Source organism: Halochromatium salexigens (genome assembly GCF_016653295.1).
Taxonomy (GTDB): Bacteria; Pseudomonadota; Gammaproteobacteria; order Chromatiales; family Chromatiaceae; genus Lamprobacter; species Lamprobacter salexigens.
In genome coordinates, this window is record NZ_NHSF01000019.1 from 1 (window position 1) to 51,523 (window position 51,523).

Annotated in this window: 45 protein-coding genes, 1 pseudogene and 1 riboswitch; of the genes and pseudogenes, 21 read left to right on the plus strand and 25 right to left on the minus strand. The window is 63.9% G+C overall.

The genetic code is table 11. The features are described from left to right. The 6 genes and pseudogenes from CCR82_RS03330 to CCR82_RS03355 form a co-directional block, all read right to left on the minus strand. Nucleotides 1–218, minus strand: a pseudogene (locus tag CCR82_RS03330) (ProQ/FINO family protein); the annotation flags it as partial. After that, nucleotides 193–807 (minus strand): ProQ/FINO family protein, encoded by a 615-nt coding sequence (locus CCR82_RS03335; protein WP_201243941.1) that lies wholly within the window; start codon nucleotides 805–807, stop codon nucleotides 193–195. The pseudogene CCR82_RS03330 and the gene CCR82_RS03335, both read right to left, overlap by 26 nt. Before the next feature lie 18 nt (nucleotides 808–825). Then, nucleotides 826–1,290, minus strand: coding sequence for a lysozyme inhibitor LprI family protein (locus CCR82_RS03340; protein ID WP_201243942.1), 465 nt, complete (start codon nucleotides 1,288–1,290; stop codon nucleotides 826–828). Between the two features lie 954 nt (nucleotides 1,291–2,244). Beyond that, nucleotides 2,245–3,426, minus strand: coding sequence for an IS110 family RNA-guided transposase (locus CCR82_RS03345; protein WP_242513225.1), 1,182 nt, complete (start codon nucleotides 3,424–3,426; stop codon nucleotides 2,245–2,247). Between the two features lie 95 nt (nucleotides 3,427–3,521). Beyond that, nucleotides 3,522–4,445: a nucleotidyl transferase AbiEii/AbiGii toxin family protein gene (locus CCR82_RS03350; RefSeq protein WP_201243943.1), complete on the minus strand. Its 924-nt coding sequence runs from the start codon at nucleotides 4,443–4,445 to the stop codon at nucleotides 3,522–3,524. Beyond that, nucleotides 4,435–5,262, minus strand: a complete 828-nt coding sequence (locus CCR82_RS03355; RefSeq protein WP_242513226.1) for a type IV toxin-antitoxin system AbiEi family antitoxin domain-containing protein — start codon at nucleotides 5,260–5,262, stop codon at nucleotides 4,435–4,437. Before CCR82_RS03355 ends, CCR82_RS03350 begins: the two co-directional genes overlap by 11 nt. A gap of 432 nt (nucleotides 5,263–5,694) precedes the next feature. Here CCR82_RS03355 and CCR82_RS03360 point away from each other — a divergent pair, with 432 nt between their 5' ends. The 10 genes from CCR82_RS03360 (at nucleotide 5,695) to nhaD (ending at nucleotide 17,322) form a co-directional block, all read left to right on the plus strand. Continuing rightward, nucleotides 5,695–7,170 (plus strand): transposase, encoded by a 1,476-nt coding sequence (locus CCR82_RS03360; protein ID WP_242513227.1) that lies wholly within the window; start codon nucleotides 5,695–5,697, stop codon nucleotides 7,168–7,170. A 313-nt stretch (nucleotides 7,171–7,483) separates the two neighbouring features. Beyond that, a complete protein-coding gene (locus tag CCR82_RS03365) occupies nucleotides 7,484–7,801 on the plus strand; it encodes an ATPase (RefSeq protein ID WP_201243945.1) in 318 nt (105 codons plus the stop codon). Nucleotides 7,802–7,815: 14 nt separating this feature from the next. Beyond that, nucleotides 7,816–8,874: a V0D/AC39 family V-type ATPase subunit gene (locus tag CCR82_RS03370; RefSeq protein ID WP_201243946.1), complete on the plus strand. Its 1,059-nt coding sequence runs from the start codon at nucleotides 7,816–7,818 to the stop codon at nucleotides 8,872–8,874. Nucleotides 8,875–9,146: 272 nt separating this feature from the next. Further along, nucleotides 9,147–11,024, plus strand: coding sequence for a V-type ATP synthase subunit I (locus tag CCR82_RS03375; protein WP_201244002.1), 1,878 nt, complete (start codon nucleotides 9,147–9,149; stop codon nucleotides 11,022–11,024). Nucleotides 11,025–11,085: 61 nt separating this feature from the next. Then, nucleotides 11,086–11,541, plus strand: coding sequence for an ATP synthase subunit C (locus CCR82_RS03380; RefSeq protein WP_201243947.1), 456 nt, complete (start codon nucleotides 11,086–11,088; stop codon nucleotides 11,539–11,541). 51 nt (nucleotides 11,542–11,592) lie between these two features. Then, nucleotides 11,593–12,000: a V-type ATP synthase subunit F gene (locus CCR82_RS03385; RefSeq protein WP_201243948.1), complete on the plus strand. Its 408-nt coding sequence runs from the start codon at nucleotides 11,593–11,595 to the stop codon at nucleotides 11,998–12,000. Further along, nucleotides 11,997–12,638 carry a V-type ATP synthase subunit E family protein gene (locus tag CCR82_RS03390; protein WP_201243949.1) on the plus strand — a complete coding sequence of 214 codons (642 nt, stop codon included), beginning with the start codon at nucleotides 11,997–11,999 and terminating at the stop codon, nucleotides 12,636–12,638. Before CCR82_RS03385 ends, CCR82_RS03390 begins: the two co-directional genes overlap by 4 nt. 5 nt (nucleotides 12,639–12,643) lie before the next feature. Then, nucleotides 12,644–14,440: a V-type ATP synthase subunit A gene (locus tag CCR82_RS03395; RefSeq protein WP_201243950.1), complete on the plus strand. Its 1,797-nt coding sequence runs from the start codon at nucleotides 12,644–12,646 to the stop codon at nucleotides 14,438–14,440. 51 nt (nucleotides 14,441–14,491) lie between these two features. Beyond that, a complete protein-coding gene (locus tag CCR82_RS03400) occupies nucleotides 14,492–15,871 on the plus strand; it encodes a V-type ATP synthase subunit B (RefSeq protein ID WP_201243951.1) in 1,380 nt (459 codons plus the stop codon). Nucleotides 15,872–15,900: 29 nt separating this feature from the next. Next, a complete protein-coding gene (nhaD, locus tag CCR82_RS03405) occupies nucleotides 15,901–17,322 on the plus strand; it encodes a sodium:proton antiporter NhaD (RefSeq protein ID WP_201243952.1) in 1,422 nt (473 codons plus the stop codon). A 36-nt stretch (nucleotides 17,323–17,358) separates the two neighbouring features. Here nhaD and truD read toward each other — a convergent pair whose 3' ends face one another. The 7 genes from truD to pyrG all read right to left on the minus strand — a co-directional run bounded on the left by truD (nucleotide 17,359) and on the right by pyrG (nucleotide 23,965). Continuing rightward, nucleotides 17,359–18,465: a tRNA pseudouridine(13) synthase TruD gene (gene truD / locus CCR82_RS03410; protein WP_201243953.1), complete on the minus strand. Its 1,107-nt coding sequence runs from the start codon at nucleotides 18,463–18,465 to the stop codon at nucleotides 17,359–17,361. Next, nucleotides 18,462–18,953 carry a 2-C-methyl-D-erythritol 2,4-cyclodiphosphate synthase gene (ispF, locus tag CCR82_RS03415; RefSeq protein WP_201243954.1) on the minus strand — a complete coding sequence of 164 codons (492 nt, stop codon included), beginning with the start codon at nucleotides 18,951–18,953 and terminating at the stop codon, nucleotides 18,462–18,464. The genes truD and ispF overlap by 4 nt, the downstream gene beginning before the upstream one ends. Before the next feature lie 64 nt (nucleotides 18,954–19,017). After that, nucleotides 19,018–19,740, minus strand: coding sequence for a 2-C-methyl-D-erythritol 4-phosphate cytidylyltransferase (gene ispD, locus CCR82_RS03420; protein WP_201243955.1), 723 nt, complete (start codon nucleotides 19,738–19,740; stop codon nucleotides 19,018–19,020). Beyond that, nucleotides 19,737–20,030 (minus strand): cell division protein FtsB, encoded by a 294-nt coding sequence (gene ftsB, locus CCR82_RS03425; protein ID WP_201243956.1) that lies wholly within the window; start codon nucleotides 20,028–20,030, stop codon nucleotides 19,737–19,739. Before ftsB ends, ispD begins: the two co-directional genes overlap by 4 nt. 48 nt (nucleotides 20,031–20,078) lie before the next feature. After that, nucleotides 20,079–21,359, minus strand: coding sequence for a phosphopyruvate hydratase (gene eno, locus CCR82_RS03430; RefSeq protein WP_201243957.1), 1,281 nt, complete (start codon nucleotides 21,357–21,359; stop codon nucleotides 20,079–20,081). Nucleotides 21,360–21,422: 63 nt separating this feature from the next. Then, nucleotides 21,423–22,268, minus strand: a complete 846-nt coding sequence (gene kdsA, locus CCR82_RS03435; RefSeq protein WP_201243958.1) for a 3-deoxy-8-phosphooctulonate synthase — start codon at nucleotides 22,266–22,268, stop codon at nucleotides 21,423–21,425. Beyond that, nucleotides 22,268–23,965 (minus strand): CTP synthase, encoded by a 1,698-nt coding sequence (pyrG, locus tag CCR82_RS03440; protein WP_201243959.1) that lies wholly within the window; start codon nucleotides 23,963–23,965, stop codon nucleotides 22,268–22,270. Before pyrG ends, kdsA begins: the two co-directional genes overlap by 1 nt. Nucleotides 23,966–24,205: 240 nt before the next feature. Here pyrG and CCR82_RS03445 point away from each other — a divergent pair, with 240 nt between their 5' ends. Then, entirely contained in the window at nucleotides 24,206–24,655 is a 450-nt protein-coding gene (locus tag CCR82_RS03445; RefSeq protein WP_201243960.1) for a sulfur globule family protein, read from the plus strand. Nucleotides 24,656–25,041: 386 nt separating this feature from the next. Then, nucleotides 25,042–25,800, plus strand: a complete 759-nt coding sequence (locus CCR82_RS03450; protein WP_201243961.1) for a fumarate/nitrate reduction transcriptional regulator Fnr — start codon at nucleotides 25,042–25,044, stop codon at nucleotides 25,798–25,800. 35 nt (nucleotides 25,801–25,835) lie between these two features. Here the strand turns inward: CCR82_RS03450 and dnaQ are convergent, their stop codons facing one another. Genes dnaQ through CCR82_RS03465 form a run of 3 tightly spaced genes read right to left on the minus strand, consistent with a single transcriptional unit; the run spans nucleotide 25,836 to nucleotide 27,874 of the window. After that, nucleotides 25,836–26,561 (minus strand): DNA polymerase III subunit epsilon, encoded by a 726-nt coding sequence (gene dnaQ, locus CCR82_RS03455; protein WP_201243962.1) that lies wholly within the window; start codon nucleotides 26,559–26,561, stop codon nucleotides 25,836–25,838. 25 nt (nucleotides 26,562–26,586) lie between these two features. Next, nucleotides 26,587–27,117, minus strand: a complete 531-nt coding sequence (gene rnhA / locus CCR82_RS03460) for a ribonuclease HI (protein WP_201243963.1) — start codon at nucleotides 27,115–27,117, stop codon at nucleotides 26,587–26,589. Further along, the gene (locus CCR82_RS03465; protein WP_201243964.1) at nucleotides 27,107–27,874 is read right to left on the minus strand and encodes a class I SAM-dependent methyltransferase; all 768 of its coding nucleotides are present in this window, start codon (nucleotides 27,872–27,874) and stop codon (nucleotides 27,107–27,109) included. The genes rnhA and CCR82_RS03465 overlap by 11 nt, the downstream gene beginning before the upstream one ends. Nucleotides 27,875–28,008: 134 nt before the next feature. Here CCR82_RS03465 and CCR82_RS03470 point away from each other — a divergent pair, with 134 nt between their 5' ends. Continuing rightward, on the plus strand, nucleotides 28,009–29,103 hold the full coding sequence (locus CCR82_RS03470) for a transglycosylase SLT domain-containing protein (protein WP_201243965.1): 1,095 nt from the start codon (nucleotides 28,009–28,011) through the stop codon (nucleotides 29,101–29,103). A 29-nt stretch (nucleotides 29,104–29,132) separates the two neighbouring features. On the opposite strand, the gene queE is transcribed toward CCR82_RS03470, so the two are convergent. From queE to queC, 3 genes are all read right to left on the minus strand, one after another. Beyond that, on the minus strand, nucleotides 29,133–29,783 hold the full coding sequence (gene queE, locus CCR82_RS03475) for a 7-carboxy-7-deazaguanine synthase (RefSeq protein WP_201243967.1): 651 nt from the start codon (nucleotides 29,781–29,783) through the stop codon (nucleotides 29,133–29,135). A gap of 84 nt (nucleotides 29,784–29,867) precedes the next feature. After that, nucleotides 29,868–31,010 carry a 6-pyruvoyl trahydropterin synthase family protein gene (locus CCR82_RS19465; RefSeq protein WP_201243969.1) on the minus strand — a complete coding sequence of 381 codons (1,143 nt, stop codon included), beginning with the start codon at nucleotides 31,008–31,010 and terminating at the stop codon, nucleotides 29,868–29,870. Beyond that, the gene (queC, locus tag CCR82_RS03485; protein WP_201243971.1) at nucleotides 31,010–31,708 is read right to left on the minus strand and encodes a 7-cyano-7-deazaguanine synthase QueC; all 699 of its coding nucleotides are present in this window, start codon (nucleotides 31,706–31,708) and stop codon (nucleotides 31,010–31,012) included. The genes CCR82_RS19465 and queC overlap by 1 nt, the downstream gene beginning before the upstream one ends. A gap of 230 nt (nucleotides 31,709–31,938) precedes the next feature. Between queC and CCR82_RS03490 the strand changes: the two genes are divergently transcribed. From CCR82_RS03490 to CCR82_RS03505, 4 genes are read left to right on the plus strand one after another with little or no spacing between them, the layout of a single operon-like run. Beyond that, nucleotides 31,939–32,994 (plus strand): ABC transporter substrate-binding protein, encoded by a 1,056-nt coding sequence (locus CCR82_RS03490; RefSeq protein ID WP_201243972.1) that lies wholly within the window; start codon nucleotides 31,939–31,941, stop codon nucleotides 32,992–32,994. Continuing rightward, on the plus strand, nucleotides 32,991–36,620 hold the full coding sequence (locus CCR82_RS03495; RefSeq protein ID WP_201243974.1) for an EAL domain-containing protein: 3,630 nt from the start codon (nucleotides 32,991–32,993) through the stop codon (nucleotides 36,618–36,620). Before CCR82_RS03490 ends, CCR82_RS03495 begins: the two co-directional genes overlap by 4 nt. Beyond that, a complete protein-coding gene (locus CCR82_RS03500) occupies nucleotides 36,617–38,344 on the plus strand; it encodes a DUF7125 family protein (protein WP_201243975.1) in 1,728 nt (575 codons plus the stop codon). Before CCR82_RS03495 ends, CCR82_RS03500 begins: the two co-directional genes overlap by 4 nt. Then, nucleotides 38,341–38,643 (plus strand): thioredoxin domain-containing protein, encoded by a 303-nt coding sequence (locus CCR82_RS03505; protein WP_242513228.1) that lies wholly within the window; start codon nucleotides 38,341–38,343, stop codon nucleotides 38,641–38,643. The genes CCR82_RS03500 and CCR82_RS03505 overlap by 4 nt, the downstream gene beginning before the upstream one ends. Nucleotides 38,644–38,743: 100 nt before the next feature. Here the strand turns inward: CCR82_RS03505 and fba are convergent, their stop codons facing one another. The 6 genes from fba to CCR82_RS03535 form a co-directional block, all read right to left on the minus strand. Further along, on the minus strand, nucleotides 38,744–39,808 hold the full coding sequence (fba, locus tag CCR82_RS03510) for a class II fructose-bisphosphate aldolase (RefSeq protein WP_201243977.1): 1,065 nt from the start codon (nucleotides 39,806–39,808) through the stop codon (nucleotides 38,744–38,746). Between the two features lie 62 nt (nucleotides 39,809–39,870). After that, nucleotides 39,871–41,322 carry a pyruvate kinase gene (gene pyk, locus CCR82_RS03515; RefSeq protein ID WP_201243979.1) on the minus strand — a complete coding sequence of 484 codons (1,452 nt, stop codon included), beginning with the start codon at nucleotides 41,320–41,322 and terminating at the stop codon, nucleotides 39,871–39,873. A gap of 62 nt (nucleotides 41,323–41,384) precedes the next feature. Then, complete coding sequence (locus tag CCR82_RS03520) at nucleotides 41,385–42,566, minus strand: phosphoglycerate kinase (RefSeq protein ID WP_201243980.1); 1,182 nt, start codon at nucleotides 42,564–42,566, stop codon at nucleotides 41,385–41,387. Between the two features lie 170 nt (nucleotides 42,567–42,736). Next, complete coding sequence (gene gap, locus CCR82_RS03525; RefSeq protein ID WP_201243988.1) at nucleotides 42,737–43,738, minus strand: type I glyceraldehyde-3-phosphate dehydrogenase; 1,002 nt, start codon at nucleotides 43,736–43,738, stop codon at nucleotides 42,737–42,739. Nucleotides 43,739–43,848: 110 nt separating this feature from the next. Further along, a complete protein-coding gene (gene tkt / locus CCR82_RS03530; protein ID WP_201243989.1) occupies nucleotides 43,849–45,861 on the minus strand; it encodes a transketolase in 2,013 nt (670 codons plus the stop codon). A 424-nt stretch (nucleotides 45,862–46,285) separates the two neighbouring features. Continuing rightward, entirely contained in the window at nucleotides 46,286–46,843 is a 558-nt protein-coding gene (locus tag CCR82_RS03535; RefSeq protein ID WP_201243991.1) for a thioredoxin family protein, read from the minus strand. 363 nt (nucleotides 46,844–47,206) lie between these two features. Here CCR82_RS03535 and metK point away from each other — a divergent pair, with 363 nt between their 5' ends. The 4 genes from metK to CCR82_RS03555 all read left to right on the plus strand — a co-directional run bounded on the left by metK (nucleotide 47,207) and on the right by CCR82_RS03555 (nucleotide 51,364). Further along, a complete protein-coding gene (metK, locus tag CCR82_RS03540; RefSeq protein WP_201243993.1) occupies nucleotides 47,207–48,376 on the plus strand; it encodes a methionine adenosyltransferase in 1,170 nt (389 codons plus the stop codon). Between the two features lie 24 nt (nucleotides 48,377–48,400). Next, nucleotides 48,401–48,486: riboswitch (S-adenosyl-L-homocysteine riboswitch) on the plus strand. Nucleotides 48,487–48,506: 20 nt separating this feature from the next. Beyond that, nucleotides 48,507–49,913, plus strand: a complete 1,407-nt coding sequence (gene ahcY / locus CCR82_RS03545) for an adenosylhomocysteinase (protein ID WP_201243994.1) — start codon at nucleotides 48,507–48,509, stop codon at nucleotides 49,911–49,913. A 216-nt stretch (nucleotides 49,914–50,129) separates the two neighbouring features. After that, nucleotides 50,130–50,987, plus strand: coding sequence for a methylenetetrahydrofolate reductase [NAD(P)H] (metF, locus tag CCR82_RS03550; protein ID WP_201243995.1), 858 nt, complete (start codon nucleotides 50,130–50,132; stop codon nucleotides 50,985–50,987). Nucleotides 50,988–51,127: 140 nt separating this feature from the next. Then, complete coding sequence (locus tag CCR82_RS03555; protein WP_201243997.1) at nucleotides 51,128–51,364, plus strand: hypothetical protein; 237 nt, start codon at nucleotides 51,128–51,130, stop codon at nucleotides 51,362–51,364. Nucleotides 51,365–51,523: the final 159 nt, after the last annotated feature.

Here is a 51,523-nt window from a genome sequence, read left to right on the forward strand (position 1 = left end):
GGAGTCGCCGGTTTCGGCTTTTTCTCGAACACCTGCAGGTTCGGCTCCTGCAGGATGATCGCCGGTCCCTGATCGGTTGGAACCTGGGCACCGAGCGTGCCGCTCAGGGCCGCCACCCACTGTGGCCAGTCGCTGTTGGCCTTGGTCAGCTTCTTCCAGGTCTTCGGGCGCAGCGTGGCGACCACCAGCGCGTTATCGGTCTGGATGCCGATCTTCATGCCGTCTTTGATCGGCACCGCCTTGGGCAGCTGGTTGAACTTTAGGGTGAGCTCGACGCGACCGGGCACGATGGCGTCCTCCGTTGAGTGGGGCGTCTTTGGGTAGAGGCGGTATGGGGGGCTTCGCCGAGGGCGGCTTGCGGGGCTTGGTCTCGCCACGCAGCAGGGCTGCAGCCCGCTCGGCGTCGCGGGCGCTGACTTCGCCGGCGGGCGTGCCATCGAGGTCGATACGGGGTGCGCCTTCACACATCGCTTCCAGATAGGCTGGCTGGCTGCAGTAATAGGCGAGCGCTTGCTTGAGCATGCGGCTCAGCACCCATTGGGCCGTTGCCCGCTGGTCTTTGCTGGTGTCTTCGGTCAGGATCAACTCGGCCGCCAGCGGCTTGAGCAGGTCCTTGTGGACCTTGAGCTTCAGCGGACGTGGGTTGGCAAGATCGAAGCAGGCCGGGAAGCGTTGGAGCAAATCCCGGGGTTCAATGCCTTCAGGCAGCGCCTGCTGCCTCGCCTGGTCCGGCTCGGCAGTGGTCTGTGTCGGTTCAGGGCTGGTCATGTCGGGAAACATCGCCTCGCGCTCGGTGAACGGCCGCACGGATGCTCTCTCATCCTGTCACCGCCTCGAGCCAGTACAGACGTCGCCTTCGGGTACAGCATCCAGCCACGTGCGTAACTGTGCCGTGCGTTCCCGTGTCAGGCGCTCCATTGCTGAGGCGTAGCAGGTCGGATACGTCGAGCCATAGCTGATGGAGGGGTCGCCATCTGCCGTAGGCGGATAGAGTGCCTGCAACTCCGCATCACGAAACCGGATCCAGGCAAGCTGGGCAGCCTTGAGCTTTTCCAGAAAGCGGGGTTGATCGCGATACTGGCGGCGAATCTGCTGATAGACGCGGTTCAGCGCTGCATCGGCCTGCTGGAAACTCGCATCGGCCTGTTGGTTGATGTCGAGCTGGGTAGGTGGTGGTGCGGCTTGCGCGGAGGATAGCAGCCCCGCGCCCTGCACCCCAGCGGGGATGGCGACGACCGCGATGGCGGCCAAGCCATTGCCAGTCTGATTCTTCAACTTGATGGTTTTCATGGGCGACATTCGTCTCTGACGGCAACAGACGTGTCTTCATTCAGCACTCGCTCGCGCACGTATGACAACGATTGAAGCAGCGACTGACTTTGATCTCTTGGCCGGTTCTCGGAATCATCTGCGCTGACCTTGCCAGGTCCGCCCATCCCTGTATCAGCGGCCGACAGACGAGATCGTGCTGCTCCGTGTCGGACTCGCCGAACGGCAGCAAACGGCGTCTTGGCGTCGGATCAGGGTCGGCAAGAGACAGCTATCGGCAGGGCGCCGTCGACATCTGCGACCCGCCTCGGGAATCGCAGTGTCCGGAAGCTGGCCGGCCACAGGCGGTCACGCCAGTGGCCCGGACATCAAACCCGGCCCCCTACTCGCTATCAAGCCAAGGGTCCGACAGGCTGATATGTTTTGACCTGTCAACTATTGGCACCGAATTCCCGTTACACACCTCTTCTTTCTTTTATTAAACAGTTTGTTGTAGGGCCTGTGGGGATGTGGGCGAGAGGCCCGAGAGTGCGGGCAACCTGTGGGCCGCGCCTGCGCGGTGCTGGCATCTTGCACCGAGGTGTCGGCGCGGTCCATCGGTTGTCCGCACGGCTTTAGCTCGGACCGGTCCGCAGGGATGCGGACTCATCCACATCTCCACAGGCCAACGGCGCTGTCGGTACAAACACATTGGCTCAGGACACCCAGCGGCAGACTGCGACGGTGGATCATGCTGATATACGTGGATTGGGTACCACCGGACTTCACTGCGTCGCGGAGCTGGCCTTTCTCTAAGAGCAGGGATCGGTGTGCGGGATACCCGATGAGGGATTCTCCCGTGCACCACCGGTATAGCCTGAACAAGGGTTCTCCACACCGGCCGCGGATGCCCTGAGTCAATGTGTCTGTTCGCTCGCGCATGCGCTGATCAGTGAGGGGTCATCACCGCCGCACGTCTGTGTGTACAGCCGACCATCAGGCGCCCGTTACAGGGGCTTGCGTTAGTGCCAGGCGCGGCCTCTCCTGGCGCACGATGTCCCAGAGGAATCCGGCCAGCTCGCGGGCGATGGCCACGCAGACCAGCTTGGTGTTCTTGCCGGCACGCGTCATGCTGCGATAGCGCCCGCACAAGCGCACCTGCGCCTTCCAGGCAATCTGTTTCGCCGCCGGCGAGGCGTTGGCGGCCTTGGCCTTCAGATGCTTGGTCTGGCGTGCCGGGAAACGATAGCTCCAGGCCGATTCGATGAGCATGCGCCGGGCATGGCTGTTGCCGGTGAGCGTGATCGCGCCTTGGCGTCGGCGCCCACCCGAGGAGTGCTCGCTCGGCACCAGCCCGAGGAAGGCCATCAGCTGCTTGGGTGAGTCGAAGCGAGTGATGTCGCCGAGCTCGGCCAGCAGCACGATGGCGGCGAGCTTGTCGAGGCCGCGCAGCGCCACCAGTGAGTCGACCACCGGCGCCAGCGACCACTCGGGCAGCGCGCGCATGAGCTGATCGTTGAGTTGGGCCACCCGCTCGCCGGCGGCGCGCTCGGCATCGATGTCGCTCTGCAGCACCACCTGCTGCCAGGGATCATCCAGCTTCAGCCCGGCCAGCCAGTTCTCATGTGCCGGCGTCCAGCGGCTCTTGCCTTTGGGCCAGTGTTGGCCGTGACGCAGCAGGAAGGCGTTGAGCTGCTGGCGCGCCTTGCGCTCCTGCTCCTGGTCGGGGACCCACACCGCCGTCAGATCCCCGCTGCGCAGCAGACGCGCGAGCTTGAGCGCATCGCGGCGATCGGTCTTGATGCGCTCGCCCGCCTTCTGCGGGATCAGCGACGGGGCGACGACCTCGCAGTCGTGGCCGCTGGCGATGAGCTGACGGTAGAGTCCGTAGCCGCAGGGGCCAGCCTCGTAGCAGAACAGCAGCAGGCCGCCGTCGTAGGCCTCGCTCAGCTGAGCGATCAAACGCTCGACCTTCTTCGGCGTGTTGGCGATTTCGCCACGATACAGCGGCTCATCGCGGCCCGGTTCCGCGACCGCCACCGCAATCGTCTCTTTGTGCACGTCCAGACCAATGTAGGCCGCGTACTGCTTCGCCGCCCCTTTCCCGCTCGCCGCCGACAACGCAATCGGCGATGACGCCGTCTCAATCTGCTGCACCGCTGCGTTACACTCTTGCATGACCTGCTCCCCTCAATGTGGCTCTGTGTTCATGGATTTGTCCATCCTCAACATAACCCACGTGCGTTGAGGACGGGCAGGTCAAAACATCATGTCTAAGAGTTGCCACAGAGATTGTCGAGTTCCGCGCGCTGCGCGGCATGCTTGGCGGCGTTCTCTTGCGCAAGCTTTTTCAGGTTGAAGCATTTCCAGCGGACGGCCGGAAGGGTTTGTGCCTGCGGCAGGCCGATCGTTTTGAAATCGGGTTCGCCGTCATGCACGCTGAGTAGGAATTGCGCTGTGTTGCCGCGCAGGCGGCCGCGGATATCGGCGATGAGCCGGACTCTGGTCGCTTCGAGCTCGTCTAGGGTGAGCGGGATGGTCGTCATGCCGACGAATTCCCTGGCATAGGGTTCGGTCAGATCGCTCAGTCCGGGCGCGAGCAGTTCATGCGTCGGGCGCGGGGAACTGGCGACATAAACCAGGAATGTACGGAACAGCGCGTCGGTCAGCCCTTCGTGTTCGTAGAGCAGCTTGATATCGAACAGGTCGCGCGGATGCTGGCGATCGACCGCCGCATGGAGTTTGCTACCAAACAAATCCTCAAATGACACGACCTGGACGGCGGCGTAGCCGAATTCATCCTCGACCGTTGGGGATACGGGGCGGCGTTCAGGATCGTGCACGACGCCGCGCGTGACGGGTGAGATTTCGATTTTGACTTCGGCGCCGTCGAGCCGGGCTCGGATACGGGTGGCGCCGCCACCGCCGCCTTCGATACGTTGCGCCCGGAGACGCGGAATGCCGGCGTTGGCCGCGTCACTGATTCTGTCGAGCGTTTCGTTGATCTCCCTCAGACTGTCCACTCGGTCTTTGACTGGCAGGTAGGTCAGGTCGATATCGACCGACAGGCGCGGCATGTCGCGGTAGAACAGGTTGATGGCAGTGCCGCCCTTGAGCGCGACCACGGGTTCCGCCGCGATGAAGGGCAGCAGGCGCACCAAAAGCGCGACCTGTGCACGATAGGCGTCACGGGCCATCGGCATCTGCCGTTGGGATATCGACGAATTCCGGCGGAACCACGATGCGGTAGCGCGGATGGATCTTGCCGCCCCTTATCAGGGCGCGGTCACCCGTACCGAGGTTGAAGTCGTCGGGGTCAAGGCGCTCGCGCCAGGCATGTTTGTGACGGTCGGCGAAGACGAAGAATAGACGTCTAAGCTTGATCTTGCGGCAGCTCTGCAGCAGCGCCGTCAGCTGGCGAGGCCGCATCGTCGCCAGCCCCTCGAAAACCATGTCGAGGTGATGGAAACTCTCATGTGCAGGCAGTTCGTCAAGTGCTTCGAGGATCGCGCGCTCCGGCGAGGAGAGTCGGAGCGTCCAGCCCCAGGGCAGCGTTGGGGCATTGACGTTGTTGTTTTCCGTCAGACCGAGCGACCTGTCATCGAACAGGGACAAGGGGCGGCTGATGAGCGGTGCGTCGAGGGTGAGGCGCGACAGCCAGGTTGGTGTGTCACTGCCGTAGAGCCACACAGGCGGATGTTCGCCCAGCGCCAGGTAGTGGCGGTAACCCTGGAGGTCAAGGGCGGACATGCCGCCGACATGGACGTGATAACCCATGATTTTTTGGAGAGATAGGACGCAACTCTTCCAGTCCAGAGGGACTGACTGCGGCGAGGGGCGACGGAAGACACCAGGCTCCAACCGCTCCAGCCAGCCGCTCTCTACATAGTTCCGGGTGAGGAACCGGCTGACGCCGTGGTTCTCCAGCCAGCGCGCATCCACCACAAAGCCGGCGGGAACAGCTTCCAAGACGCGCTTCAGCTTATCTGCTCGTTGTGCACTCATGATACACATTATAGTGAATCATCGAAGACTATGGCAAGTCTGCTTCGGCCTTTCGCGATGAGAGATGCTTTCGGCACACAAATTGCCCATTCCTGAAAGCGTGCTGTCGCGCGTTTTGTCTCTGCCAAGGCTTCGGTAGGTCGGGTACCAAGCTTTGCACAAGCCCCGCGCAGCATTCGGCGAAATCGGGTCCTGCCCGCGATTCAACAGCGAGACAATTGCGCAGTCTCTAACCCACTGAATTGAATGAGCCTACAAGTCGGGTCAGATTTCATTTACCCCAGCGGCGAACGAACAATCAATGACTTGCGCGTAATGCTCGGCCGAGAAGCGTAAAAATCACCCCAGCCGCCCCGCAGGGGGGTGAAAAAGGGCGGCCACCAAGGGATCATTGTCGTTGTCGAGACGACACCCCTGAAGAGGACAGACCCCTTGGTGACCATGACACAAACGAACCTGTTTTCCTGGGACGCGATCGAGGCGCGCAGCGATCTCGATCGCCTGCAGTTAGTCATCGATCATCTCCCCGATGAGCGTCTGGTGCAATACCTCGAGGTGATGCGCCAACACGGGCGCAACGACTACCCGGTACGCCCGATGTGGCACCTGCTGCTGGCCGGCATCGTCTTCCAGCACGCGAGCATCGAATCCCTGCTGCGCGAGCTCGCGCGCAATCCCAGTCTCATGGAGGCCTGCGGCTTCGACCCGCTGCCGATTCAGCGCAAGCCCAACGCCCGGATCATCGCTGATCCCGACACAGGCGTCTCGCGCATTGAGGTGCCCGCCCCCTCGGAGCCGGTCCACGCGGTGCCCTCGAACTGGAACGTCTCGCGCTTTCTGGCCAAGGTCATCGAGCTCGAAGCGTCGCTTGGCATGATCAGTGAGATGGCGGTGATCCTGCGCGAGCAGCTCATGGCGGTGCTGCCCGACTTCGGCCAGCATCTCGGCTTCGATGGCACCGACATCGCCAGTCACAGCACCGGGCGCATGGGTCGCACCACGGGCCAGACCTCCGACCCTGAGGCCGATTGGGGCCATCACGAAACCCAAGGCGTTGATGCCGCCACCGGCAAGGCCTGGAAGAGGATCAAGCGCTGGTTCGGCGATGGGCTGCACCTGATCGCTGATACCCAGTATGAGATCCCGGTGGCGTTTGAGCTCACGCCCGCCTCGGTGTCGGAACAGCCGACCTTGCGGGCGATGATCCGCGACCTGTTCAGCGAGACCCCAGCATTGGCTGAACGCTGCCGGGATTTCAGCGCCGATCGCGGACTCGATAGCGCCGAGACCAAGGCGCTGCTGTGGGATGACTACGCCATCCGCCCGCTGATCGACACCCGTGAGCTGTGGCGCGAGGAGAAGAACCTCCCGGACGATGACCCCTCCAAGCCCATCACCCGCCCCCTCAATCCCGATCGGACCGACACGATCGTCCACACCGAAAAGGGCTCGGTTCAGTGCGTCTGTCCCGCCACGGGTGAGCACCGCGAGCTGGCCTTTCAGGGCTTTGAGGACGCTCGCAACGCCCTCAAGTACCGCTGTCCGGCCGCGGCCTATGGCCTGGAGTGCCAAGGTCAGGCCCAGTGCCATCAGGCCGGTGGGGTGAAGCCCGGGGAGTTTGGGCGTGTCGTGCGCATCAAGCTTGATCAACAGGATCGGCGCATCTTCGTCCCCACGCCGCATGGCAGCCCCAGTTGGCAGCGCGGCTACAACAGCCGCAGTGCCTTAGAGCGCATCAACAACCGCATCGATCGCCACTTCGGCTTTGAGCTGCACTTCATCCGCGGGATCGCCAAGATGACCACCCGCGTCGGCTTGGCCATCGCGGTGATGATGGCCATGGCGCTGGGCCATGTCCGACAAGGCCGTCCCGAGCAGATGCGCTCGCTGGTGCAGCCGATCCCCACGACGGGCTAGCCCGACCTCCGATCAAGCCGTCGGTTTTGGATCGGGGCAAGGCTCCCGAGGGTGGCGTTTGCCTATGATTCGCGAGCGATGAGAATGGCTCTCATCTGAAGTGCTTCTTGGTGCTCCCGCGCGCTTTGGAAGCCTAGTTCGCGCTGCTCCGCCAGCGGAATCGCTCTGGCGCTGCAGGGGCTGGGCGGCCAAAATCTCTACAGCGCAAATGTCTCGACGATATTCCCTGCTTGGCAGGGGCCTGTCCAGCATGTGACTATATGCGCCTCGAGCCTCCTTTCCAAAACCGACACAACCTGACCCGTAAGCACCGATGGACGATACGCTGAAACGCCTCCTCGATGCCGAGATGAAGGCCGAAACGATCGCGCAGGAGGCCGAGCAGGCCCAAGAGCGCATCATCCAATCCGCGATGCGCGATGCGCGCACCGACGATGAGCGTTTCACGGCACGCATCCCCGACCTGCACCGCAGCTTCATCAGCAAGGCCGAGGAGCGCGCCGAGCAAACCGTGGCCGAGCTGAAGCGACGCTATGACGAGCGCCACGTGCAGTTGCGCGAGAGCGCCGAGGCGCGCGAGCAAGAGGCGCTCGAGGCCGCCTTTGCGCTGTTCCTGGACGCGCGGCGCTAGCGTTGCCGATCGCGATGAGCCGCCTGCGCGAGCCCTATCTCAATACCCGCGTCTCGGCGATGAGCGAGCGCCTGATCGCGCCCGATGAAGTCTCGGCGCTGTGCGGCCTCTCACTCCCGGAACTCGCCCAGCGCTTCGGGCTCGAACGCTTGCTGGAGGAGCCGCATGACCGTCGTGCCAAGAGCCGCGGCGTCAAGCAGGCGCTGATCAACACCCTGCTCGATGAGCTGCGCGTCCTGATCCGCCCGATGAATGCCGTCGAGGCCGGATTGGTCTTGGCCTGGGGGCGCAAGTACGCCCTGTTCAACCTCAAGACCCTGCTGCGTGGCAAGCTCTACGAATTGGATCAGGCCGAGATCCGTGCCAACCTCTACGAGTTGCCGGAACATGTGCGCCTGCCCCAACAGGATCTGTTCCAGGCCGAGGGTGTGCTCGAACTGCTGCGCAAGCTGGAGCAGGGCCCCTATAGCCTGATTGCCAAACAGGGGCGCGAGGTGTTCGAGCAGAAACGCGACCCCTTTGCCCTCGAAGCAGCACTCGACCAACGCTACTACACCGAGATGGCGCGTCGGCTCCAGCAGGTGCCCGAGAGCGGCCAGGCCGAACTCAAGCAACTGCTCGGCGCGGTCCTCGATCGCGTTGGCCTGCTGTGGCTGTTGCGTTTCCGCTTCTCCTATGGACTCTCGCCGAGTGAGACCTTCTATCAGCTGGTCCCCTCCGTCGGGCTGTTGCATCGCGAGCGGCTGCTCAGCCTGGTCAACCTCGAGAGCCTCGAGGCAATCCTCGCCGCGCTGCCGGAGCCATTGAAGACCGCACTCGCCGGTAGCCAGAGCTTGATCGAAGTGCAGCAGCGCCTCGGCGGCCAGGTCACCCAAGAATCGCGTCGTCTCCTGACCAAGGGACACTCCGGCGTCGCTCGCGCCCTCGCCTATCTGATCCTGCGCGAGCACGGCGTGCTCATCCTCTTCTCCTTGGTCCAAGGACAGCTGCTCGGACTGCCGCGCGAACTCGTGGAGATCGCCGTTGAAGCGCATCCACCCGATTGCCCGCTGCCATTCCAGTCCGCCGCATGATGGCCGATCATGCCGAGCACACTGATCCCAACCGAGCGCCACCGATCTTGATGTCACGCACCCGACCACAGCTCACAGCGGCTTTGAAGCAGCAACTGTTGGCGGCCTGGGCCCTGGCACATGTGTTGTGGGCCAAGGCGCAGCCCCAACTCAAGGCCGTGGCTGCCCAGATCGGCCCGCTCTTGAGGCGCGCATCGATCGCGCTCGGTGGCGCTTGGCAGCAACTGCGATCGGCCGAGGCCTGGCGTGAGATCAGGCTGCGCTCGCTGCCGATGAAGCATGTCAGAGTATTGGTCATCACCGACGATCTGCCCCAGGCATCGCTGACCCTGGCCGAGACCGAAAGCTTTCATCCAGACACCCGGCCGCCAGAGGAGCAGCTGTTGAGCGGCCTCCCGGGCCGCGACTATCGCGAGATCTATCAGCAGGCACATGCCCGGCTCGAGAAGATCGCCAAGGTGGTGCCAGTCGACGAGGAGCCGGATCTCGGCGAGGTGCGGGTGATCGAGCACGACGAGCTGCGTCGCATCAATGAAGAGTTGACCGAGCGCTGGGCCGAGGCCTCCCGCTTCGAGGAGGGCTTGCGGCGTATCGACGAGCAGGATCGCTTCGTGCGCGAGCAGCAGGCTTCACTGGAGAACTTCAGTAATCTCAAGATCGATCTCGGCGCGCTGCGCAACAAGACCCGCTTCCTCGACTTCTATGTCGGCGTGGTGCCGCGCGAGAACGTCAGTCGGCTGCAGGGCGCGGTCACCCTCGCCGATCACCTGCTGTTTACCTACCTTGAGCGCGACCAGAGCACCCATGTGGTCATCGTCGGGCCGCGCGGTGAGAAAGAAAGCCAGCTAGCCTCGGTGCTCAGCTCGGCGAGCTTCCAACCCTTGCCGATCCCCGCCGGCCTCGCGGACACGAGCCCTGAGCACAAATACGATGAGCTGACCGCCGAGCGCAACCGCCTGCAAGCCGAGCGCGAGGCCTTGAACGCCGAGGTCGAGGCCTGGGGGCAAGCGCACCGCGACCTCCTGCGCTCGACGCGGCGATCCCTCATGCTGGCCGCCCCCTTCGTGACCCTTGATCCATCGATCCGCAGTGCCGGCCATCTGGCCGTGGTCTGCGGTTGGGTCCCGGCGCGCGCGGTCGAGGATCTCGAGGCACGCTTGGGTGTCAGTCTCGCCCTACCATTCGAACTCGAAAGCCGCGATCCGCGGCCCGCCGAGCGCCCGCTGGTGCCAACGGTCCCGTCCGCCAACCGCTTGCTCGCGCCGTTTGCGATGCTGGTCAAGCAATATGGCATCCCGCAATACGGCGAGGTCGACCCCACGCCGCTATTCGCGGTGACCTTCTTGTTGATGTTCGGCTCAATGTTCGGCGACATCGGCCAGGGTGCGGTGATCGCTGGCGTGGCCTGGGCGTTGCGCGCCAAGCTCGGTCGCTTCTATCGGTTCGGCGTCATGGCTGGCCTCTCATCGATGGTCTTTGGCGTCCTCTACGGCAGCATTTTTGGCTACGAGGAGATCCTGCCCGCGCTCTGGATGAGCCCGATCCACCACCCGATCCTGATGCTCAAGATCGCGCTCGGCTACGGTGTCCTGTTCATCGCCATCGCCTGCGGACTGGCCATCTACAACCGGATCGCGGTCAAGGATCTCAAGGCCGCGGTGTTCGGTCATCATGGCCTCATCAATCTCGTGTTCTATCTGGCGCTGATTTGGGGCGCCGTCGGCATCGCCACCCGCAGCAGCTTTGGCACCGCCCCGCTGCTCTTGGTCATCGGGGCGCTGATGGCGCTCGCCGGCTATGCCTGGTCCCATCTGCAGGCGCCGACTGGCGAGAAGATCCTGGTGGTGTTTATCGAAACGCTGGAGACCGTGATCGGCTACATCTCCAACACCCTGTCCTTTCTCCGCGTCGCTGCCTTCAGCCTCAATCATGCCGCTCTCTCACTGGCCGTGCTCACACTCGCCGCCATGATGGGGCCCGCCGGCCACGTCATCACCGTGATCCTTGGCAATGTGTTCGTGCTGGTGCTCGAAGGCGGCATCGTCATGATCCAGGTGATGCGCCTCCAATACTATGAGGGCTTCTCGCGCTACTTCTCCGGTGATGGACATGAATTCTCGCCACTCAAGCTGCGTCGCGGCCCGGTCTGACCCTGCTTGATTTCGCAACCGACCCCTTTATTCCGACTCTCGACCCCTGAGGAATGCATCGATGTACTGGCTCGTAGCACTGATCTCCTTCGCCATCGTCGGTCTGATCCTGACCGGCATCGCGCTCGAACTGCGACCGGCCAACAGGCCGCTGCAACTGCCGCGCTGGACAGCACCCGCGATGGGTACTCAGCTCGTGGTCTTCGTCGGCGCGCAGCTCGGGCTGCTGGTGCTCGGTATCAATGAGGCCTTCGCACAGGAGGTGGTCAACGGCGCCGAGGTCGACGTGGTCGAGATCAGCACCGGCATGGGGCTCGCCATCATTGGCGCCGGCATCCCCACCGCCCTCTCGACGATCGGCGCCGGCATCGCCGTCGGCCCGATCGGCGCCGCCTCGCTGGCCGCGATCACCGAAAAACCCGAGAACCTTGGCCGCACGCTCATCTATCTGGGGCTTGCCGAGGGCATCGCGATCTATGGCTTGGTCGTCTCGATCCTGCTCCTGAACCGCATTTGAACGGCCACTTGGATCCCCTGCGAAACGCTGCCAGCCCCGCATGAGCCCCGCATGAGCGAGACCGACTCCAACCTCAGCCCGTCCGACGCCCCGGCGGCCTCGGGCACGCACACCCCGCCGACGCGGATGCTCTTTCTCGGCGACGACAGCCTCGCCGAGGGCTTCAGCGTGATCGGCTTCGAGACCTATCCGAACCCGGAGCCGAGCGCCGTCGATCGGGTGTTCCGCGACCTGCTCTCCGCCCGCGATCAGGCCTTCGTGATCGTCGATGACGCGGTGATGCAGATGGAGGTCGAGCACCTGAAACGGGTCCGCCGCGAGGGCGGGCGCATCGTCGTCGTCGCCGTGCCCCCTTTGTCGGCGCCGCCCCGGCTCGGCAGTGAGGTGGCGGAGCGGCTCGCGAGCATGTTCGGCGGCGCCAATCTTCTGCAACCGACCGCGACCAAGGACTCGACGTGACCCAAGCAGACCAGCTCGAGAACGCCATCCTGGCCCGCGCCGAGCGCCTGGCCACGGAATATCGCGAGCGCGCCCAACGTGCACGCGACACCATCCTGCGCGAGGCGGCGGAGAAGCTACGCCTGCGCGAGCAACGCGAGGAGGCGATCGCCAAGAGCCTGGGCGAGCGTGCCTACCGCCAGCAGGTCCAGGCCGAGGAGCTCAAGCTCCAGAGCCAGCTCGACCTGGTGCGCTGGAATCTGGTGCGCGATGTCGAGGCCCGGCTCGCCGATCAGATGCGCGCGCATCGTGAGCAGAGCGAGGCCTATGTGCAGACCTTGACGGCCTTTATCGCCACCGCCCTCGCCGAGATCGAGCGCGCGGAGGTCGAGGTGCGCGCCAACGGTGCCGATCTGAAACTACTCAAGGCGCACTGGGCCGATATCCTGGCCGCGCTGCCCGACAGCACCCAAGCCAGGCTGGGCGAGGAACCGATCGAGACCCTCGGCGGCGTGTTGGTCGCGAGCAACGACGGGCGTATCCGGGTCGACAATACCTTCGAGGGGCGCCTGGCACGCTTGCGATCGCGCCTGCAGCAAGTCATCCTGGAGCGGCTGGTCCCGAGCGGCTTCGAAACCGGCAGTATCTTCGGGGGCTGATGCCGATGAGCGAGCGCAACAACCAAGGCTTTGTCCGGATCATCAACGGGCCCATCGTCACCATCGACCTGCCGGGTATCCGCAGTGGCGAGCAGGTCAAGATCGGTGAGCTGGGACTGGTCGGCGAGGTCATCTCGCTGAATGGCCGTGAGGCGACGGTGCAGACCTATGAGAGCACCGACGGCGTGCGCCCCGGCGAGCCGGCCGAGGGCCTCGGCTGGCCACTGTCGGTCGAACTCGGCCCCGGTTTGCTCGGCGGCATCTTCGATGGCATCCAGCGCCCGCTGGAGAAGATCGCGCTGCAGTCCGGCGACTACATCCGCCGCGGACTGGCCTTGCCAGGACTGGACCGCGAGCGCCAATGGGCGTTCGAGCCGAACCCGGAACTCGAGCCCGGCAAGCCGATCGGCCCCGGCAGCGTGCTCGGGAGCGTGCAAGAGACCGAGACCATCCTGCACAAGATCCTGGTGCCACCTGGGCTCGAGGGCGAGCTGACCGAGCTTGCGCCCGCCGGCGACTACGAGATCGAAGCGACCATCGGCCATCTGCGCGACCGCCAGGGGCACAGCCATCGCTTGAAGCTGTTCCACCGCTGGCCGGTGCGCAAGCCGCGCCCCTATCGACGTCGCGATGACGGCATCTCGCCGCTGATCACCGGCCAGCGCGTGATCGACAGCTTCTTTCCGCAGCTCAAGGGCGGCAAGGGCGCGGTGCCTGGCCCCTTCGGGGCTGGCAAGACCGTGGTGCAGCAGCAGATCGCGCGCTGGTCGAACGCAGACATCGTTATCTACGTCGGCTGCGGCGAGCGCGGCAACGAGCTGGTCGATGTGCTCGAGAGCTTCCCGCAGCTCGAAGACCCCTACACCGGCCGCAAGCTGATGGAGAAGACGCTGCTGGTGGCCAACACCTCGAACATGCCGGTGGTGGCGCGCGAGGCCTCGATCTATGTCGGCCTGACCATGGCCGAGTACTACCGCGACATGGGCTACGACGTGGTCATGCTCGCCGACTCCACCAGCCGCTGGGCCGAGGCCCTGCGCGAGGTCTCCGGGCGGCTCGGGCAGATGCCGGTCGAGGAAGGTTATCCGGCCTATCTGTCCTCGCGTCTGGCCGCAGTCTACGAGCGCGCGGGTCGTGTCGAGACCTATGATGCCGGTCCCGGCTCGGTGACCCTGATCGGTGCCGTCTCCCCGCCCGGTGGTGACTTCTCGGAGCCGGTGACCAGCCATACCAAGGACATCATCGAGACCTTCTGGGCGCTGTCCAAGGAGCTGGCCGATGCGCGCCATTACCCGAGCATCGACTGGGTCACCAGCTTCTCGGCCCATGTCCACGCCGCCGCCGAGTGGTGGCACAAGGAGGTCGATCGGCGCTGGGAGGCCCGCCGCACCCAGTCGCTGGCACTGCTCGCGCGCGATGCCGAGCTCTCACGCATCGTCAACCTGGTCGGCCCCGAGGCGCTCTCGGACGCCCAGCGCTGGCAGCTCGAGGGCGCGGCGCTGATCAAGGAGGGAGTGCTGCAGCAAAGCGCGCTCGACGAGGTCGACACCTTCTGTTCGCCGCAGAAGCAATTCGCGCTGCTCGATCTGGCCCTGTCGATCTACGACAAGGGCATGACCCTGATCGAGCTGGGCGTGCCGGTGAGCCACCTGCAAGACCTGCCGCAGTTGGCCAAGGCACGGCGCTGCAAGTCGATGTACAACAGCGATCAGGTCGCGAGCATCACCGCTCTCACGCGCGAGACCGAGGATGCCTTCGAGGCGATCCGACTCGAATATGCGAAGCAGCACAGCGATGATTGAGCGCGCCCTCTTCGTTTGGAATCCCGTCCCCAGCAGCATGCACCGCCTGTCATGAGCATCAAAGAATACCGCACCGCCAGCGAGGTCCGTGGCGGCCTGATCCTGGTCCGCGACACCCCTGGCGTCGCCTTCGGCGACCGTGTGCGCATCAGTGATGGGCGCGGCGGAACCCGCGATGGCCAGGTGATTCGCGCCTCCAACGAGGAGGTGATGATCCTGGTCTTCGAGGGCACCGATGATCTGGACCTGGAGGCGGTCTGGGTGCGCTTCCTCGATGAGCCAGTCGAGATCGCGCTCTCCCCCGAGATCCTCGGGCGCGAGCTAAATGGTCTCGGTGAGCCGCGCGATGGCCGCCCGCCGATCCTCTCCCACATCCGCCGCGCGGTCGGTGGCGCGGCCATCAATCCGGCCGCGCGCAGCTATCCGCGCGAGTTCATCCAGACCGGGATCTCGACCATCGACGGGCTGAATTCGCTCGTGCGCGGGCAAAAACTGCCGATCTTCTCGGGCTCGGGCCTGCCGCACAACCGGCTCGCGGCGCAGATCGTGCGCCAGGCCAAGCTCAAGGATGAGGACTCGAGTTTCTCGATCGTGTTCGCAGCCATGGGCGTGAGCTATGCCGACGCCAAGTTCTTCCGCGATGAGTTCGCGAGTTCAGGCGTGCTGCGCAACGTGGTCATGTTTGTCAATCTGGCCGATGACCCGCCGGTCGAGCGTCTGACCTTGCCGCGCACCGCGCTCACCGTGGCCGAGTATCTCGCCTATGACCTCGATCGCCATGTGCTCGTCGTCATGACCGACATGACCTACTACGCCGAGGCGCTGCGCGAGGTCGCCACCGCCAAGGGCGATGTGCCGGCGCGCAAGGGCTATCCTGGCTATTTGTACTCGGATCTCGCCGAGATCTACGAGCGCTGCGGGCGTATCCATGAGCGCCATGGCTCGATCACCATGATGCCGGTCGTCTCCATGCCCTCCGACGACATCACCCATCCGATCCCGGACCTGACCGGTTACATCACCGAGGGTCAGATCGTGCTCTCGCGCGAATTGCACAATCAGGGCATCTATCCGCCGGTGCACATCTCGCCGAGTCTCTCGAGGCTGATGAAGGACGGCATCGGCAAGGATGATACGCGCGAGGATCACCCCAAGGTTGCGGCCCAGCTCTATGCGCTCTACGCGCGCGCACTCGAGACGCGCAACCTGGCCAGTATCATTGGCGCCGATGAACTCTCCGAGCGTGACCGGCGTTACCTAAAATTCGCCGATGACTTCGATCAGCGCTTCGTCGGCCAAGGCGAGGCCGAGGATCGCAGTATCGAGGCCACGCTCAACCTCGCCTGGGAGTTGATCAGCGCCTTCCCACGCGACAGCCTAACCCGCCTCTCGGAGACTGAGCTGGCGAAATACTATCAGGGTAACGACTGACGCGACTCAGCCGTCAAGGAGTCTCCTCCATGCACCATCCCGCACTCAAGGTCGCGCTCGGCCTACTACTGCTTTCGCTGTCGCCGCTGGTACTGGCGTCCGACGTGCCCAACCATATCGATCTGACCGGCAACTGGGTCGGCTACACCGCGATCCTGATCTTCGTCATCGCCTATGCGCTGGTGATGGCCGAGGAATTCACGCATCTGCGCAAGTCCAAACCGGTGGTGTTGGCGGCCGGCTTGATCTGGGTGTTCATCGCGTATTTCTACACCGGTCATGGCGGCGATCCACATGCCGTGGCCGATGCGGTGCATCACAACATCATGGAGTTTGCCGAGCTGTTTTTGTTCCTGCTCGCGGCCATGACGTACATCAACGCCATGGAGGAGCGGCTGGTCTTCGAGTCGCTGCGCGCCTGGCTGATCCGCAGCGGCTTCAGCTACCGCAAGCTGTTCTGGATGACCGGTTTTCTGGCCTTCTTCATCTCGCCGGTTGCCGATAACCTGACCACCGCGCTGTTGATGTGCGCGGTGGTCATGGCGGTGGGGGCCGACAAGCCCCGGTTCGTCGCCCTGGGCTGCATCAACATCGTCGTCGCCGCCAATGCCGGTGGTGCGTTCAGCCCGTTCGGGGATATCACCACGCTGATGGTCTGGCAGAAGGGCATCCTGCCGTTCGAGACCTTCTTCCTGCTCTTCATCCCGGCGCTGGTCAACTATCTGGTGCCAGCGTACTTCATGCACAAAGCCATTCCGGACGAGACGCCGCCGGCGAGTAACGAGGTCGTCAAGACCAAGCGCGGTGCCAAACGCATCGTGTTTCTCTTCCTGCTCACCATCGCCACCGCCGTGAGCGTGCACAATTTCTTCCATCTGCCACCGGTGCTGGGCATGATGACCGGTCTGGGCTATCTGAAGTTCTTCAGCTACTACCTCTACATGAGCGGTGAACTATCGACGGTCAAGGCGGGCTCGCTGCAAGACACCATGCCGTTCGATATCTTCAACAAGATTGCGCGAGCGGAATGGGATACGCTGCTGTTCTTCTATGGGGTGATCCTCTGCGTCGGCGGTCTCGGCTTCATCGGCTACTTGGAGCTGGTCTCAGCATTCGCCTACATCGACGTCGGCCCCACCTTTGCCAACAGCATGGTCGGCCTCCTCTCGGCGCTGGTCGATAACATCCCGGTGATGTTCGCGGTGCTGACGATGAATCCAGACATGTCGCAGGGACACTGGTTGCTGGTGACCTTGACGGCCGGAGTTGGCGGTAGCCTGCTCTCCATCGGCTCGGCTGCCGGTGTGGCGCTGATGGGCCAGGCGAAGGGCGTCTACACCTTCTTCGAACACCTGCGCTGGACCAAATACATTGCCCTTGGCTATGTGGCGAGCATCATCGTCCACTTCATCGTCAACTTTTGGACCTTCTCGATCCCCATCGAGGGTTGACGGAGCAGCAGACCAATGGCGGCGCGCGGCCTCCTATCAGTGCGCCATTGGCTCTGTCCAGGTGGTGAGTTCGCGCAAGACGCTGGTGGCATAGCTGCCGGCCGGCAGCGTGAAGACCAGACTGGCCTCGGTGGGCGAGGCGCACTCGAACTCAAGGTGTTCGATGTCGAGCCGCAGGGCGCGGCGCTCTTGCTTCAGGCCCGCCGCCGTCAATCCCGCGATCCAATCGGGATAATCGGCGCCAACCGCCGCCTCCAGCGCGCGAACGGCCCCCTCGGTCAGCGGCTCGCCGGCGCCGAACAAGGGCCCGGTCGGGATCACATCGCCCAGGTGCAAGCGCTCGAGAATCCGCTCATCGATGTCTTGCACCAAGAAATGCGAGTGACTGCCGCGCAGCTGCAAGCGGTCGCCCACGCGCGCCATGGCCCAGTCAGCGCGCTCCACCCGTTGCGCCAGCACCTCATTGAAGAGCTGTGAGCGCGCCGCCGAGAGCCAAAGTCCCTGCTGATGGCGGCTCGCTCGGGGCGCGGTTCCGGCAAACAGGGCTTGGGCTCGGAATAAATTGCCCTCGCCGCGCCCGAAGCGTTGTGGACCAAAATAATTCGGCACCCCGCGGGCGGCCAGGAGCGCGATCCGAGCCGCGACGGCGTCGAGATCGCCCGCCACCTCGCGCAGCCGGATCTGGAACTGATTCCCGGCCAGCGAGCCGCGCTTGAGCTTGCGCCGATGGCGATGCTGCTCGAGCACCTCGATGCCCTCCTCGGCAAGCAGCCGCCAGCGCGGCTCCGGCAGCTGTCCGAGATGCACCGAGAACCACTGCGTGGTGACCGCGTGGCGATCCTTGAGCCCGGCGTAGCCGACCGCCTTGACCGAGACGCCAGCGAGCGAGGCCAGCCGCCGTGCCACCCAATCGGTATTGGCCGAGGTCTTGCGGATGCGCAGCAGCGCATGCTCTCCGTCGCCGTCGGGCCCGAACGCCAGGATCTCGTCGACGATGAAATCCTCCGGGCACTCACGCAGCCGAGCACCGAGCAACGGCCCGCCAAAGGCGTAGGGAAGCTGATCGAAGGAACGCCAATGCTGCGTTGCATGGTCGCTCGGCTCTTGCGTCGCATCACCGCTCGGCGTTGCCGACGTGCTCACGGTGAGGTCGAGCCTCCGGACTCGTCGAGCAGCACGACGGCAAAGGCGGCAATCCCCTCGCCACGTCCGGTGAAGCCCATGCGCTCGCTGGTGGTGGCCTTGATGTTGACGCGCGCCAAAGGACAGCCGAGATCGGCGGCGACGCACGCGCGCATCGCCGCCACATGGGGCGCTAGCTTCGGCGCCTGGGCAACGATGGTGAGATCGCTGTTGTGCACCCGCAGACCGCGCTCGGCGAGCGCGTCCATCACGCGGTGCAGCAGCACGCGGCTGTCGATGTCCTTGAAAGCGGCATCGGAGTCCGGGAAATGATGGCCGATATCACCGAGCCCGGCGGCGCCCAGGAGCGCATCGCAGAGGGCGTGCAGCACCACGTCGCCATCGGAATGGGCCGCAAGCCCCTGGTCGTGCGGGATCGCGACGCCCGCCAGCACCAGCCGGCGATCGGGCGCGAAACGATGGGCATCGATACCTTGGCCGATCAGCATCGCGCGACCTCCAGTGACAGGAGGCCGGCACTGATCGCCTGTTCCTGATGCGCATGGGCGTGCCTCATCGCAGCTGTTGCTCCTGTTGTTGCTCCAAAAAGAAGCGGGCCAAAGGCAGGTCCTCGGGGCGGGTGATCTTGATGTTGTCGGCGCGGCCTTCGAGCAGCAGCGGCCGCAGCCCCAGCTGCTCGATGGCGCTGGCATCATCGGTGATCGCAAGGCCTTCCGTCCGACATTGCAACAGCGCCTGGCGCAGCTGCCCCAGACGAAAGGCCTGCGGAGTATAGGCGCGCCAGAGTTGTTGGCGCGGCAGCGTGTGCTCGACACGTGGGCCGAGTGCATCCTCGGCCGTCTTCACCGTGTCATGCAGCGGCACCGCGAGCAGGGCTCCGACCGGCTCATCGCGCAAGGCCTCGAGCAGCCGATCCAGGTCCAGGCGCGTCAAACAGGGCCTGGCGGCATCATGCACCAACACCCAGTCATCCTCGGCCGCGCGCTCGGCCAGGGCCTCGAGCGCATGGGCGACCGAGTCGGAGCGCTCGGCGCCACCGGCAACGCGCTGCACCGCCGGATGCGCGGCGTAAGCGGTCTCGCGCCACCACTCATCCTCGGGACTCAGCGCCAGCACGCAGCCGGCTATGCGCGGATGATCGATGAACACGGCCAGGCTGTAATCGATGACCTGGCGCCCCGCGAACGCCAGATACTGTTTGGGCACCGGGCCGCCGAACCGCCGGCCCGCGCCCGCCGCTGGAATCACCGCCCAATAACGGGGTTGCTGACTCATCGTGCCTCCTGGGGCAGCGGTTCTTCGACCACCTGCAAGAAGACCTCGCCGGATTGGATCATGCCCAGCTCGCTGCGCGCGCGTTCCTCGATCGCATCCAGGCCGGTCTTCAGATCCACGACCTCGGCGGCGAGCGCATTATTGCGAATCTGCAACCGCGCCAGCTCCGTTTCGGTCTCGGCGATCCGCGCGCGCAGCGCATGCAGCTCGGCCAGGCTGCCATCGCCGACCCACAGGCGAACCTGTAGGAAGGCGAGCAGCACGACGAGGGTCAGAACGAGCCAACGCATGGGGTCAAAGCCTCGCGGATGGAAACGGCAGCGATCCGGTCGATCCGCTCAGAGCGCCTGCTTGAAGGCGTCGCGACCGGCATAGATGGCCGCACCGCCGAGTTGATCCTCGATGCGCATCAACTGGTTGTACTTGGCCACGCGGTCGGTGCGCGAGAGCGAGCCGGTCTTGATCTGACCGGTGGCCGCGGCGACGACCAGATCGGCGATGGTGGTATCCTCGGTCTCGCCGGAGCGATGCGAGACCACCGCCGTATAGCCGGCCTGCTGCGCCATCGCGATCGCCTCCAGAGTCTCGGTCAGCGAACCGATCTGGTTGACCTTGATCAGGATCGAGTTGGCGATGCCCTTGTCGATGCCCTCCTGCAGGATCTTGGTGTTGGTGACGAAGAGATCATCACCGACCAGTTGCACCTTGCCGCCGAGGCGCTCGGTGTGGTCCTTCCAACCGTCCCAATCGCCCTCGGCCAGGCCATCCTCGATGCTGAGGATCGGATACTGGCCGACCCACTCGAGCAGCAGATCGGTCATACCGGCGGCGTCGAGCGTGCGGCCCTCGCCCTTCAGCTCGTACTGCCCACCTTGGTAGAACTCGGAGGCGGCCACATCCATGCCGAGATAGATGTCCTGGCCGGCCTTGTAACCGGCCTTCTCGATCGCCTCGAGGATCACCTCGATTGCCGCCTCGTTCGAGGGCAGATCCGGTGCGAAGCCACCCTCGTCACCTACGGCGGTTCCCAGCCCGCGCCCGTTGAGCACGGCCTTGAGCGCATGGAACACCTCGGCGCCCCAGCGCACCGCCTCGCGCAGGCTCGGCGCGCCGACCGGCAGGATCATGAACTCCTGGAAATCGACGCTGTTATCGGCATGCTCGCCGCCGTTGATGATGTTCATCATCGGCACTGGCAGGCGATAGTCGCCCGTGCCCAGCGATTGATAGAGCGGAACCGCCTTTTCCTGCGCGGCGGCATGGGCGGCGGCCATGGACACGCCGAGGATGGCATTGGCGCCCAGGCGGGCCTTGTTATCGGTACCGTCGAGTTCGATCATGTGGCGATCGAGCGTCTCCTGCTCGGTCACTTCCAGGCCCGCGACTGCGTCACGCAGCTCACCGTTGACATGGGCGCAGGCGTTCAGCACGCCTTTGCCGCCATAGCGGGATTGATCGCCATCGCGCAACTCCAGCGCCTCGCGCGAGCCGGTCGAGGCCCCGGAGGGCACCGCCGCGCGCCCGAGCGCACCCTCGGCGGTGATGACATCGACTTCGACGGTGGGATTGCCGCGCGAGTCCAGGATCTCGCGGGCACGGACATCAACGATCTCGGACATGATTCAACCCTCTTTCCAAGTACAACATGGTCGGTCTTTCGGTAATCTTTGCCAATGGTGAGGTCAGCGGTGACGCGAGAGCCGCTGCTCCACCAACCCTTGGGCCTTGACCAAGCGGTCCAGCCCGATCAGGGTCTCGAGCAGCTCGGCCATCAGCGGCAAGGGCCAAGCATTGGGTCCGTCGCTCTTCGCCTGGGCCGGATCGGGATGCGTCTCCATGAAGACGCCGGCCACACCAGCGGCGACCGCCGCGCGGGCGAGCACCGGCACGAACTCGCGCTGGCCACCGGAACTGTGGCCCTGGCCGCCTGGTAGTTGCACCGAGTGGGTCGCATCGAAGACCACCGGGCAGCCGGTCTCGCGCAGCACGGCGAGGGCGCGCATGTCCGAGATCAGGTTGTTATACCCGAAGCTGGCTCCGCGCTCACACACCATCAACTGCGGATTGCCACTCGAGCGCGCCTTCTCGACCACTCGCAGCATGTCCCAAGGTGCCAGGAACTGGCCCTTCTTGAGGTTGACCGGCCGCCCTTGCGCGGCCACCGCAAGGATGAAGTTGGTCTGCCGACAGAGGAACGCGGGCGTTTGCAGCACATCGACCACCGCCGCGACCTCGTCCAGCGGCGTGTCTTCGTGCACATCGGTCAGCACCGGGACGCCGATGCGCTCGCGCACCCCCTCCAATATCTTCAGGCCAGCCTCGATGCCGAGGCCGCGGAAGCCATCGATCGAGGAGCGATTGGCTTTATCGAAAGACGATTTATAGATGAACGGGATGCCCAGCCGATCGGTCAGCTCCTTGAGCTGACCGGCGGTCTCTTGCGCCAGCGTCTCGCTCTCGATCACGCACGGCCCGGCGATCAAGAACAGCGGATGCTCGAGGCCGACTTCGGTGCCACAGAGCTGCATCAGACCAGCTCCTGCGCCCCTTCGGCACGGCGTGGTTCTGACTGCTCATCCAGCTTGGCCGACGGGCGCCCCTGCCGCTGTTGATAGGCCAGGGCCGCCTCGAGGAAACCGCGAAACAGCGGGTGGCCGTCGCGTGGCGTGGAGGTGAACTCGGGGTGGAACTGGCAGCCGACGAACCAGGGATGGTCCGGGATCTCGATGATCTCGACCAGGCGCGAGTCCAGCGACCAGCCCGAGAAGCGCATGCCGGCATCCTTCATCGCATCGCAGTAGCGATTGTTGAACTCGTAACGATGGCGATGGCGCTCGCGCACCTGCGGCGTGCCATAGGTGGCACGCGCCAGGCTGCCCGGCTCCAGGCGGCAGTACTGTCCGCCGAGGCGCATGGTGCCGCCCTTGTCGGAGTCCGCGCTGCGCGTCTCGCGCTTGCCCTGCTCGCTCTGCCATTCGGTGATCAGGGCGATCACCGGATGCGCCGTGTCGGCGAGGAACTCGGTGCTGTGCGCGCCCTCGAGCCGGGCGACGTTGCGCGCGTACTCGATCACGGCGACCTGCATGCCGAGACAGATGCCCAGGTAGGGGATGCGCTGCTTGCGCGCATAGCCGACCGCCGCGATCTTGCCCTCGATCCCGCGCTCGCCGAAACCACCAGGCACCAACACCGCATCCAATCCGTCGAGGCACGCGGGTCCCTGGGTCTCGATCTCCTCGGCGTCGAGGTAGCGGATCTTGACGCGGGTGCAGGTATGCACGCCGGCGTGGATCAACGCCTCGGAGAGCGATTTGTAGGCCTCGGTCAACCCCATGTACTTGCCGACCATGCCGATGGTGACCGCCTCGCGCGGATGCTCGAGCCCGTCCAGCACCCCCTGCCACTCGGTGAGATCGGCCTCGGGCACCTCGAGCCGGAACTGATGCACCGCCAACGCATCCAGCTCTTGGGCGTGCAGCAGCATCGGGATGCGGTAGATGTGATCGGCGTCGATGGCCGAGATCACCGCGCGCTCCGGGACATTGGTGAAGAGCGCGATCTTGCGCCGCTCCTCGTCGGGCAGATCGCGTTCGGCCCGACACAGCAGGATGTCGGGCTGGATACCGATCGAGCGCAGCTCCTTGACCGAGTGCTGGGTCGGCTTGGTCTTGATCTCGCCGGAGGCCGGGATGAAGGGCACCAGCGTCAGATGCATGAACAGCGCGTTGTCGACCCCGAGTTCGACGCGCATCTGGCGGATCGCCTCGAGGAACGGCAGCGACTCGATGTCGCCGACAGTGCCACCGATCTCGACGATGGCGATGTCGGCATCGCCGGCGCCGAGCCGGATCGCCTTCTTGATCTCATCGGTGATGTGCGGGATCACCTGCACCGTGCGACCGAGGTAGTCACCGCGGCGCTCCTTGCGGATCACGCGCTCGTAGATCTGGCCGGTGGTGAAGTTGTTGTTGCGCCCCATGCGGGTGCGCAGGAAGCGTTCGTAGTGACCGAGATCGAGATCGGTCTCGGCGCCATCATCGGTGACATAGACCTCCCCATGCTGAAACGGGCTCATGGTGCCCGGATCGACATTGATGTAGGGATCGAGTTTGATCATGGTCACCTCGAGACCGCGCGCTTCGAGCAGCGCGGCGAGGGAGGCGGACGCAATACCTTTGCCGAGCGACGAGACGACGCCGCCGGTAACGAAAATATACTTGGGCATGACCTGTACAGGCAGACGACTTGGGTCTGGATAGGATACCCCTCTCACGGTAGCAAAATGGCCTCGACCTCACAATTCGCGCTCTGATCCGGCACGCCCTTCACAAGCTCCGGGCCGGCACGTATACTCGGCCACGTTCGTTATCTCTGCGGACCTCCAGCTCGGCTCGACGCGGGCCAGACGCAAGCACACCGTGCGATCCGAGATGGATCGATTCACCACCCTTCGGAGCATCACCAAATGAACAAGTTTGCAAAGGTTGTGGGCATCACTGCCATCGCCACGAGTGCGGCCTTCTCGATGGGCGCGGCTCAGGCCTGGTGGGGACCCGGCTACGGTGGTCCTGGCTATGGCGGCCCTGGATACGGCGGTCCTGGCTATGGTAACGGCTGGGGTGACGGCATGGGCGACATGTTCAGCGATATGGTCGGTGACGGCTACGGCGACTTCAACATGAGCGCAAGCGGCGGTGGCCGCGGCTATGGCCGCGGGCGCGGCTATGGCTACGGTCGCGGCTACGGCGATGGTTACGGCGCTCCTGGCTACGGTTACGGTGCTCCCGGTTACGGCGTTCCCGGTTACGGCGCCCCTCCGGCCTATGGCCCACCTGCCGCCTACGGCGCTCCTTACGGCATGCCCCAGGGCGCCCCAAGGGGACCCTCCGCACCGTCTTCTGAACAAAATAAGTAAGTAGCGGTCCGTTATTGCTGCTCTTTGAGCCGCGCCTCGGCGCGGCTTTTTATATTGCATTGACGGGATAACAACGCCAAGCCCCCCTAGAGACTCGGTGCGGGCCCACAACTCGCTGTTGTACCGCTCCGCCTGCTGAACGCTCGGCTGATGCACGCAGGTGCATCAGGAACGCTGATGCCAAGCTGGGGCCGAAACTGTCATGCCTTTCCTGTCATGCCATGTCACGTCGCCCCTGTAGACGGGTGTAGCCGTGCAAGCGATCACCGCGAATCCTCAACCGGTAATTACACTGTGCAGCGCGCGTGTATGTAAACCATATTGACGCTTGATGCATGTCAACTTGAGTTGCAGAATACAATCAAACCACACACTGGAACCTTGCCTTGACTCAGCGAAAAGTAATCTCGTTCGACACGATTCGAGTCGCCTGCAAGAACTGCTCTCTCTCGCAGCTCTGCCTACCCATGGGCTTGGCGCAGGAAGATATCGAACGACTCGACTCGATCATTAAGCGCTCCCGGCCACTCCATCGTGGTGATCATCTGTTCCGCGGTGGCGAGCGCTTCCGTTCGCTCTACGTAGTGAAGACCGGCTCCGTTAAGACCTATGCGCCGAGCGAGGAAGGCGGCGAACAGGTGCTTGGCTTCCATCTCCCCGGCGAGATCATTGGCCTCGACGCGATCGATAAGTCCTGCCATGCCTGCTCGGCCAAGGTGCTCGAGACCTCAGCTATCTGCGAGGTGCCCTTCCAGCGCTTCGAGGAATTGGCAGCCTCGATCCCCTCGCTGCAACACCAGATGTATCGGTTGCTGAGCAAGGAGATCGGACAGGATGCGGACATGCTGTTGCTGCTCGGCAAGAAGAACGCCGAAGAACGGCTCGCGGCCTTCCTCACCAGCATGTCCAGCCGCTTGAGCAAGCGCGGTCTGTCGCCGACCGACTTTTACCTGAGCATGTCGCGCCATGAGATCGGCAGCTATCTCGGCTTGGCGGTCGAGACCGTGAGCCGCCTCTTCACCCGTTTCCAGGAAGATGGGCTGCTGCGCGTCGACCGCAAACATGTCGAGGTGCTGAACCTCCCAGCACTCGAGATGATGGCGGGCTCCGCGCCCTCCAGTACACATCAACAACGCTCCAATTAACCCCCCAAGGCTCGTTTCAAGACCAGGCCTGATCGTCACATACAAGGGGGCCAGACACAGCCACCGGCGCTCGCGGCGCCGATCGCTTGCAGGCGATCGTGATGCGCCTCGAGTTCCGAGTCGCTCGCACGCACCACGCGCAGCGCGGGCCTATCCGCTCGGAGCCGCCGGGGGCGAACCTCGGCCTCAGCGCGCCCACCTTGCTGACTGCCGCCCGCTTCATTCCCGAACGCTAGTGCCACCTGCCCACCGGTCATCGCCAAGTAGACATCGGCGAGGATCTCGGCATCGAGCAATGCCCCATGCAGATCTCGGTGCGCGTTATCGATCTCGTAGCGCCGACAGAGAGCGTCGAGGCTATTGCGCTGCCCTGGATGGCGTTGGCGCGCCAAGCCCAGGGTGTCGACGATCGTGCACAGATCCTCGATGCGCGGCGCATCGCCACGCCACTGCTTCAACTCGTGATTGAGGAAGCCGATATCAAAGGCTGCGTTATGGATCACCAGCTCGGCGCCGCGAAGATACGCGATGAGTTCCTCGGCGAGGTCGGCAAAGCGCGGCTTATCCGCGAGGAAGGCATTCGAGATCCCATGCACCGCGACCGCGCCGGCGTCGATCTCGCGATCCGGTTGCAGATAACGGTGAAAATTGGCCTTGGTGAGCCGCCGCTCGATCACCTCAACGCAGCCGATCTCGATGATTCGGTGTCCCTCGCTCGGCTCGAGTCCGGTGGTTTCGGTATCCAGTACCAGCTGTCGCATCGGTTCGCTCCCGCGTCAACGAGGCTCAGCCTCGCGTTGAAATGTCCCTGGGAATGCCCTTGTTAGCGAGCTGATCGGCACGCTCGTTCTCGGCATGCCCGCTATGACCGCGCACCCAGTGCCAGCGCACTCGATGGCCGGCGAGCGCCTGATCCAAACGTTGCCAGAGGTCTTTGTTCTTGACCGGGGTGCGTTGTTTGGTCATCCAACCGTTGCGCTTCCAGCCTTTCATCCACCGTTCGACGCCATCGCGGACATAGCGTGAGTCAACGGTCAGGATCACCTCACTCTGGCGCTTAAGCGCCTCCAGTGCCTGGATTACCGCCATCAGCTCCATGCGATTGTTCGTCGTCTGTGCCTCACCACCGAACAGCTCCTTCTCGTGCGCGCCATAGCGCAGCAAGGCCCCCCAGCCGCCCGGGCCCGGATTGCCCTTGCAGGCGCCATCGGTGAACACCTCGACCGCTGGTGTCGGTGTTGGCGCCTGTTTTGGTTCCGGTGTTGGCGCGGGCGCTTGATGCTGGCCCGCAGCCTCTGCTGAACGGCTATCGAACATGGTTGCTCTCGCGAGTGGTGGGTTTCATCGCTCCTCCAGGTAAAAAGGCTGGGCGACGCTTCCAGCGTTGGCGAATAGGCGTCGAAAGACTCACTCGCTTCACCGCCCGAATCACATAAACGCCGCCGAATATCGGCCACCAGCGCGCCCCTGCTTGCTCCAGCCAATCGAGACGGCTGCTATAGGCCGAACGCAACGGTGGCCGAAACAGCAGCCATTCACGCAGCTCGAGCTGAAACCCAAGCAGATCAAGCCAGTCGCCGAGCCGAGACGCCGTTAACTGGTGACCGCACCAGGGAATACGCGAAGGGCGGAACATCCCGCGCATGACCCCCCAGGTGCTGAGCGGATTGAATCCAATAACCAGGATGCGCCCTTCCGGGATCAAGACCCGCTCGGCTTCACGCAGCACGGGCTGCGGATGCGCTACGAAATCGAGTGTATGCGGCAGAAGCACTGCATCGACACTGGCTGCCGCGAGCGGCAATTCATTCGCGCGGGCGCACAAGGGAGCACCGTCCCAATGCGCACAGGAGCGCTCGCCGAGAATCACTCGAGTCCGTATCCGGCTGCGTTCGAGCGCATCGCCGAACTGCCCGCCACAGCCGATTTGGACCAAGAAGTGACCGAATGAGTTCTCGATCATCCGTTCGACGCAGGCGCTCTCGGCGCATGCCACCCGACGGCCGATCGGCGTCTTGTACCACTTAGCGAGCACCTCAAACGGCTCACCATCCTGCTGTGAGCAGGATCTCATCGCCCGCTCGCCCCCAGGGGAAGACGCGAACAACTGGCACCCCTTCGGGGTTTCCCGTATATTTTGGCCGCTAAGCGCATCAAAATAAGAACAAAGCGCATCATCTTCACATTCCAGCTGCTGCGTAATCTCTTATGCCAAGTGCTCTCCGCACCCCTTTGCTCGCCTATTCCGCCTCCAGCCTAATCCTTCTACTGAGCGGCTGCGCGACTCAGCCCACCGGTGAAGACAGCACCGCTCCGCAAAGTTTTTCCGTCTCGGCCCGTGAATATGGCTATGTGAGACCCGCCGTCGATGTCCGGGTCATCGGCCGGGCGCAGGAGACAGGCAGCAGCCAACGGCATCGCTTCGCGGGCTCGGGCGATGATCTCTGGGATCGGGTCCGGCATGGGGGTCGCCTCGGCGTGACGCATCATGAACGTGTCGAGCGCGCGCTGCGCGCACTTAAACGCAACCCCGATTATCTCACGGATCTGACTCGCCGAGCGCGACCTTATCTGCATCTAATCCTCGGGGAATTGGAACGCCACGGCCTGCCTGCCGAACTCGCCCTGCTGCCCGAGATCGAGAGCCGCTACAACCCGCAGGCCATCTCGCCGAAGAGCGCGACCGGCATGTGGCAGTTCATGCCCTACACCGGCATCGAGATGGGTCTGAAACAGAATAGCTGGTATGACGGACGCAACGACATCCTGGCCTCGACCCGAGGGGCCATCGCCTATCTACGGCAATTAAACCAAGCGTTCGATGGCGACTGGGCGCTGGCGCTGGCCAGCTACAATGCCGGACCGGGCCGCGTGCGCGCCGCGCAGCGCGCGAACCGAGCCGCCGGCAAACCCACCGATTTCTGGTCGCTCGATCTGCCCGCCGAGACCGAGCACTATGTGCCAAAGCTGCTCGCGATCGCCACGCTGATGCGTGAGCCCGAGACGCATGGCCTGGAGATGCCGGTGATCGCCAATCAGCCGCGCCTCGAGATCGTCGAGGCGCGGCAACAGATCGATCTCGCGCAGGCGGCACAGGCCTGCGGGGTCACGGTGACTCAGCTCAAGCAATTGAATCCGGGCCTGAAGCGCGGCAAGACCCTGCCAGGCGGCCCGCATCTCGTCCTCGTTCCCGCCGGTACCGGCGACAAGCTGCGCACGGCCTTGGCCAAGGCCGGCAAACTCGCAGAACCCAGTCTGGCCGCGACCAAGCAGCCTTCAAGCACGGCAGGTAGCGACAGCTAGCCCCGCGTCTGCGTGTCCCGCGTGCGCGGCTAGGGAATCCCGAGTAACTTATGCAGCTGTAGGCCGAGCCGCCATTGTGGATGGGTCTGGCAATAGGCGAGCGCCTGCCGGGTATGCTCGGCCAACCTTGGGCCGTCCATCGGCTGCAGCAAGAACTCGGCGAAGTCGAGCTGGGCGAAACGCTCCGGTGGAGCCGCTGGCTGCGGGAAGATCAGCTTGAGTTCATCGCCGGTCTCGATTACCAAGGGCGCGTTCGCCTTCGGGCTAACGCAGAGCCAGTCGATCCCGGGCGGTGCCGGTTGCGTGCCGTTGGTCTCGACCGCGACCTCGAACCCGCGCGCATGCAGGGCCTCGATCAGCGCCGCGTCTAGTTGCAACAGCGGCTCGCCACCGGTGCAGACCACATAGCCCCCATCGGCGCGCCCCTTCTCCCGCCTTGGCCACTGCCGCAGGATCTGCTCGGCGAGTGCCTCAGCGCTCTCGAAGCGCCCACCACCGGGGCCATCGGTGCCACGGAAGTCGGTATCGCAGAAGTCGCAGCGCGCGGTTGCGCGATCGCGCTCCAGACCTGACCAGAGGTTGCAGCCGGCAAAGCGACAGAACACCGCCGCGCGGCCACTGCGCGCGCCCTCGCCCTGCAGCGTATAGAAGACCTCCTTGACCTGGTAGACGGACGGCATCAGCCTTGGCCTTCAGAGCGGTAGCACCGCCGCCGTTTGTTGCGCCGCTTGTCGTTGTGAAGGCGTCGTCTCCCCATTCGCCCCTCAGCGCGCGCGTTCCCAGCACAGCAACACACCGCAACCGGGTCGCTCGGTGAGTTCGAGCCGATCCGCTTGCGGCAGCGCCTCGGCGATGGCCTTGCGAATCCAACAGGCGAGCCGCGCGGTGCTGGGGTCGGAAAGCCCCATCAGCCCGTTCAGCTCATGATGATCGAGGCGCGCATAGACCGGTTTGAACAGCGCCTTCACATCGCCGTAATCGATGGTCCAGCCGAGCACCGCATCCAAGGGCGCTGTGAGATGCAGGCGCAGCAGATAGCTATGCCCATGCAGACGGCGGCGCGGATCACCGACCGGCGCCCGTCCGAGGCGCAACGCGCCCTCGAAGCGCATCTCCTTCCAGATACGATAGTCCTGGCCATCGTAATGACAACCAGCGGTGGCGGTCTCGTACACACTGACCAAGGACAGCGCCGGCTCTCTGGGCTTGAGGCGCTGCCAGATCCAGGCTGCGAGCAGTTCGCTGGTCGGATTCTCTAGCCCCGGTAGATCGTTCAGGCAACAGTGGTCGAGTTCGGCATGCAGCGGCGCCCAGAGCGCGCGGAGCTGGTCGTAATCAATACCCATGTGCGCGGCAGCGCCGGGAAGCGCGTTCGACTCCCGCGCCAGTTCCTGCTCGGCATGCAGAATGACCTCGAACCCATGCCCATGCATGCGGCCGCACGGATGGTCGGGCGGCACATTCACTAGCCGATGCGCGGCCTCGAAGCGGAAGCGGCGCCAGACATGCGCGCATCGCGTTTTGGTGCCTGCGTCATCGGCGCCAAGGCGCAGCTCGACGCCCTGCTCGGCGGTGCTCTGAATGCCGATCTGGACGATGCCCGGCAGCGCGTGCCGGTGCTCCAGTTGCTGTTGCACCCAGGCCGCTAGATGCTCGTCGGTCGGCACCGCCAGTTGTTCATTGAGATCGGTGTAATCCAACGCTTCGACGCTGTCGCCCAATGCTGCGGTCAGTGCCTCGGTTTCGGCGCCGTCGAAACCGCCCCAAGCGGGCGGCAGCTCGGCCAGAACACGCGCCTTGAACCCATGACCATGCAGGCGACGCGCGCGATGCCCCTGTGGCAGTACGGCGACGCGGCGCGCCGCCTCGAACGAGGCGGCGGCTTGATAATAGAGCCGTTCGGCCATCAGTCCGACTCCGCGAACCGCTGCCACAGCGGATCGGCGAGCCCGGCTTCGGCAAAGCCCTTGGCCCGCAACTGGCAGGAATCGCAGTGGCCGCAGGGGCGGCCATCGGCACCGGGATCGTAGCAACTGCTGGTAAGCCCGTAATCGACCCCGAGCGCATGGCCGCGACGGATGATCTCGGCCTTGGTCAGGGTCATCAACGGCGCATGGATGCGCAGATGTTGGCGGCCCTCGGCGCCCGCTGCGGTGGCCAGATTGGCCATGCGCTCGAAGGCGGCGATATACTCGGGGCGACAATCCGGATAGCCCGAATAATCCAGCGCGTTGACGCCTATGAAGATATCGTTGGCCGAAAGCACCTCGGCCCAGGCCAGCGCAAAGGACAGGAACACCGTGTTGCGCGCCGGCACATAGGTGATCGGGATAGCCTCGGCCATGGCTTGCGCGTCACGGTCCTTCGGCACCGCGATCTCGGCGGTCAGCGCCGAGCCGCCGAAACGCCGCAGGTCGATCTCGCTGATCAGATGCTCGGCGACGCCGAGCGCCTCGGCCACGCGCGCCGCTGCGTCCAACTCGACAAGGTGGCGTTGGCCATAGCGAAACGAGAGTGCATGCGCGACGAATCCAGCCTCGCGACAGATCGCCAACGCGGTTGCCGAATCCAACCCACCGCTCAGTAGCACTACCGCATTCGCCATCGATCATTTTCTCCCCAACGCGTCTCATCCGGGTTTATAGTCAAGGGTCAGTGTACGCGAGCGCAGACCAGGGCGCCTTGATCCACAGCGGCATCGCGATCCATCTTCGCGTCGCGCCCCGGAATCAGCGATAATAACGGGCTATGCCAGCGTCTAGGTGCCAACGTAGGGAGATCCATCGATTCCGGCGCACGCGGACCTTCAGTCTGGCGGCTTGGAAAACAGATCCCATGATCATCGCAAGTCGCTCCCGCTCAGCGCCCCTTTGCCGCACCCTGTTGCTCATCCTCGCGATGGGACTGACCGAGCCCGGCGTGGCACGGGCTCAGACTCAGGGCCCGCCAGCGCAGTCCGTGCGCGTGGCAGGCGCGCTCTATATGGCCGATCTGCCAACGCTCGTGGCCGAATCCAAGGAGCTGTTCGCCCGCCATGGACTCGACGCCGAGGTCCATCGAGACGGGGTCGATGCGGACAATCTCGCGCGCTTGCGGGCGGGTGAAGTCGACTTCGCGCTGATGAGCTTGGCGCCATTGGTGCTCGACCTCATCGCCGATCCCGATCCCGGTGGTCCGGAGGACCCGGTGATCCTGGCCGGGCTGATCCACTCGACCGACATCAATGGCATCGTCTTCCACCGCAATCGCGCGATCAACGCACCGAGCGACCTGAGCGGACGCCAGGTTGCCCTCCCGCCGGGAACCAACGCCGAATTCCTTTGGTGGCTGTTCAGTACCTTCCATGGCCTGCCCCCGGATGTCAGGCTGCTCGATGAGCACGCGGGCGACGCGATTCCAGCCCTGCTCGCCGCCGGTACCATCGATGCGGCGGTGGTCCGCGAGCCCTGGATCGCCAGGCTGCGAGCGCAGTTCGGTGATGAGCTTGGCCAGTTCCCCGTCGATCAGCTCTACACGGCGAAATGGGTGCTGGTCACCTCGCGCCGCACCGCACGCGAACGCCGCGATCTCTGCACCGCCATGCTCGCGACCTATCGAGAGGCCATCGCGGTGATCAACGAGCACCGAGGCGACACCCTCGCCTTCTACGCCGAACGCATGGGGGTGCCGGCCACTGTCCTGCAGGACAACGGGCCGCGACGGGCGCTCGATTATGAGCTGAGTCTCGATTGGTCGCTGATGGCCGCACTGCAGCAGCAGGCCGACTGGGCCGCAGCGCATCAGGCGCCGGCCAATCCGAACATCGATGTCATCGACCTCATCGAGGGTTCCATCCTGCGCGCGCTGGTACCGGGAACCGGTGGCATACCGCCTGTGACACACATTCCATGAAACTCCTGCATCTCTCGATCGCCAGCATCCTGGGCTCTGCCCTCGGGTTGCTGCTGCTGCTCGCGATCACCCTGCAGAGCCATGCCAAGCTCGAAGCGGCCAAGACCGAGGTCAACGAGCTGTTCGCGTTGCGCCATCGCATCGACGATCTGTCGGTGGCCTCGGACAACCTATTGCTGTTCGGGGCCGGCCCTGAACTCTGGCGGCGTCTGCGCGCGGACGCCGAGGATATCCAGCGGCGTCTGCAGGTGCGGGGACGCCAGCATTCCGAGGCCCTCAAGGCCGCGCACCGCGTCCAGGTCCTGATCGAGGCCGTCGCTCATCGGGTGGCGCCAGCGAGTTCCGAGCCGCTGCCCATGCCGGAACGGACCCGAATCATCCTGAGTCAGATCGCCAGCCACGGCGTCGTGTTGGACACCGCCTTGGACGCCTTGCTGCGCGAGCGCCGACACGCCATCGCCCAGGAGGCGAATCAGATCGCGCTCCGACTCGCGGGCTCGGCCATCCTCTTCGGCCTGCTCTGCATCAGCGCCTTCGGCCTGCTGTATTGGCGCGTCGCCGCTCCCGTGCGCTCGCTCACGCAGACCGTGGAGCGGATCCACCAGGGCGATCTCAACGCCCGCGCGACGGTTCAGGGAGGAGACGAATTGGCCCGCCTCGCGGCGGCCCTCAACCGGATGCTCGACCACCGCGAGGCCAGTGCGCGGCGCCTGCGCCAGTATCGCGAACTGGTCGAGGGCAGCGAAGACCTGATGGCGATCGCGGACGACCAGTATCGCTACCTGTTGGTCAACCAGGCCTATGCCCAGCGCTTCGGGCGTGATCGCGCCGAGATCGAAGGCGCCTACCTCTGGGATGTCCTCGGCCGCGCCTATTTCGACGATGTGATGAAAGCGAAGCTGGATGGCTGCCTGGCCGGTCACATCCAGCGCTTCGAGACCGAACGCCTCGATCGGGACGGCCATCCGCTCCAGTTGCTCGCACGCTACTTCCCGATCGAAGCGCAGACCCCCTCGATGCGCCAGGTCGTCGCCGTGATCACCGACATCTCGGCGTTCAAGCAGGTCGAGACCCAGCTGCGTGAGCAATCCCAATTGCTCGATATCGCCGGGCGCGTCGGGCGCATTGGCGGCTGGCGAGTCGATCTGGCCACCGATCAAACGCAATGGTCGGATGTCGTCGCCGAGATCCACGGCGTCCCCAAGGGGTTTGCACCCTCGGCCGAGGAAGGCATCGCCTTCTACGCCCCCGAAGACCTTGCCACCATCCAGCGGGTCTTTACCGCCTGTGCCGAGCGCGGTATCCCGTACCTCGAGGATCTCAGGATCATCAATACCCAAGGTGAGCGGGTGTGGGTGCGCACCACCGGCGAAGCCGTCTACGACGAGCATGGCACCATCAGCGCCGTGCAGGGTGCCTTTCAGGACATCTCGGCGCGCAAATCCGCTGAACTCGAGGCGGAAGCCCTGAGCGAGCGCCTGCGCACGACCCTCGAGAGCATCACCGATGGTTTCTTCGCGCTCGATCGCGACTGGCGCTTCGCCTACCTCAACCGCGAGGCCGCGCGGTTGCTGCAGCAGCCGCGTGAGCATCTGCTCGGCAAGCCCTTCTGGCAATGCTACCCGGAGGCGATCGGCACGCGCATCGAATCGGCCTATCGGCGCGCCATGCTCACGCAAGAGACGGTGACCTTCGAGGAATACTACCGCCCGTTCAGCACCTGGTTCGAAATCCGCGCCTTCCCCTCCCAGGAGGGCCTCGCGGTCTATTTCCAGGATGTGACCGAGCAGCATCGGATGGTGCGCCGACTGCAAGCACAGAAGGCCGCGTTGCGCCAGTCGCGCGATCAGCTCGCCGAGCTGGTGCAGACGCGCAAGGCGCTGATCGACTCCTTGCCGGCGCATATCGCGCTGCTCGATGCCGATGGCCGGATCATCGAGGTCAACGATTCCTGGCGCCATTTCGCCGCGCAGAACGACTTCCCGGACGCCAGCGCGGGCGCCGGCATGAACTATCTCGAGGTCTGTGCGCACGCGAGCGGCGAGTTTTCCGAGGAGGCGCCGATCATTGCCCACGATCTGCGGAGCCTGCTCGCCGGCGAACAAGACTCCTTTGCGTTGGAGTATCCCTGTCATTCACCACATGAGCAGCGCTGGTTTCGCATGGCCGCGAATCGGCTCCGGCAAAGCGGTGAGGAGCACGCGACCGAAGACGAGTCGCAACGGCGAAATGGCGCCGTGGTGATGCATGTCGACATCACCGAGCGCAAGCTCGCCGAGCTGCAGTTGGATCAGCTCGTGCACCGCGATCGGCTCACCCACCTGTTGACTCGCGATGGTTTCACCGAGGCCTTGGCCAAGCGTCTCGCTGAGCACGAGCGGCCTGCGGAATCGGCGCTGCTGGCCCTGTTCGACATCAAGGATCTGCGCGATGTCAACGACTCCCATGGCTTCGAGACCGGTGATCAGTTGTTGATCGAGATCGCCCGCTGGCTCGAGCGCCAGGCCGGCAAGGGTGGACTGGTCGGGCGCATCGCCGGCGATGAGTTCAGTATCTTCCTGTGCGGCGCGCCTGGCCTCGAGCCGTCGCACCAGATCGAGGCGCTGATTGCGATCACCGAGCAGTGCTTCCTGCTGCCGACCATCGGCATCGAGATCGACATCGATCTTGGCTACACCCTGGTCGGCGAGCAGCGCTGCTCGGCCGAGACGTTGCTCCATCAGGCCGAGCTGGCGCTGTTCCAGCAACGCCAGCAGGGCACCGACACCGCTATCGCCTATAATGCCGAACTCGATCGGCAGGTCCATGAGCGCATCGCGCTGACCCAGGATCTGCGCACCGCACTGTATGAGGAGCAGTTCGAACTCCACTTCCAGCCGAAGGTGAATCTGGCAACCGGCGAGCTGGTCGCCTGCGAGGCCCTGCTGCGCTGGAACCATCCCCGGCGTGGCTTGCAGCCGCCGGGGCTGTTCATCCCTATCGCCGAACAGAGCCAACTGATCGGGGCGATTGGCGACTGGGCACTGCACGACGCCTGTCGGCTGCTGCGCGAGTGGCAACAGTCCGGCTTGAATGTGGTGAGCATCGCGGTCAATGTCTCGCTGATCCAATTTCGCACCCCCGACTTCCCGCAAGCGGTGCGCGCCATCTTGCGCCAATTCGAGATCGCGCCCAGTGCGCTGACCCTGGAGATCACCGAAAGCGTGTTCGCCGAAGCCTCCGAAACGCTGCTCGAGCAGTTGGACGCCTTGCGCGCGTTCGGCATTCGGCTGTCGTTGGACGATTTCGGTACCGGCTATTCGTCGCTGGCCTACCTGCAACGCTATCCATTCGATGAGATCAAGGTCGATCGCTGTTTCGTCGCGCGCGTGCGCGAGGATCGCTATAGTCGCACCGTGCTCCAAGCCATCAAGGGCATTGCCGATGCGCTCGGCGCCGAGCTGATCGCCGAGGGCATCGAAACGGAGGCGGTACAGCAGGCCCTGATCGAGCTCGGCTACCAATTCGGGCAGGGCTATCTGTTCAGTGTTCCGCTCGAGAACGAGGACTTCCGCTGGCTGCTGGAGCAAGGCTCGCGGCTGCCGTTGAAGACACCCAAGACCCACCGACCGGAGACATCCGCGTGACTGAAGCCGCCGAGGGACTCGCCAAACGCGCCACCGGCATCAGGGGCCTGGATCAGATGACCCGAGGCGGACTCCCGGCCGCCGGAGGCACCCTGATTCTGGGGCGACCAGCCTCTGGCAAGACCGTGCTTGCCATGCAGATCCTGGCCCAGGCCATCGCGCGTGGTGAAGGGGCGATTTTCGTCTCGTTCGAGGAATCGCGCCGCCAGGTCTTGCGCGATGCGGCGTCCTTTTCTTGGTGGCACCACTTGCATGACGAGCAGCGATTCGAGCTGATCGATGCGCGTCCAGCCCCAGGCTCAAGGGTCTCCGGCGAGTTCGATCTCGAGGGGCTCTTGGCAGCGATTGGATTCTGCGTCGAGCGCACCGGCGCGCACTGGTTGGTCTTCGATGGGATCGATCAACTGCTGCGCCGACAGCAAGACGCCTTAATGGCGGCCGATCAGATCCACGGCCTAAGCAACTGGTGCGAGGAGCGCGACCTGTCCCTGATCCTGACCGGCAAGTTGAGCGAGCACAGTCTCGCGCCGACTCATCTGGAAGGCATTGAATTCCTATTACCCAGCGTTTTTATCCTCTCCACGACCCTGGTCTCGAATCAGCTGAGCCGTCGCTTTCGCATCGCCAAGTACCGTGGCAGCGCGCATACAACCGACGAGGTTGCGATGCTCCTCGACGACGATGGCGTGCACTTTCCCTATGCCATACGCCCCACCGCAGCCGCCGGACCAGCTCCGAACGAGCGCATCAGCACAGGCATTCGCAGGCTCGACGAGGTGCTGGAGGGCGGTTTCTACAGGGGCTCGACAAGCCTGATCTCGGGCCAGCCCGGCACCGCCAAGACCACGCTGTCGGGCAGTGTCGCGGCCGCCGCCGCCGCCCGTGGCGAACGCACGTTATTTATCAGCTTCGATGAGCAGCAGGCCACGGTGGTACGCAATCTGGCCTCGGTGGGGATCTCCCTCGGCGAGCCGATCGCGTCCGGTCTAATCCAATTCCACGCGCGCGAGGCTTGGAATGGACTGATCGAGGCGCACTACCATGCACTGCAGCAGTTGATCGATGGCTTCGAGCCCGATTGCCTGATCATCGATCCGATCTCCGCGTTACTCAAGGCAGATGGCGCCGATAGCGCCCAGGTCGCCATCGAACGCGTGCTCAGCACCACCCGCGCGCGCGGCATCACCACCCTGTTGACCTCATTGGGCACGCAAATCGATCCCACCAGCGAGGCCACCCTGAGCCATGCCTCGACCCTGGCCGATACCTGGCTGGTGCTCGGATACAACGTCCGTGGTGGCGAGCGTAACCGCTCGCTCTCGGTGGTGAAGTCACGCGGTTCTGCGCATTCGGACCAGGTCCGCGAACTCATCCTGGCACGCCAAGGCATTGATCTCGCCGAAGTCTACGAATATGGGACCGAGGTCCTGATGGGCACGGCGCGGATGCAGAAGGAGAGCGAAGAAGCGATCAATCGCCGACTCAAGAGGCTCGAGGATAATCAGCGCCAACGCGCGTTGAAGCAACGGATCGAGCAGACCGAGGCCGAGGCCGAGCGCCTGCGGCTCGAATTGCAGGCGCACGAGGAAGAACGCTCGGCGCGCGAGCAAAGCGCTCGGCGTCATGAGCGCGAGGTCATGAGTCGCCGGACTCCGAGTGCCAAGGGGGGCGACGATGACCAGCATCGGACGCCAGAACAGCCCCCGCCAAAGGGTGCGGCATGAACCATCGTTCAGAGACCATGACCGTTGTTAGTCCGCGCAACCTCAAGCTCTTCGTGACCGGCGATGCGCCGCGCTCAAAGCGAGCACGCGCCAATCTCGCCGAGGCGCTCGAACGGATCGGACTTGATCCTGACGCGGTGCCGGAGATCGACCTGAGCGCCGATCCCGTGCAAACCCTCACCTTCGGTATCTTTGCCACGCCTGCGCTGCTGCGCACCAGCGAGGCCGGCGACACCGAGGTCCTCTATGGCGACCTCTCCGAGCGGCGTGCCTTGGAACGCTTTCTGGCGCTGGGCTAGGCGGGGACGTTGGGCGAGCGGCGCTTGTCGACTCGAGCGACAGCAAAAAGGGCGCCGTAGCGCCCTTTGTTATCTTCGCGAGTGCGAAAACGACCCGTGATCAGTTGACCTTGGGATCGAGTTCGCCCTTGGCGTAACGCTGAGTCATCGCCTCGAGCGAGAGTGCGCGAATCTTGCTCGCATTGCCCGCGGTGCCGAAGGCCTCGTAGCGATGCTTACAGATCTCCTTCATGGCCTTGGTCGAGGCCTGCAGATACTTGCGCGGGTCGAAGTTCTTCGGATTCTCGGCCAGGTGCTTGCGGATGGCGCCGGTCGAGGCCATGCGCAGATCGGTATCGATGTTGACCTTGCGTACACCGTTCTTAATGCCCTCGGCGATCTCCTCGACCGGCACGCCGTAGGTCTCGCCCATGTCGCCACCGAACTCGTCGATGATCTTCAGCCACTCCTGCGGCACCGAGGAGGAGCCATGCATGACCAGATGGGTATCCGGGATGCGAGCGTGGATCTCGCGGATGCGCTGGATGGCCAGGATGTCGCCGGTCGGCGGCCGGGTGAACTTATAGGCGCCATGGCTGGTGCCGATGGCGATGGCCAGCGCGTCGACATGGGTGTCCTGGACGAACTTGGCCGCCTCTTCCGGATCGGTCAGCAACTGATCGTGGCTGAGCTTGCCCTCGGCACCGGAGCCGTCTTCCTCGCCGGCCATGCCGGACTCGAGCGAGCCCAGGCAGCCGAGTTCACCCTCGACCGAGACGCCGCAGGCATGCGCCATGTCGACCACCTGACGGGTGACACGGGCGTTGTAGTTGTAGTCCATCGGCGTCTTCATGTCCTCGCCGAGCGAGCCATCCATCATCACCGAGCTGAAGCCGAGCTGGATCGAACGCTGGCAGACCGCCGGCGAGGCGCCGTGGTCCTGATGCATGACGACCGGAATGTGCGGAAACTCTTCAGTGGCTGCCAGGATCAGGTGACGCAGGAAGGGCGCGCCGGCGTACTTGCGCGCACCGGCCGAGGCCTGACAGATGACGGGAGAATCAGTCTCGTCAGCGGCCTCCATCATGGCCCGCATCTGCTCGAGGTTGTTGACGTTAAAGGCTGGGACGCCGTAGCTGTGCTCGGCGGCGTGGTCCAGCAACTGGCGAAGCGAAATAAGAGCCATGACGGTTCTCCTCTGTCGTTGTAAAAACTGAAAAAACGGGATCGAAAGCGCTGGCCGATGCCTCAGTCGTCGGTCAGCAGGCGATGCTCGCCGACGCGCATGATCTTCATGATATTGGTCTGCCCCTCGACACCGCTGCGATCACCCTTGGTGATGATCACCAGATCACCCTCTTGCACGGTGCCATGGCGCAGCAGCTCTTCGATCACCTCCTTGTTGACCTCGTGGATATCGGTGCTCGAAACATCGAATCTTACCGGATAGACGCCGCGAAAAAGGGTCACTTTTCGACGGGTTGGCACCTGCCGGGTCATCGCGTAGATGGGGATGCCGGAGCTGATGCGCGACATCCATTTGACCGTCGAGCCCGATTCGGTCAGCGCCGCGATCGCCTTGACGCCGAGATGATTGGCCGTGTACATGGTCGCCATCGCGATGGCCTCGTCGACACGACCGAAGACGGCATCGATGCGGTGCCCGGAGCGGCGCACCAGGCGTTCCTTCTCGGCCTCGGCGCAGATGCGCGACATCGATTCGACCACCTTGGTCGGGTTCTTGCCGACCGAGGTCTCGGCCGAGAGCATCACCGCATCGGTGCCGTCGAGCACCGCGTTGGCGACATCGAAGACCTCGGCGCGGGTCGGGATCGGGTTCTCGATCATCGACTGCATCATCTGCGTCGCCGTGATCACCACGCTGTTGCGATCGCGCGCCATGCTGATCAAGCGTTTCTGCACCGCCGGCAACTCGGCATCGCCGATCTCGACGCCGAGGTCACCGCGCGCGACCATCACCGCGTCCGAGGCATCGATAATGTCCTCGAGCGCGTGCAACGCCTCGGCGCGCTCGATCTTGGCGACGATGCCGCCCTTGCCGCCGGCCTCTTCGAGCAGTTGTCGCGCCAGGCGCACATCGTCGCCATTGCAGACGAAGGAGACGGCCAGGTAGTCGGCCTCGATCTCGGCGGCGAAGCGGATATCGGCCTTGTCCTTGTCGGTCAGCGCCGGCGCCGAGAGCCCGCCGCCTTTCTTGTTGATGCCCTTATTGTTCGACAGCCGGCCGCCGGCCAAGACCGTGCAGTCGACGCGCCCGTCCGCGACGGCCTCGACCTGGAGTTCAATGGCGCCGTCGTCGAGCAGCAGGATATCGCCCGGCGACAGATCCTCGGCCATGCTCGGCAAGGTGGTGCCGACGCGCGCCTGATCACCGGCCTCGAGTGGACAGGCGGCATCGATCGCAAAGGCCGCGCCCGCGGCCAGGTCGATGCCCCCGGCCTCGGCGAACTGGCCGATGCGGATCTTCGGACCCTGCAGGTCGACGAGCAGGCCGAGCGGATGGCGTTTCGCGAGCGCGGCCTCGCGCAGCCGACGCGCGCGCTCGCGGTGGCGATCATGCGAGTCGTGCGACATGTTCAGCCGCGCCAGATTGAGACCGGCATCCATCATGGCTTCGAGCACGCCCGGCGCATCGGTGGCGGGGCCGAAGGTGGCAACGATCTTGGTACGTCTTGGCATCTACGGGATCAACCGGCAGCGTGAGAAGAAGCGCGGCGCGCCGAGGCGGGCAAGCGATCAGATCAGTCCTTGGCGCGCGCCTCGAGCATGGCCACGGCGGGGAGCGTCTTGCCTTCCAGGTATTCGAGGAAGGCGCCGCCGGCGGTCGAGATGTAGGACACCTTGTCGTAGATGGCGTACTTCTGGATCGCCGCGATGGTGTCGCCACCGCCGGCGAGGGTGAAGGCCTCGGTCTCGGCGATCGCCATCGAGATGGTCTTGGTGCCCTCGCCGAACTGATCGAACTCAAACACGCCGACCGGACCGTTCCAGACCACGGTGCCAGCGTTCTTGATGATCTCGGCGAGCGCCTGAGCGCTATCCGGACCGATATCGAAGATCATGTCATCATCAGCGACCTCCTCGACCGGCTTCTGCACCGCCGGCTCGTTCTCGTCGAACTGCTTGCCGCAGACGACATCGGTCGCGATCGGGATGGTCGCACCAGCGGCGGTCGCCTTGTCCATCAGCGCCTTGGCGGTGTCGACCAGATCGTCCTCGCACAGCGACTTGCCGACCTGGTGGCCGGCGGCCTTGATGAAGGTGTTGGCGATACCGCCGCCGACCACCAGTTGGTCGACCTTGGTCGAGAGCGCCTCGAGCACGGTCAGCTTGGTCGAGACCTTGGAGCCGCCGACGATCGCCACCATCGGGCGCTTGGGCTCGGCCAGGGCCTTTTTCAGCGCATCCAGCTCCTCGGCCAGGAGCAGACCGGCGCAGGCGGTGGGCGCGAACTTGCCGGCACCATGGGTCGAGGCCTGAGCACGGTGCGCGGTGCCGAAGGCGTCCATCACATAGACATCGCAGAGCGCCGCGTACTGCTTGGCAAGCGCCTCGTCGTCCTTCTTCTCGCCGCTGTTGAAGCGCACGTTCTCGAGCAGCACCAGTTCGCCGTCGGCGACCTCGGGCGCGGTCTCCAGATACTCCTTGACCAGGCGCACCTCGCGGCCGAGCTTGGCGCCGAGATCGGCGGCCACCGGCGCCAGCGAGTCCTCCTCGGAATAGATGCCCTCCTCGGGACGGCCTAGATGCGACATCACCATGACCTTGGCACCGGCCTTGAGACAGTGTTCGAAGGTCGACAGCGAGGCGGTGATGCGCGCATCGGAGGTAACCTTGCCATTCTTGACCGGGACGTTGAGATCGGAGCGGATCAGCACCCGTTGACCGGCCAGATCAAGATCGGTGAGCTTGGTGAAGGACATAGCGGACAGCCTCTTCAGAGATGGTGTAGTGGTCAGTATTGAACGATCTGGAAAACCGAGCGGTTTTCCGCATCGTTCAAGCGGCTCCGGCCGAACACGCAGGCTCGGTTCGCGATCGGGCGCGGAGGGGCGAATCCCACCCCACGCACCGATCTGCGCACGCGGCTCGATCAGCCGGCAACGTGCCGCGCCATGCGCAGGTAGTTGCAGGTGTAGCCGTACTCGTTGTCGTACCAAGCCACGACCTTAACGAAGGTCGAGTCGAGCATGATGCCGGCGCCGGCATCGAAGATCGACGGCGTGCCATGTCCGCGGAAGTCGGTCGAGACCACCTTCTCATCGGTGTAGGCCAGCACGCCGGCCAGGTCGCCAGACGCAGAGGCCGCCTTCATGGCCGCGCAGATGTCGTCATAGCTCGCTGGCTTCTCCAGCTCGCAGGTCAGGTCGACCACCGAGACATCCGAGGTGGGCACGCGGAAGGCCATGCCGGTGAGCTTGCCGTTGAGTTCAGGCAGCACCTTACCGACCGCCTTGGCGGCGCCGGTCGAGGACGGGATGACGTTCTCGAGGATGCCGCGACCGCCGCGCCAGTCCTTCATCGACGGACCATCAACGGTCTTCTGGGTCGCGGTAGCGGCATGCACGGTGGTCATCAGGCCGCGCTTCAGTCCCCAGTTGTCGTTCAACACCTTGGAGACCGGCGCCAGGCAATTGGTGGTGCAAGACGCGGCGGAGATGATCGCTTGGCCATCGTAAGTCTTGTGGTTGACGCCATAGACAAACATCGGGGTGCTGTCCTTTGAGGGCGCGCTCTGCACGACCTTCTTGGCGCCGGCGTCGATGTGCGCCTGGCAACTCTCGGTGGTCAGGAAGAAGCCGGTGCACTCGAGCACCAGATCGGCACCGATATCGCCCCAGGCCAGCTTTGCCGGGTCTTTCTCGGCGGTCAGGCGGATGGCGTTGCCATTGACGGTCATGGTGTTGCCGTCGACCGAGATGTCACCAGGGAAGTTACCATGCACCGAGTCGTACTTGAGCATATAGGCCAGGTACTCGGGATCGAGTAGGTCGTTGATGCCGACCACCTGCATGTCCGGGAAGTCCTTCGCGATCGCACGGAAGGCCATACGGCCGATACGGCCAAAACCGTTGATACCAACTTTCAGGGTCATTGAGTTACTCCTCGTAAACGGGCGCTTTCAAACGGGTGGGCGTCATCAGCAGAACCCAATCAGCGCGGAGGTGCGCCCGCCCCCGCGCGATGGGCTAGCGATGCAGTGCCTTAGAGCAGGCTGTCGACGGCCTCGGCGACGGATTCGGTGGTGACACCAAATGCCTTATAGACATCGCCGGCGGGGGCGGACTCGCCGAAGGTGTCGATGCCAATGACCTTGCCATGCATGCCGATGTACTTCGGCCAGAGGTTGGAGACGCCGGCCTCGACCGCGACCCGTGCCTTGACCGCGTCCGGCAGCACCGACTCCTTGTAAGCCGCATCCTGGGCGTCGAAGGTGTCCATCGACGGCATCGAGACCACGCGCACCTTGCGTCCCTTGGCGGAGAGATGTTCGGCGGCGTTCACCGCCAGCTCGACCTCGGTGCCGGTGCCGATGATGATCGCATCCGGAGTGCCATCGCAGTCGCGCAGCACATAGGCGCCCTTCTCGATGGCGCGCATCTGCTCTTCGGTGCGACTCATGTGCGGCGCGCCCTGACGCGAAAAGATCAGCGCCGTTGGCCCGCCCGTGCGCTCAATCGCGAGCTTCCAGGCAACCGCGCTCTCGACCGCGTCACAAGGACGCCAAGTCGACATGCGCGGGGTCAGGCGCAGGATCGAGACCTGCTCGACCGGCTGATGGGTCGGGCCGTCCTCGCCGAGGCCGATGGAGTCATGGGTATAGACAAAGATCGGGTTGATCTTCATCAGCGCCGCCATACGCACCGCGTTGCGGGCATATTCCATGAACATCAGGAAGGTCGCGCCATAGGGCTTGAGACCGCCATGGAGCATCGCACCATTCATGATGGCCGACATGCCGAACTCGCGCACACCGTAGTAGATGTAGTTGCCGCTGGCATCCTTCGGCCCCACGCCCTTGGCGCCGGACCAAATCGTGAGGTTGGAGCCGGCTAGGTCGGCGGAGCCGCCGAGCAGCTCTGGTAACAAGGGTCCAAGGCCATTGAGCGCGTTTTGCGACGCCTTGCGGGTGGCGATCTTCTCGGCCTTGGCGTCGACCGATTTGATGAATTCCCAAGCCTTGGTGTCAAAGTCCTCGGGCAGTTCACCGGCCATGCGGCGTTCGAACTCGGCGGCCTCGGCCGGGAACGCGGCCTTATAAGCGGCGAACGTGTCATTCCAAGCTTGCTCGGCCTTGGCGCCGCGCGTTTTGGCGTCCCACGCTGAGGCGATCGGCTCGGGGATCTCGAACGGTGGCGCCGACCAACCCAGGGCCTCGCGGGTCAAGACGATCTCATCATCGCCGAGTGCCGCGCCGTGGCTTTCTTCCTTACCTTGCTTGTTCGGGGAGCCGAAGCCGATCACGGTCTGACAGCAGATCAAGCTCGGCTTATCGGTGATTGCGCGCGCCTCTTCGATCGCCGCCTTGACCGCCTCTGGATCATGGCCGTCGACCTTCGGGATCACATGCCAGTTGTAGGCCTCAAAGCGCTTAGGCGTATCATCGAGGAACCAGGCCGGCACATCGCCATGGCCGCGGACTTCGCCGTCGATCGAGATATTGTTGTCGTCGTAGAAGGCGATCAGCTTGCCCAGCCCAAGCGCGCCAGCCAGCGAGCAGGACTCGTGCGAAACGCCTTCCATCAGGCAGCCATCACCGAGGAAACAGTAGGTATGGTGATCGACGATCTCATGCCCCGGCTTGTTGAACTGGGCCGCCAATACCTTCTCGGCCAGCGCCATGCCCACGGCGTTGCTGATGCCCTGCCCGAGCGGACCGGTCGTGGTCTCGATGCCTGGCGCATAGCCATACTCGGGGTGCCCTGGGGTCTTCGAGTGCAGCTGACGGAACTGTTTGATGTCCTCGATACTCAGATCATAACCAGTGAGGTGCAGTAACGAGTAGATCAGCATCGATCCGTGCCCGTTCGAGAGCACGAAGCGATCACGATTGGCCCACTCCGGGTTACCGGGATTGTGCTGCATGTAGTCGTTCCACAGCACTTCGGCAATATCGGCCATACCCATCGGCGCGCCCGGGTGCCCAGACTTCGCCTTCTGGACCGCATCCATGCTCAGCGCACGGATGGCGTTGGCAAGTTCTCTGCGTGAGGACATCTGCCCCTCCTGATTTTAAGTTTCTTTCGGGTGACTGTATCTGTTCTTGGCCCTGTTCCCGCCGATCTCGACCGACGGGAGGCCAGGGCGACAGGCGCCTGTGCTTAACAGCACAGAGCACTGACATCGATCCACATGTTGCTTGGATTGGGTCAGATGGCGAGCGTCACCGGCCTGCGGACACCAAAGCCTTTCATTCTCGCCGAAACGCGCTCGATAAGCCAAGAGAATTGCCTGGGATCATGGCCATGCTGCTTTACCAGATCGCAATATTAAGAATTACTGAACCGATTTACGCAAGTACTCGCTGCATCCCGAGACTTGAGCAAAGCCATCGTCGCAGGCTGAAATCCATGCCTTGACAAGGCGTTAAGTCCATTCACTGCTCAGCCTCGCCAAGCCCGTCCGTGAGCGCCGTCGGCCACTAGGCGTCACGCCATTTGATCGAGCAACCCATGCTCGGGATCTGATGCTCGGGCCCCTGGCCGGTCTCCGCCACCTGCTTCATCGCCTCGAACAGATCGCGGCGCACACCCGCAGGCGCCGTTTCTTTCCGACTTTCATCAAGCCGGCCGCGGTATTGCAGTTCGAGCGCGCTGTTGTAGCCAAAGAAGTCAGGGGTACAGATGGCGCCAAAGCGCTTGGCGACCTCCTGACTCTCGTCCATCAGGTAGGGAAACGGAAAATCGTACTCGAGTGCCACCGCCTTCATGTGCTCGAACGAGTCCTCCGGATAATCGGATGGATCGTTGGCCATGATCGCGACACTGCCAACCCCGAGCGTCATCAGCGCTCGAGTATCGCGCACGATACGCTCGCGTACCGCCTTTACGTACGGGCAGTGATTGCAGATAAACATCACCAGCAGACCATTTGGCCCGGCGCAATCGTCACGCCGCCAGACCTGGCCGTCGACCCCAGGCAGCACGAACTCAGGTGCCTGCTGGCCAAAATCGCAGACGGGTGTTTCGAGTGAAACCATGGTTAAAGACCCTCCTCACCGCTTGGGTTTACGAGCGGCCTATGGTAACTCAACCATGATCGATTCCAAGGCCGGGAATCCCCTGCACCACCCCCCCAAAACCCCACATCAGAGCCTTCGCGAGGCCTAATTTCAGCCCCCCTCATGGACCCAGGGTAAAATTTTTATCTTATTGTTTTAATTTGTTTTTATACCAGAATCACCCCCTGCCCCCAGCACCCTTAGGTGCTACTCCACCCTGTCAACTGACCGCATAATCGTTTAGACTGGGCTGCTCTCGTCAATTGATTAACCGTCCGTACCGCGGCTTTGACGGCCTTCTGCCGGTGCCTGCGGCGGACCCCAACGAGAGACCCTCGATCTATGTCAGAGAACTTCATCTTTACTTCGGAGTCCGTCTCCGAAGGCCATCCAGACAAGGTTGCCGATCAGATCTCCGATGCCGTCCTCGACGACATCCTGGCCAACGACAGCAACCCCGAACATGCGCGTGTCGCTTGCGAGACCATGATCAAGACCGGCGCGGTCATCGTCGCCGGCGAGATCACCACCGATCACTGGGTCGACTTCGACGAGCTGGTACGTGGCGTGGTCAACGACATCGGCTACGACAGCTCCGATGTTGGCTTCGACGGCAACACCTGCGCCGTGATGTCGCTGGTCGGCAAGCAGTCGACCGACATCGCCCAGGGCGTCGACCGCACCAGCCCCGAGGAACAGGGCGCTGGCGACCAGGGCCTGATGTTCGGCTACGCCACCAACGAGACCGACGTACTGATGCCGGCCCCGATCACCTACGCTCACCGCCTAGTCGAGCGCCAGTCGGAGATGCGCAAAGAGCATGTGCTTGAGTGGCTGCGCCCGGACGCCAAGAGCCAGGTCACCATGCGCTACGAGGACGGCAAGGTCGCCGCCGTCGATGCCATCGTGCTCTCGACCCAGCACGATCCGGATATCGATCACAAACATCTGCATGAAGCAGTGATGGAGAACATCATCCTGCCGGTGATCCCGAAGGAGTGGATGCACAAGGACACCAAGATCCATATCAACCCGACCGGTAGCTTCGTCATTGGCGGTCCCGTCGGCGACTGCGGCCTGACCGGACGCAAGATCATCGTCGACACCTACGGCGGCATGGCCCGTCATGGTGGTGGCGCCTTCTCCGGCAAGGACCCGTCCAAGGTCGACCGCTCGGCGGCCTATGCCGGTCGCTACGTGGCCAAGAACATCGTCGCCGCCGGTCTCGCCGATCGCTGCGAGGTGCAGATCTCCTACGCCATCGGCGTCGCCGAGCCGACCTCGATCGCGGTCGAGACCTTCGGCACCGCCAAGATCGATGAAGACCGCATCGCCAGCCTGGTGCGCGAGCACTTCGACCTGCGCCCCTATGCGCTGATCAAGATGCTCGACCTGGTCCGCCCGATCTATCGCCAGACCGCCGCTTACGGCCACTTCGGTCGCGAGCTGGCCGACCTGAGCTGGGAGCGCACCGACAAGGCCACTCAGCTGAAGGACGCCGCCGGCCTTTAAATCGGTCGCTCGTCATTTCCCCTCCCGCGCGAGGAGCGCTGCAACAGGACCCACGGGCGTCCTGCCAGGCTCGCGCAGGGACACTGCAAGATCAACGGCGCTCACTCAAGATACTCAGGAGCTGAATACCATGAGTGAGTTCAACGACTACAAAGTGGCCGATATCAACTTGGCCGACTACGGCCGCAAAGAGCTGAATATTGCCGAGACCGAGATGCCGGGCCTGATGGCGCTGCGCGAGAAGTACGGCGCTTCCAAGCCGCTCAAGGGCGCGCGCATCACCGGCAGTCTGCACATGACCATCCAGACTGCGGTGCTGATCGAGACCCTGGTCGAACTCGGCGCCGAGATCCGCTGGGCTTCGTGCAACATCTTCTCGACCCAGGATCATGCCGCCGCCGCCATGGCCGCGCGCGGCATCCCGGTCTACGCCTGGAAGGGTGAGACCCTGGAAGAGTACTGGTGGTGCACCGAGCAGGTGCTGAACTGGCCCGACGGCAAGGGGCCGAACATGATCCTCGACGACGGCGGCGATGCCACGCTGCTGGTGCACAAGGGCGTCGAGTTCGAGAAGGCCGGCGCGGTGCCCAAGCCGACCGCCGATGACGACGAAGAGTTCACCGCCGTGCTTGGCCTGCTCGGGCGCACCTTCGAGCAGGATCGCGAGCATTGGCACAAGATCGCCAAGGAGATCAAGGGCGTCACCGAGGAGACCACGACCGGCGTCCATCGCCTCTACGAGATGTTCAAGCAGGGCACCCTGCTGTTCCCGGCGATGAACGTCAACGACTCGGTTACCAAGTCGAAGTTCGACAACCTCTACGGCTGCCGCGAGTCGCTGGTCGACGCGATCAAGCGCGCCACCGACGTGATGATCGCCGGCAAGGTCGCGGTGGTCTGTGGCTATGGCGACGTCGGCAAGGGCTCGGCGGCCTCGCTGCGTGGGCTTGGCGCCAACGTCTGGGTCACCGAGGTCGATCCGATCTGCGCCCTGCAAGCATCGATGGAAGGCTATCGCGTGGTGCGCCTCGATGAGGTCATCGATCAGGCCGATATCTTCGTCACCGCCACCGGTAACAAGGACATCATCACCTACGACCACATGGCCGCGATGAAGGATCAGGCCATCGTCTGCAACATCGGCCACTTCGACAACGAAATCCAGGTCAACTCGCTGAAGGATCTCGAGTGGATCGAGATCAAGCCGCAGGTCGATCAGATCATCTTCCCCGATGGCCATCGCATCACCCTGCTCGCCCGCGGTCGCCTGGTCAACCTCGGCTGCGCCACCGGCCATCCGAGCTTCGTGATGTCGAACTCGTTCACCAATCAGGTCGTCGCGCAGATCGAGATCTTCAACAAGCCCGATGAGTACCCGCTGGGCGTACACATTCTGCCCAAGCATCTCGATGAGGAGGTCGCGCGCCTGCATCTGGAGAAGGTCGGCGCCAAGCTGACCCAGCTCTCGCCCGAGCAGGCGGCCTATATCGGCGTCACCGTCGAAGGGCCGTACAAGTCGGAGCATTACCGCTACTAAGACCGCGTCAGCGGAGTCGCGCCCGAGCGTCGCCCCACGGCGCTCGGGCCGGCAGCGCTGCGAACGGCCCTGAACAGACATGCGCGGGGCCCATCGTTCGCGTCCCCCTTCCGGCCCCTGTCAGCGACGCGCCCCGTTCCCGCCTCGCAACCCGTCTCGCAACAGGCGCCCGCCGACAGAGGTCAACGGCTCATTCGACGCTCGGAGACCTCTTCGATGAATACCCCTGACCAACGCACCTTCAGCTTCGAGCTGTTCCCGCCCAAGACCAGCGAGGGCATGGACAAGCTCAAGACCGCCGTGAAACGGCTCAACGCGGTCGGACCACGCTACTTCTCCTGCACCTATGGCGCCGGCGGCTCGACCCGCGAGCGCACCTTCGCCACCGTCGACTGGCTGCGCGAGCAAGGCATCGACACCGCCCCGCATCTGGCCTGCATCGGCTCGGAGAAGGACGAGATCCGCGACATCGTCGGCCACTACATCGAGCAAGGCATCGATCGGCTGGTGGCGTTGCGTGGCGACATGCCCTCCGGCATGGGCCGCGCCGGCGTCGGCACCTTCCACTATGCCAACGAACTCGTCACCTTTCTGCGCGAGGAATATGGCGATCGCTTCAAGCTCGAGGTCGCCGCCTATCCGGAATTCCATCCGCAGGCGCCCAGCGCCCAGGCCGATCTTGAGAACTTCAAGCGCAAGGTCGAGGCCGGCGCCGATACCGCGATCACGCAGTATTTCTACAGCGCCGAGGCCTACTTCTGGTTCCTCGAGGAATGTCAGCGCATGCAGATCGAGGTGCCGATCATCGCCGGCGTCATGCCGATCAGCAACTACTCACAGCTCGCGCGCTTCTCGGACGCCTGCGGCGCCGAGATCCCGCGCTGGATCAGGAAGCGGCTGGAAGGCTTTGGTGATGACAAGGAGTCGATTCGCAGCTTCGGCCATGACGTGGTGCTCGAGCTGTGCCAGCGCCTGCTCGACGGCGGCGCGCCTGGGCTGCATTTCTACACCATGAATCAGTCGGCGCCGACGCTGAAGCTCTGGCGTGAGCTTGGGTTGCCCGAGGGCGGCTAGTCGGGCGCGACCGCCTGAACGCCTGTCTAAACGCCGCTACACAAACGCTGTTTCAGAAGGCTCTACCCGCCCGCGCTGCGCTCAGTGCGGGCGGTTTTTTTGTCCAACCAGTGTCCTCAAGATCGCCTTGAAAGACGGCGGTGTTGCAGATCCATAGTCTGATGGTGCATCGCTGGCGTGAGCACTGGCTAACACTGGCGCGCTCGAGCGCCTGGACCCTCAAGCCGGAGGCGACGTTCTCCGATTGCCTGGCCTTGGTCCGGCGCCGGATTTGGGGCGAAACCTATTTCGAGAGGTCAGCCAGCGCGCAAGCCCCTGTCCAACTATCACCCCAGCGCCTAGAGCGCTTGCTCGATCAGCTTGCCGCGACGGCCTGAGACGCTGTACAGGAACTAACTATCTGATATAAAATACATAATTTACGGCTCATGGGGCGATTTTTTGACCAAACCCCTTTTCATTCGGAGCAACCGGTATGACTTCAGACGGCGCTCATCCACGTGCAAGGTACCCAAGTGACTTGTCAGACGAAGAAT

Coding starts and splice junctions, on each gene's coding strand:
- CCR82_RS03465 (WP_201243964.1), bottom strand. CDS start 27,874: ATGAGATCCTGCTCACAGCAGGATGGTGAGCCGTTTGAGGTGCTCGCT.
- CCR82_RS03370 (WP_201243946.1), top strand. CDS start 7,816: ATGAGCCGCCTGCGCGAGCCCTATCTCAATACCCGCGTCTCGGCGATG.
- CCR82_RS03400 (WP_201243951.1), top strand. CDS start 14,492: ATGAGCATCAAAGAATACCGCACCGCCAGCGAGGTCCGTGGCGGCCTG.
- CCR82_RS03340 (WP_201243942.1), bottom strand. CDS start 1,290: ATGAAAACCATCAAGTTGAAGAATCAGACTGGCAATGGCTTGGCCGCC.
- ispF (WP_201243954.1), bottom strand. CDS start 18,953: ATGCTGATCGGCCAAGGTATCGATGCCCATCGTTTCGCGCCCGATCGC.
- CCR82_RS19465 (WP_201243969.1), bottom strand. CDS start 31,010: ATGGCCGAACGGCTCTATTATCAAGCCGCCGCCTCGTTCGAGGCGGCG.
- dnaQ (WP_201243962.1), bottom strand. CDS start 26,561: ATGCGACAGCTGGTACTGGATACCGAAACCACCGGACTCGAGCCGAGC.
- CCR82_RS03490 (WP_201243972.1), top strand. CDS start 31,939: ATGATCATCGCAAGTCGCTCCCGCTCAGCGCCCCTTTGCCGCACCCTG.
- eno (WP_201243957.1), bottom strand. CDS start 21,359: ATGTCCGAGATCGTTGATGTCCGTGCCCGCGAGATCCTGGACTCGCGC.
- CCR82_RS03360 (WP_242513227.1), top strand. CDS start 5,695: ATGACACAAACGAACCTGTTTTCCTGGGACGCGATCGAGGCGCGCAGC.
- CCR82_RS03470 (WP_201243965.1), top strand. CDS start 28,009: ATGCCAAGTGCTCTCCGCACCCCTTTGCTCGCCTATTCCGCCTCCAGC.
- ahcY (WP_201243994.1), top strand. CDS start 48,507: ATGAGTGAGTTCAACGACTACAAAGTGGCCGATATCAACTTGGCCGAC.
- ispD (WP_201243955.1), bottom strand. CDS start 19,740: ATGAGTCAGCAACCCCGTTATTGGGCGGTGATTCCAGCGGCGGGCGCG.
- CCR82_RS03380 (WP_201243947.1), top strand. CDS start 11,086: ATGTACTGGCTCGTAGCACTGATCTCCTTCGCCATCGTCGGTCTGATC.
- pyrG (WP_201243959.1), bottom strand. CDS start 23,965: ATGCCCAAGTATATTTTCGTTACCGGCGGCGTCGTCTCGTCGCTCGGC.
- gap (WP_201243988.1), bottom strand. CDS start 43,738: ATGACCCTGAAAGTTGGTATCAACGGTTTTGGCCGTATCGGCCGTATG.
- CCR82_RS03535 (WP_201243991.1), bottom strand. CDS start 46,843: ATGGTTTCACTCGAAACACCCGTCTGCGATTTTGGCCAGCAGGCACCT.
- fba (WP_201243977.1), bottom strand. CDS start 39,808: ATGGCTCTTATTTCGCTTCGCCAGTTGCTGGACCACGCCGCCGAGCAC.
- CCR82_RS03395 (WP_201243950.1), top strand. CDS start 12,644: ATGAGCGAGCGCAACAACCAAGGCTTTGTCCGGATCATCAACGGGCCC.
- CCR82_RS03505 (WP_242513228.1), top strand. CDS start 38,341: ATGAACCATCGTTCAGAGACCATGACCGTTGTTAGTCCGCGCAACCTC.
- queE (WP_201243967.1), bottom strand. CDS start 29,783: ATGCCGTCCGTCTACCAGGTCAAGGAGGTCTTCTATACGCTGCAGGGC.
- metK (WP_201243993.1), top strand. CDS start 47,207: ATGTCAGAGAACTTCATCTTTACTTCGGAGTCCGTCTCCGAAGGCCAT.
- pyk (WP_201243979.1), bottom strand. CDS start 41,322: ATGCCAAGACGTACCAAGATCGTTGCCACCTTCGGCCCCGCCACCGAT.
- kdsA (WP_201243958.1), bottom strand. CDS start 22,268: ATGCAGCTCTGTGGCACCGAAGTCGGCCTCGAGCATCCGCTGTTCTTG.
- rnhA (WP_201243963.1), bottom strand. CDS start 27,117: ATGTTCGATAGCCGTTCAGCAGAGGCTGCGGGCCAGCATCAAGCGCCC.
- CCR82_RS03375 (WP_201244002.1), top strand. CDS start 9,147: ATGAAGCATGTCAGAGTATTGGTCATCACCGACGATCTGCCCCAGGCA.
- CCR82_RS03520 (WP_201243980.1), bottom strand. CDS start 42,566: ATGTCCTTCACCAAGCTCACCGATCTTGATCTGGCCGGTCAACGGGTG.
- CCR82_RS03355 (WP_242513226.1), bottom strand. CDS start 5,262: ATGTGTATCATGAGTGCACAACGAGCAGATAAGCTGAAGCGCGTCTTG.
- CCR82_RS03345 (WP_242513225.1), bottom strand. CDS start 3,426: ATGCAAGAGTGTAACGCAGCGGTGCAGCAGATTGAGACGGCGTCATCG.
- CCR82_RS03385 (WP_201243948.1), top strand. CDS start 11,593: ATGAGCGAGACCGACTCCAACCTCAGCCCGTCCGACGCCCCGGCGGCC.
- ftsB (WP_201243956.1), bottom strand. CDS start 20,030: ATGCGTTGGCTCGTTCTGACCCTCGTCGTGCTGCTCGCCTTCCTACAG.
- CCR82_RS03445 (WP_201243960.1), top strand. CDS start 24,206: ATGAACAAGTTTGCAAAGGTTGTGGGCATCACTGCCATCGCCACGAGT.
- queC (WP_201243971.1), bottom strand. CDS start 31,708: ATGGCGAATGCGGTAGTGCTACTGAGCGGTGGGTTGGATTCGGCAACC.
- nhaD (WP_201243952.1), top strand. CDS start 15,901: ATGCACCATCCCGCACTCAAGGTCGCGCTCGGCCTACTACTGCTTTCG.
- CCR82_RS03495 (WP_201243974.1), top strand. CDS start 32,991: ATGAAACTCCTGCATCTCTCGATCGCCAGCATCCTGGGCTCTGCCCTC.
- metF (WP_201243995.1), top strand. CDS start 50,130: ATGAATACCCCTGACCAACGCACCTTCAGCTTCGAGCTGTTCCCGCCC.
- tkt (WP_201243989.1), bottom strand. CDS start 45,861: ATGTCCTCACGCAGAGAACTTGCCAACGCCATCCGTGCGCTGAGCATG.
- CCR82_RS03365 (WP_201243945.1), top strand. CDS start 7,484: ATGGACGATACGCTGAAACGCCTCCTCGATGCCGAGATGAAGGCCGAA.
- CCR82_RS03350 (WP_201243943.1), bottom strand. CDS start 4,445: ATGGCCCGTGACGCCTATCGTGCACAGGTCGCGCTTTTGGTGCGCCTG.